Here is a 41,765-nt window from a genome sequence, read left to right as displayed (position 1 = left end):
AGTGGGCGGGGGTATTGCCAGCGCCCTGCTCTCGCTGGCGCTGCTGCACCGTGGCTGGCAGGTGACGCTCTACTGCGCTGACGAGGCACCGGCGACGGGCGCATCAGGCAACCGTCAGGGCGCGCTTTATCCCTTATTAAGTGCACACGATCCGGCACTGTTCCAGTTCTTCCCGGCGGCGTTTACGTTTGCTCGCCGCCTTTACGATAGCCTGCCGGTTGCGTTCGACCACGACTGGTGCGGCGTGACGCAGCTCGGCTGGGACGAGAAGAGCCAGCAGAAAATCACACAAATGCTGTCGCTGGGGCTGCCGGAGGACATCGCCCATGCAGTGACGGCACAGCAGGTTGCTGAGACCGCTGGTGTCGACACCGGCTGCGGCGGAATTCAGTATCCACTCGGCGGCTGGCTATGTCCGGCTGAACTGACTTCTGCGGCGATAGCCCTCGGGCAGTCGCGTGGGTTGACAGTGCATTATGCCCATAAGGTTCAATCGCTAAGCCGCACTGCGCACTGGGAACTGCGTTTCGCTGACGGTAAAGAGGCGCAGCATGCCAGCGTTGTACTGGCCAACGGACATCACATCACTCAGTTTACCCAGACAGCGTCATTGCCGGTTTATCCAGTCGGCGGCCAGGTGAGCCATATCCCGACCGCGCCCGAACTGAGCAAACTGCGTCAGGTGCTGTGTTACGACGGCTACCTGACGCCGCAAAATCCCTCCAACGGCCATCACTGCATCGGCGCCAGCTACCATCGCGGTGAAACAGATATGCAGTACAGCGAAGCGGATCAGCAGCAAAACCGACAGCGCCTGGTCGACTGTTTTCCGGATGCGTCGTGGGCGAAAGAGGTTGATGTCAGTGAGGGTCAGGCGCGCTGCGGCGTACGCTGCGCGACCCGCGATCACCTGCCGATGGCGGGAAACGTGCCGGACTATGACGCCACGCTTGAAGTCTATCAGGATCTTGCAGACAGCAAAGAAACGGCGGTAAGTGCGCCCGTTCACCCCGAGCTGTTTATGCTGGGTGGCTTAGGCTCGCGGGGATTGTGCTCCGCGCCGCTGCTGGCTGAAGCGTTAGCCGCGCAAATGAGCGACGAGCCGGTTCCGCTGGACAGGGTTACGCTCGCGGGGCTGAATCCAAACCGACTGTGGGTGCGGAAATTGCTGAAGGGGAAAATGGTCAAGTAGGGTGCGGTCTGGTGCCCTCACCCCGGCCCTCTCCCTGTGGGAGAGGGCGGTGATACACTTACTTCGCTTTCGCCTGCTGGAACAAATTATCCCACATGCCCAGCACTAAAGACTGGTCGCGCGGAGAGAGTTCCCCGGCCTGAATAGCGTTTTCCAGGCTGCGAGTGACTTCCGCGTGAACGGCGTCGGCAGAGTGATCGTCCCCGGCTTCCAGCGCGGCTACCGCCAGCGTCAGGTGACCACGCAGATAACCGCTGGCGAACAGCTCATCATCACTGGCGTGTTCCACCATGTCATCAATTAACGCCAGAATGCGTGATTCAAATTCTGCGATCATCTTCTTTCCTCTGTTAAAGATCTTCCGGCCACGGGAAGCATTCCGCCGTGATCTCCGGCGTGTGGTAATAATTCTGTAAAGCCTCGATCAGGCGTGCCGGACGTGCCGGGATGCCTTTCTCAAGATATTCCATCACCTGCGCATGAACGCGGCGCTGGAAGACGATACGGTCTGGCTCGAAGTCGCCTTCGAGGTTGTCACAGCTCACGTTGAACGGGAAACCCGCCGCCACGCAGAACAGCCATTCCAGCGCCTGGGGTTTCACCTCCACATCTTCAAACTGCCCCTGGGTGGCGGCGTCGCGCCCGTCCGGGCAGTACCAGTAACCAAAGTCCACCAGCTCGCGACGCGCTTTCCCGGCGATACACCAGTGCGAAATTTCGTGCAAACCGCTGGCGTAAAAGCCGTGGGCAAAGATGATGCGGTTATACGGAACCTCGTCATCAGCTGGAAGATAGATCGGTTCGTCGTCGCCTTTAATCAGACGGGTATTAAAATCATCAGCAAAACAGCTATCGAAGATCTCAATCAGCTGTTCGTAGTTATGCGTACTGTTCATTAGTTCATCCCCAACCAGGTGAGGATCTCCTGTCCATGGCTGTCATAAAGAAGTTTGGCGCTCATCACCGCCGAGACGACAACAATCATCGGGCGGATCAGCTTTTGCCCTTTGCTTAATACCAGACGCGAGCCTGCGCGCGCGCCCAAAAACTGCCCTGCCATCATCACAAACCCGGTTGCCCAGATAACCTTGCCGCCAATGATAAACAGCAGCAGACCGCCAACATTGGAGGTCGCGTTGAGGACTTTGGCGTGGGCGGTGGATTTGGCGAGGTTGAACCCGGCCAGCGTCACGAATGCCAGCGCGTAAAACGAGCCTGCCCCCGGGCCAAAGAAGCCATCGTAAAAACCGACGCAGCCACCGGCGATCAGCGCAAACGGCAGGCCGTGAAGGCGACGCTGTCGATCTTCTTCCCCGAGCTTTGGCATGAGTAAGAAATAGAGGCCGATACAGATAACCAGCAGCGGCAGGATCTGGCGCAGAATGTCGGACTGTACGTGCTGGACCAGCAGCGCGCCCGCCGTTGAGCCAATAAACGTCATCAGGATATTGAGCTTCTGATCGGCGAGATTCACCACTTTACGCCGAATGAAATAGAGCGACGAGGAGAGCGAACCGCCGCATGCCTGGAGTTTGTTGGTGGCAAGCGCCTGGGCAGGGCTCATGCCTGCCGCCAGCAACGCCGGAACGGTGAGCAACCCGCCGCCGCCCGCCAGGGCATCGATAAATCCGGCTAACATTGCAACAAAAAAGAGCACCGCCAGCAGCAGCGGTGACACCATGAACAGGTCGACGAAATTATCCATTAAAGTACATGCTCATCCAGTAACGCCTGGCAGGAAGGCGGCAACGGAGGCGGTGTCTTCTTCTCAGGCTTAGAGGTTCCAGGCTTGGCTGGTTCAAACCAGCTTTGCAGTTCGTAACCACAACCATCGCCAGGCGGTGGCAGCGGCTGATCTTCACATTCCAGGCTGTTCGCCGGGCAGCGCAGGCGAACATGCATATGGGCACGATGCTGGAACCACGGGCGCACTTTACGCAACCAGTCGCGATCCGTTCCCGCATCCAGGCAAAGCTGCTGCTTGATGGCCGGATTAACAAAGATCCGCGTGACGTCGTTATCCTCTGCCGCCAGCTTAATCATGCTGGAAATTTCCGGCGACCATCGCGAGGCGACGACCCGTTTACCGTCGGCCGAGACCAGATCCAGCGCCTGCGGTTTCAGCAGTTGCGCTGAGCTCCAGCGCGTTTTCGGCAATTGCAGGAAGATATCCACATCCAGTCCGGTCTGGTGGCTGGCGTGACCGCCGTTAAAGCGGCCACCGGCAGGCATCCCCATATCGCCAATCAGCATCGTGCCCAGCCCCAGATTATGCACCTGGTTGCCAAGACGCTGAATAAAAAGCACCAGGTCAGGATGGCCGAAATAACGGCGCTGGTCGGTGCGCATCACCTGATAGGTATCCGATTGCAGCGGAAGTTCCTGCGCGCCGACGATACACCCGTTGGAGAAAGCGCCAATGGACTGCGCGCTCCCCGCTACCGGATGGGTGATTTTCTGCCACGGCGTAGCGGCCAGGCTTGCTCCACTGACCAGCAGCGCCAGCAGAGCGATTGCGGTTTTTTTCATAGTTACCAGCGTGGAATGGTGGTCGTCACATCCGCATTCTGCGCGCGCTGGCGCAGGAAGTGATCCATCAGCACGATCGCCAGCATCGCTTCTGCGATCGGTACCGCGCGGATCCCCACGCACGGATCGTGACGCCCTTTGGTGATCATCTCAACTTCATCGCCAGCGCGGTTAATCGTGTGGCCCGGCACGGTAATGCTGGACGTGGGCTTCAGCGCGATATTGGCAATAATTTGCTGCCCGCTGCTGATGCCGCCCAGAATGCCGCCCGCATGGTTGCTCTGGAAACCCGCCTTCGTGATTTCGTCGCGGTTCTGGCTGCCGCGAAGCTTAACCACGTCAAAACCGTCGCCGATTTCAACGCCTTTCACCGCGTTGATGCTCATCAGCGCGTGGGCGATGTCGGCGTCAAGGCGGTCAAATACCGGCTCGCCCCAGCCAGCCGGCACGCCGTCGGCTACCACGGTGACTTTCGCACCAATGGAATCGCCCTCTTTTTTCAGGCCACGCATCAGCTCATCCAGCGCGTCCAGCTTGTCGGCATCGGCGCAGAAGAACGGGTTAAGTTCTACCTGCTCCCAGTCTTTGATAGCCAGCGGAATGTCGCCCATCTGGGTCAGACAACCGCGGATAACGATGCCGAATTTCTGCTGGAGATATTTTTTGGCAATCGCCCCTGCCGCCACGCGCATCGCGGTTTCACGTGCGGAAGAACGTCCGCCGCCGCGATAGTCGCGAAAGCCATATTTTTGTTCGTAGGTGTAATCAGCGTGGCCCGGACGGAAGACGTCTTTAATCGCGCCGTAGTCCTGAGAACGCTGATCGGTGTTTTCAATCAGCAGACCAATGCTGGTCCCGGTGGTACGGCCTTCAAATACGCCGGAGAGAATTTTGACCTGGTCCGGCTCGCGACGCTGCGTGGTGTAGCGAGAGGTACCCGGACGCCGACGGTCAAGGTCATGCTGTAAATCGGCTTCGGTCAGTTCGATGCCTGGCGGGACGCCATCAACGATACAACCCAGTGCCAGACCGTGCGACTCGCCAAAGGTGGTCACACGGAATACCTGTCCAATACTATTTCCTGCCATCACGGCTCCGATGTTGTTGTTTGTGTTTGAGCGTTGTGAAACGGGCCGAAGCCCGCTGGATTAATCTTTGTAAATGCTGAAGTATTCGCGTGCATCAAGCAGCTGCGCCTTGGTCAGCATGAAGACGCCGTCACCGCCGTTGTCGAACTCAAGCCAGGTGAACGGCACATCCGGGTACTGCTCTATCAGATGTACCATGCTGTTGCCCACTTCACAAATCAGAATGCCGTCGTCGGTCAGATAATCCGGCGCGCACGCCAGGATGCGGCGGGTCAGCTTCAGCCCGTCAGAGCCGGACGCCAGACCCAGCTCCGGCTCGTGACGGTACTCGTTCGGCAGGTCGGACATGTCTTCTGCATCCACGTACGGCGGATTGGTGACGATCAGGTCGTATTGCAGCGTCGGCAGGTCGCGGAACAGGTCAGAGCGGATAGGCGTGACGTGATGAATCAGCCCGTGCTCTTCAATGTTGTGTTCGGTGACGGCCAGCGCGTCGGTGGAGATATCGACGGCGTCCACTTCCGCTTCCGGGAAGGCGTACGCGCAGGCAATGGCGATGCAGCCGCTGCCGGTGCACATATCAAGAATGTGCTGCGGCTGATGGTTAATCAGGCCGTCAAAGTGGTTGTTGATCAGCTCGCCAATCGGCGAGCGCGGCACCAGCACGCGTTCATCAACATAGAACTCATGGCCGCAGAACCAGGCTTTGTTGGTCAGGTAAGCCACCGGAATGCGCTCGTTCACGCGACGGATCACGCGCTCAACGATGCGGTGTTTTTCGCTGGAGGTCAGGCGCGCGGTGCGCATGTCTTCCGGAATATCCAGCGGCAGATAGAGAGACGGCAGCACCAGCTGAACGGCCTCATCCCACGGGTTATCCGTACCGTGGCCGTACCAGATATTGGCGGCGCTGAAGCGGCTAACCGACCAGCGCAACATGTCCTGTATGGTATGCAGCTCGTTTACTGCTTCATCGACAAAAATTTTATCCACTCTTTCCTCCAGGGCATGCTCGCATAATTTTCGGCGGCTAGTTTGCCATGAAGACGGCGATAAATCAGCAATGACGCGTGTCGCTTGAGGTTAAAAAATGCGTTTAGTCGGGTACACTATCGGAAATACGAGATGAGAATGACGAATGAAAAAGAAAACATCGCTCAGCGAGGAGGATCAGGCTCTCTTCCGCCAGCTGATGACCGGGACGCGTCAAATCACGCACGACACCATTGTCCATCGCCCGCAGCGTAAAAAAGTCAGCGAGGTTCCGGTCAAACGTCTGCTCCAGGAGCAGGCCGATAACAGCCACTATTTTTCAGATGAGTTTCAGCCGCTGCTCAATACTCAGGGTGCGGTGAAATACGTGCGCGAAGACGTCAGCCATTTTGAACTGAAAAAATTACGCCGGGGAGATTACTCGCCGGAGCTGTTCCTCGATCTGCATGGGTTGACCCAGATGCAGGCGAAACAGGAGCTGGGGGCGTTGATCGCGGCATGTCGTCGCGAGCATGTTTTTTGCGCCTGCGTGATGCACGGTCACGGCAAACATATTCTTAAGCAACAGACACCGCTGTGGCTGGCTCAGCACCCGCACGTGATGGCGTTTCATCAGGCACCCAAAGAGTACGGAGGAGATGCCGCATTGCTGGTATTGATTGAAGTGGAGGAGTGGCAGCCGCCAGAGTTGCCCTGACAGGATGGCGGGAGGCACGCTGCACCCCGCCATATCGCACGTCACGTCAGATGGCTTTTGCCATCTTCAGGTTGCACGGACTCATTTGCCAGTTAAAGACCCCTTTGCCGGTTTCGTCGAGGGTGACGTTGGCAATGGCGGACGTAGTGAACATCGGTGGCGTTTCGCCCGGGCACAGCTCAGATACCAGATAGCCGACCAGCGGCAGGTGGGAAATGACCAGTGCGGAAGCGACACCTTCATTGCACAGCGCCTGAAGGTAAGCACTGACAAGGCCAACATCGCCACACGGCGTGAGTTCAGGGAGCACATCCACACTGGATGGCAGGTTCATACACTCCCCTACCACATCCAGCGTCTGTTCTGCCCGCAGGAACGGACTCACCAGAACGCGTTCAATGTCCACTTTTTGACCTTTAAGCCATGTCGCCATCTGACGGGATTCGTCGCAGCCACAGACGGTTAAAGGACGTACTGAGTCACTGGCGGCATCGAGTGCCGCGTCGCCGTGACGCATGATAAAAACTTGCATATTGCACCGCTTTTGTTAACCAGAATCACCGGCGTTGACTACCCGCGATTAATGCTCTGAGGTAGAAAACCCGATGGCCGGGCATTGTGCCTGATCCATTCGGTGAATGAAACGCTGTTTTTTACCTCAATGGCGTAAGTATAGTCAATCTCTGTTTACAATTTCGCCAGAACAGGTTCCATCACCTCAGGATTTACCCTTCTTTGACTTCAGTTTACGCAATCAGTTTCCCTTACGGGCCAGAATGTCTGACCCCGTTCCGCCATCTGCAATAATTCGTCACAAGGTGTAAACCGTGGACCATATTGCGAGGCCAGACGTTGCAGGATCGCAACCACTTCACCCGCCCCGAGGGTATCCATATACCGGAACGGACCGCCAAGGAATGGCGGAAAACCGATACCAAACACGGCACCGATGTCGCCGTCGCGCGCGCTCTTGATCACCTGCTCACCAAAGCAGCGCGCCGCTTCATTGAGCATCATCATTACGCAGCGCTCAGCACACTGAACCGCCGACAGTTTTCCCTGACCCGTGACAGGAATAAGCGCATAAACCGAAGGGTCGACCTGTTTCTTGCTTTTACGCCCTTTCGCGGCGTAAAGATAGAAACCGCGTTCATTTTTTCTGCCTTTGCGATCGTCCTTCAAAATTGCAGAAACAAAGTTTGCAGGCGGCGCAAAACGATCGCCATAAGCCGCTTCCAGCACAGGGATAATTTTAGTCCCCGTATCAATTCCTACCTCATCCAAAAGTTGGATTGGGCCGACGGGGAAACCAAACTTCACCAGAGCGTCATCGACGTGCTCAATTTTCTCCCCTTCCGTCAGCAACCGCATCGCTTCGTTAATGTACGGCGCCAGAATGCGGTTGACGTAGAAGCCGGCTTTGTCCGCGACCACAATCGGGGTTTTGCCCTGTTTTTTCGCCAGCTTCACCACGGTGGCAATAGTTTGCGGGCTGGTTGTGGCATGTGGGATAACCTCCACCAGCGGCATTTTTTCGACAGGGCTGAAATAGTGCAGCCCTATCACCTGCTCCGGGCGCACGGCTTTCGCCGCGATGTCGCCGATCGGCAAAGACGAGGTATTTGACGCGAAAATGGTGTGCGGCGCGCAGTGCTGTTCAACGTCCGCCACCATCTGCTGCTTAAGGGCCAGATCTTCGAACACGGCTTCAATCACCAGATCGCGGTGTGCAAACCCACTGTAGTCGGTGGCGCCAGTGATCATCGCGAGGGTTTTATCGCGCTCACTGGCCTTGATATGGCGGCGTTTCACTTTGCGATCAAGGTTCTGCCAGCTGTACTGCAACGCGTGGTTGATACCCTTAGGGTTGATATCTTTGATACGTACGGGCAATTTGCCTTTGCTGGCGGTGACAAATGCGATGCCGCCGCCCATCAGCCCACCACCCAGAACGCCAACGGCGCGCAGCAGAGCCGGTTCAGCTTCACTGCCCGGATCTTTTTTAACCTCCGTGCTGGCAAAGAAAATGCCGCGCAGCGCCTGCGACTGCGGCGTCATCGCCAGCTCGCCAAAGGCTTTCGCTTCCGCAGCATAACCGCTGCTGCTGCCCTGCGATAAACCGGTTTCAATCACCTTCAGAATGCGCGTCGCTGCCGGATAATTCCCTTTGGTTTTTTGCTCGGTTTTTTTACCCACCATATTGAACAGCAGCGTGCGCCCCAGCGGCCCGGCGAGGATACGCTCGCGCACCGGCAGAGGGCGTTTCGCCTGACGACCTTTCAGCGCCCGCTCAACGGCGGCCTCAAGCAAGATGGCGTGCGGAACGACCTCATCAACCAGACCCGCCTTTAATGCCTGACGGGCGCGCAGCTGTTTACCGGTTAAAATCATCTCCAGCGCCGTACTGACGCCCACCAGACGCGGCAGGCGCTGCGTGCCACCTGAACCGGGCAGCAATCCAAGCTGTACCTCCGGCAGTCCGAGTACCGTTTTCGCATCGTCGGTACAAATGCGGCTGTGACAGGCCAGCGCCAGCTCAAGCCCACCGCCCAGGCAGGCCCCGTGGATCGCAGCGACAACGGGTATCGACAGCGCATGGATCTCCGCCATTACCTGCTGCCCTTGACGCGCCAGGTCTTCTGCTTCCTGAGCGCTTTTCGCCCGGGCAATCATGTTGATATCGGCCCCGGCAATAAAGTTATCCGGCTTTGCCGAGATAAATACCAGGCCACGTATCGCTTTGTTTTCGCGGATCTGTCTGAGCATCGCACGCACCTGAACGCCGAACTCGGCCTTCAGGGTGTTCATCTTTTCGTCGGGTACATCAATGGTGATAACAGCCACGTTATCAAGGCGAACAGCCAGGTTAAATGCAGATGTCGTTTCCATTATTCAGCCTCCAGAACCATTGCTGCACCCAGGCCGCCCGCCGCACAGGCGGTAACGAGACCAAAACCGCCGCCGCGGCGACGCAGCTCGTGCAAAGTCTGGGTTATCATTCTCGCGCCGGTCGCCGCAAATGGATGGCCGTAGGCGATGGATCCGCCAAGCACGTTAAACTTACTCTGATCCACTTCGCCGGTCGCGTGGGCGCGGCCCAGCACGTCGCGGGCAAAACGTTCGCTCGCCAAAAGCTGCACGTTTGCCAGCGTTTGTGCGGCAAAGGCTTCGTGCATATCAATTAACGTGAGATCGGAGAGCGTTAGCCCCGCGCGCTCCAGCGCCAGCGGCGTGGACCAGGCCGGACCGAGCAGCATGTCCTGCCAGACATCAATGGCGGTAAAGGCGTAGCTACGCAAATAGCCCAGCGGTGTGATGCCAAGCTCTTTCGCCCGGGATTCCGTCATCAGGATCACGGCGGCGGCACCGTCCGTCAGTGGCGTACTGTTGGCCGCCGTAACGGTGCCATGTTTACGATCAAACGCCGGGCGCAGTTTTGCGTAATCCTCCAGCGTCGAGGTGCCACGGATATTGTTATCTTCCACCAGCGGTTCGCGGAAAGGCGGGATATAAGCAGTCATCACCTCGTCGGCAAGTTTGCCTTCCGACCAGGCCTTCGCAGCGAGCTGATGCGAGCGATGCGCCAGTGCATCCTGCTGTTCGCGGGTAATACCGTAGGTTTTTGCCATCTGCTCGGCTGTATCGCCCATGCGCAGGCCGGTGGAGTATTCAGCAACGGCAGGTGGCACGGGCATGAGGTCGCGCAGGCGTAAACGCGAGAAGAGTTTAAGCTTTGCACCGGTAGTGCGAGCTTTGTTAGCATCCACGAGGATGCGGGCCAGCTGTTTGCTGACGCCGATGGGCAGCACGGAGGAGGAATCCGCGCCGCCGGCGATCCCCGCGCGAATGGTCCCCGCCATCAGGCTTTCCGCCACGTTCGCCACCGCCTGGAAACTTGTGGCGCAGGCGCGGCTGACGCTGTAGGCGTCGGTATGAACATTCATGCCGGTACCCAGCACGATTTCACGCGCGATATTGGGTGCTTCCGGCATCTGCACCACCTGGCCGAAAACCAGTTGCTCAATAACCTCTGGCGGGATCTCGCTGCGAGCCAGCATCTCCCCCACCACCATTTTTCCCAGATCGACAGCCGGTATACCGTGAAACGCGGTTGCCTGACGCGCAAACGGCGTACGTAACCCGCTGATAATGGCAATGCGGTCACCGTGTCGGGTGATAAGCGGTAATGCCTGACTCATAACACTCCCCTGTAAAAAAATTTTGCGCGCACATTAAGTGGTCTGACCTGATAATAGTCTTAACTATTTTTTTACATTGAGCCAATCGGGGAAGCGAAAAATTGCGAGCTAAGGCACAGAGAAGAAAAAGAAAATGCCCCTGCATAGCAGAGGCATTTGTGAGATTTGTTGCCGGGTTGCGGCGTTGCCTTACCCGGCCTACACGATCATAGGCCTGTGCAAAAAGTATTAACGCAGGCCTAACTGGAAGATCAGCGTTTCTGCTTCGCAGGCGAACACAAAGTCGATATCCAGCTGCACGCCGCCTTCTACTTCCGTGAAGGTGGATTTGATTTCACACGGATCGGATTCGACTTCACGCGCGCGCTGGCTCAGCGCGGCCAGCGTTTCTTCCGCTTCAGCACGGTTAGGGAATACGCGGCTGTAAGAGGCGGTGCAATCGGTGTTGTCCATAATGGTGCCAACATCCATACAGCAGCAAACCGGGGTTTCATCAGCACTGCATTTACTCATAGCTCAATTTCCTCTGTATTCGCGCAGGGCGCGAGATAAACACGATGCGTCTATTTTACGCCCCCGGACGAGCCCCCTCCAGCCGTTAATGGCGCAAAATCGGATAAGTGAGCAATATCACACTAAAAAATGATCTAAAACAAAATTCCCCTTTTCAGAGGAATCGCACTGGTCACAATTTTGCCAACCAGATCTCGTTTCAAGAAACATATCTGAAAATATTAATAAACAAACTTGCAACATCCCAGCTGGTCAGACCTATACTCTCGCCACTGGTCTGATTTGTAAGTCATACCTCAGACCCTACACTTCGCGCTCCTGTTACGGTATGTAACAATTATTGAATAAAAATAACTCAATGAGGTTATGGTCATGAGCCAGAAAACCCTGTTCAAACAAACTGCTTTAGCAGTTGCAGTGGCAATCGTCTCAACGTCCGCCTGGTCAGCGGGCTTCCAGTTAAACGAATTTTCTTCCTCTGGCCTTGGCCGTGCGTATTCCGGGGAAGGTGCGATTGCCGATGACGCAGGCAACGCGAGCCGTAACCCGGCGCTGATCATGATGTTTGATCGCCCTACCTTCTCTGCCGGTGCGGTTTACATCGATCCTGATGTCAATATTTCTGGCAAATCTCAGTTCACCGGCGCAGATCTGAAGGCGGATAACATTGCGCCGACCGCGTGGGTGCCTAACCTGCACTTTGTTGCGCCAATCAATGAACAGTTTGGTTGGGGTGCCTCTGTCACCTCTAACTATGGCCTGGCAACGGAGTTCAATAACAACTATCCGGCCGGGGAATACGGCGGTAAAACCGACCTGACGACCCTGAACCTTAACCTGAGCGGCGCATATCGTCTGAACGATAACTGGAGCTTTGGTCTGGGCTTTGATGCTGTCTACGCTGATGCAAAAATCGAGCGTTATTCCGGGGAGCAAACTGCTGCGCTGCCGAAAAACAGCAATAAAATTGCCAGCCTGAAAGGCGATGAATGGGGCTACGGCTGGAACGCCGGTATCCTGTATGAACTGGATAAAAACAACCGCTGGGGTCTGACCTACCGCTCAGAAGTGAAGATTGACTTCGATGGCGATTACAAAAGCGGCATCCTGAGCCCAGTCAACGGTATGGTCCCAGGCGCGGGCACCACCATTCCATGGGGTACCTCGAATCAAACCGTACCGGGTTCACTGTCGCTGCATCTGCCAGAAATGTGGGAAGTGTCAGGTTATAACCGCGTTGCGCCGCAGTGGGCCATTCACTACAGTCTCGCGTATACCAGCTGGAGCCAGTTCCAGGAGCTGAAAGCCACCGGCAGCAACGGCCAGACGCTGTTCTATAAAGACGAAAGCTTCCACGATGCTTACCGTATCGCGCTTGGTACGACCTATTATATGGATGACAACTGGACGTTCCGTACCGGCGTGGCATTTGATGACAGCCCGGTACCGGCAGATAAGCGTTCTATCTCCATTCCGGATCAGGACCGTTTCTGGGTGAGTGCGGGGGCAACCTACGCGTTCAACGAGAATGCCTCTATCGACGCGGGCGTGTCGTACATGCATGGACAGAAAGTGACCTTCCAGGAAGGCCCTTACGAGTTTACCTCTGAAGGTAAAGCCTGGCTGTTTGGTACCAACTTCAACTACGCGTTCTAATCCCAACACGATTAAAAAAGGTGAGCATTGCTCACCTTTTTTATTTATTCCGAATCGATATCTTTTAATTCGTTCTCGATGGCTTTCGCGTTCGGATTATCTTCCGGCTTCAGCTTACCGCCGTTGGCAATAAAGTCATGGTTCTGGAAGTAGGCCTCGCGGACCATGATGTACGGATCGGAAGACTGACGCAGCAGACCGTCAGAGTCCAGCAGTTGCGCACGTGTTTCAATTCCTTCCACGGTCCATTTACCAATCGACAGCGGCCAGGTGAGCCATGACAGCACCGGATACAACGTATCCACCATGTCGCCGCCATCATCACGCACGGTAAAGCTGCCGTAGAATGGCAGGTGCACATACGGCCCATAACCTACGCCATAATGCCCCAGCGTGCTGCCGAAACGGTGCGGCTGTTCACGCTGTAATTTCGGGTTCGCCATGCCCGCGACATCAATTAAGCCGCCCATACCCAGCAGGGAGTTCAGGAAGAAGCGGGTGAAATGCACCATCCCCTGATACGGGTCGCCCTGGAGGAAGTAGTTGACCATAACCGCTGGCTCTTCCAGGTTACTGGTAAAGTTGCTCAGCCCGTTACGCGCCGGCTGCGGAACGTAGTCACGCCATGCCACGGCAACCGGACGAACCAGATACGGATCCAGCACATTATAGTTAAAGCTGTACATTGAACGGTTAAATCCTTCGAGAGGATCGGAGCGTCCCGTTTGCTCGCCAGAGCTGGCGCAGCCCACAAGCATTGTTACGCCCAGCGCAAGCGCCGACAGCCGAAGCTTCATAAATTTCTCCCTGTTCAATATGGCTATCGTTGAATGCCATCTGTGACGGAGCCGGTGATGCTCCGCCTGAAACGTGCAAGTGATTGTAACAGCACGCTTACCGATGTCTACGAGGACAATGACGACCCGCTCGCGTCATCACGCTAATTTCAGCATAGCCTGTCTTTCAGAATTCGTTTCGCTGGCAATTTTATATTGGCTTTGAAAGAGATGTCTCACCTTTATTGCCATTTACAGCAATTTAAGAGCATCCCCACGGGCAAGGCGCTAAAAGCCGCTACGCTTAAATGAGCAATTACCCCGAAGGAGCTGTTATGAAAGACATTAACGAAGAAAAAATTGGCGAGAACAATGAAGAACTTGAGATTGAAAGTGAAGAGAAAGACCGGGGAGAAGAGATAGAAGTCGATGAAGATCGCCTGCCGTCACGCGCCATGGCTATTCATGAGCATATTCGCCAGGACGGGGAAAAAGAGATGGAGCGCGACGCGATGGCCCTGCTGTGGTCAGCCATTGCAGCCGGTCTGTCAATGGGCGCCTCTTTGCTCGCCAAAGGGATATTTCACGTTCAGCTGGAAGGCGTACCGGGCGGGTTTTTGCTGGAAAATTTAGGCTACACGTTCGGCTTTATTATCGTCATTATGGCGCGACAGCAGCTTTTTACGGAGAATACCGTCACTGCCGTACTGCCCGTCATGCAAAATCCGACCCTCGGTAATTTCGGTTTACTGATGCGCCTGTGGAGCGTCGTGCTGCTGGGGAACCTCATCGGTACGGGTATAGCCGCCTGGGCGTTCGAGTATATGCCAATATTTGATGAACCGACCCGCGACGCATTTGTGAAAATTGGCATGGATGTGATGAAAAACACGCCGGTTGAAATGTTCTCTAATGCCATAATTTCCGGCTGGATCATCGCCACTATGGTGTGGATGTTCCCCTCAGCGGGCAGCGCGAAAATCGTGGTGATTATCCTGATGACCTGGCTTATCGCACTCGCCGATACCACGCACATTGTTGTCGGAACCGTTGAAATCCTTTATCTGGTATTTAACGGCACACTCCACTGGAGCGACTTTTTCTGGCCGTTCGCCCTGCCAACCCTCGCAGGCAACATTTGTGGCGGGACCTTTATCTTTGCGCTGTTGAGCCATGCGCAAATCCGTAACGACATGTCCAACAAGCGTAAGGCCGAGCTTAAGGCTCAGGAAAAAAAGGATAAAACTGCCGAAAAATCGGCGTGAACGGTGACTCTTTGACCAGTCAGGCGGCAATGCGCTTAACGAAAAGTGTAAATAACGCTATACTCTTGCCGCTTCGTCCCCTTAGTTAAATGGATATAACGAGCCCCTCCTAAGGGCTAGTTGCAGGTTCGATTCCTGCAGGGGACACTTCTGTATTTCCTTACGCCCCCTTCCAAAGCTCCACGCAGTTTCGGCCACGCCGTTTCGCGCCGTATAAAGCTTCATCCGCCGCCTGAATCAATCGCTCGTAATCGGGATGCCCGTTGAACATCGCCACGCCTATCGAGAGGGAGAGCGGGATAATATCGCCGGTTGGGGAGTTAACCTTGATTTTTTCCACCCGCCTGCGGATACGCTCGGCGATTCGCAGCGCGTCCACCTCTGAGATTTCCGTTAGCACAATCAGAAATTCATCGCCGCCGTAGCGAAAAACGTAATCACAGGTTCGCACGTTGTCGTAGAACGCGCCGGAGACTTTTCGCAGGATCTCGTCCCCGGTATTGTGCCCCCAGGTATCGTTGATTTGTTTAAATTTGTCGACGTCAATCAGCAGCGTCGAGAGCTTTGTTCCCGCCCGGGTGGCGTGCAGGATTTCGCGTTTGAAGATGGTTGGCAGGAAACGGCGATTCAACAGGCGGGTCAGGACATCAACCCCCACCTCGTGTCGCGACACTTCGTCAAACAGTTCGCGCAAAAGCGTGATGATTTGCGAGAGCGTATTACGCATTCGCTGCAAGAATTTATCCCGCTGCGCTTTATCACTCAGACCCTGCCCTGAAAGACGGACCTCGTTAAAAAGGTCATCGAATTCCTGAATCAGACGAGAGATATGACCGGCCTCAGCGATCCCGCTGAAATAGTGCCGACCTTTATGGCTAAACCACAGTCCAAATTCAGACTGCCCCAGCGGCAGACTGTTGCCGATACTGGAATTAAGCGTGATCTTATACAGAAGCACCATTTCCCATGACAGCAGCGCCGCGGTCTGTCTCTCCTTCTCCTCTTCTGCGTTCTCCATTAAGGAAAAGATGCGGTAATTTTCGTCCTCTTTCGCCGCATTGTTCTCGCTAAATACATAGGCCCGCGACATCACTTCCATGGCCAGATCGATACTGTTAATCGCGTAGTGATAAATATGCAGCTTCACCTCAGGCGAATGGGCGCTGGTAGTAATGACAGGTAACAGCAGCTTTTTCAGAACACGGAAGCCCATTTCAACTAAATCAACCGAAATACCAATACGGGCATGAACATCCGCAGCGCGCTGCTGCGCCCGCATCTGCTCTTCAACCTGCTCCACACGGCATGAGAGCACATCAATAAGCCAGCGACGAAGCGCCTCCTGAAGCTGCCTCTCCACCTTTTCGGTGGTCAGGAATTCAGCTGCCGACGGATCTGCCAGCACAACACGATAGAATTCAGCGACCAGGGGCGTTGCGTTGTCCCTGGCAAGCTCAGTCGCAAGCCGATGCACATCGGGATCGGTTTCATTAATTAGCTTCACCCACTCTTCTTTCACCGTTTGCAGGTAGGTTTCCATGGTCTGCACCTTCAGGAGGCATGCGGGAACGCAGATTTAACAATAGCAAAATCAAACCACTCCGCAATTGCCGCTTTTTTAAACAAAAACGAGTGATAGCTCATAATGTATAACGGTGCTACATTATGCCGCCCACCCAAGTCAGCAATGGCCAGGCAACGTCGTAAAGAACGGTAAAGCCTGCAACCATGACCTCGTCCTACGGTCTTAATGGCACGTGGTATCGCGAAGTCTGCGCTACCTTCACAGGCTTTACATAGGTTCCACTATTTTGTCTCAATCCAAATTTCAGCGGGCGTTTCTGCACCCGCGCTACTGGTTTACGTGGTTTGGCCTTGGCGTACTTTGGCTGCTGGTTCAACTTCCTTATCCCGTGATCCGTTTCCTGGGTTCGAAGCTCGGCAGCGCATCGCGTCACTTCCTTAAGCGTCGTGAGTCCATTGCCCGAAAAAATCTCGAACTTTGCTTTCCGCATTACAATGCGCAGCAGCGCGAAACGCTGATTGCGGAAAACTTTAAATCTATCGGTATGGCGCTGCTTGAAACCGGTATGGCCTGGTTCTGGCCAGACGAGCGTGTCCGTAAATGGTTTGACGTGGAAGGTCTGGATAACCTGAAACGTGCCCAGATGCAAAACCGCGGCGTGATGGTTGTGGGTGTGCATTTTATGTCGCTTGAGCTGGGTGGCCGCGTTATGGGCCTTTGTCAGCCGATGATGGCAACCTATCGCCCGCATAACAGCACGCTGATGGAATGGGTACAAACGCGGGGCCGCATGCGTTCAAATAAGGCGATGATCAGCCGTAACAATTTGCGCGGTATGGTTGGCGCCCTGAAAAAAGGTGAAGCAGTCTGGTTTGCCCCGGATCAGGACTACGGTCCTAAAGGCAGCAGCTTTGCCCCTTTCTTTGCGGTTAAAGATGTCGCTACGACGAACGGTACCTTTGTGATTTCACGTCTCTCAGGCGCCGCGATGTTGACGGTGACCATGGTCAGAAAAGCGGATAAGTCAGGCTATCGTCTGCATATCTCCCCAGAGATGGCGAACTATCCTGAAGATGAGAGTGAAGCCGCGACCTTTATCAATAAGGTGATTGAGTTTGAGATTATGCGTGCGCCTGAGCAGTATCTGTGGATGCACCGCCGCTTTAAAACCCGTCCCCTGGGCGAAGCCTCACTCTATATCTGACCCCTTTCGAAGGTTAGTTTCGCTAAGAAACTAACCTTTTCAAACACCTGTAATCACAGTGCGTAACGGCTTTTATCGACCGTCGCTCAACAGGCATTTATTGCGTACCGAAATCAAACTGTCGCCGTTCCACGACACTCGTAAGTGTCGGAAATTATTTAAAAAAATGCCTCTTGTCACTCCTGAAATTTAGGCGTACATTAGCGCCGTCTGGCGACAGGAAAGCACAGAATTCAGAGCTGAAGTTAGCGACGTAACGGGATAATTCCGATTTCCCCTTTCGCATGATTTCAACTCTCTATACTCAGTTGGACTCTGTTTTTTTAATGCGTACCGGAAGATACGCGGAGCGATGAAACGTGAAATATTTCTTTATGGGCATTTCGGTTATTGTTTTAGTTTGGGCCGGAACGTTTGCTCTGATGATCTAGTTAAGAAAATGCAGTCAAAAAAACAGGCGCCGTTGGCGCCTGTTTTTTTTGGTGTCCGTTACGACTCGGGTTGTTCCGCAACGCTCTTCGCTGCAAGCAGGCCATCCGCACGGAACATGCTTTTAATGCCCCGCACTGCCTGACGGATACGGTCGCTGTTTTCAATCAGCGCGAAACGCACATGCGTGTCACCGTAGTCACCAAAGCCAATGCCTGGAGAGACGCAAACCTTCGCATCCTGAAGCAGTTTTTTGGCAAATTCCAGAGAACCCATCGCCGCATACGGCTCGGGGATTTTCGCCCAGACGTACATGGAGGCTTTAGGCATTTCCACCATCCAGCCTGCTTCATGAAGCCCTTTTACCAGCACATCACGACGGCGTTTGTACTGAGCGGCAATATCGAGCACGCACTGCTGATCCCCTTCCAGCGCCGCGATGGCCGCGACCTGTAACGGCGTAAAGGTGCCATAGTCATGGTAGCTTTTAATACGCGCCAGGGCACTCACCAGCGTTTTGTTTCCCACCATAAAACCAATTCGCCAGCCCGCCATGTTGTAGCTTTTCGACAGGGTGAAAAACTCAACCGCCACATCACGGGCACCCGGTACCTGCATAATTGACGGCGCTTTCCAGCCATCATAAACGATATCGGCGTAGGCGAGATCGTGTACCACCAGCACGTCGTAACGCTTAGCCAGCGCGACCACTTTCTCGAAGAATTCGAGTTCAACGCATTGTGCCGTTGGGTTTGACGGGAAACCGAGGATCATCATTTTCGGCTTCGGATAGCTTTCACGAATCGCCCGTTCCAGCTCGTTAAAGAAGTCGACGCCTTCCACCAGCGGGACAGAACGCACCTGCGCCCCGGCAATCACCGCCCCATAGATGTGAATCGGGTAGCTCGGATTCGGCACCAGTACGGTATCGCCGTGATCCAGCGTCGCCAGCATCAGGTGGGCCAGCCCCTCTTTGGAGCCAATGGTCACAATCGCTTCATTTTCAGGATCGATATCGACCTGATAACGATCCTGATACCAGCGGGAGATCGCCCGACGTAAGCGTGGAATGCCGCGTGAGGTGGAATACCCATGGGTATCGGGACGCTGGGCAACCGTGCAGAGTTTCTCAACAATGTGCGGCGGCGTTGGGCCGTCAGGGTTACCCATACTGAAATCGATAATGTCTTCGCCGCGCCGACGCGCAGCCATTTTCAGTTCAGCAGTGATATTGAAAACATAAGGGGGGAGACGATCGATACGCGTAAAACGGCGTTCAGGACTGAATTCAGCCATAGATTCCTCAGAGTCACGTTAGCGCCCGGACCGTCCGAGCGACGCTGCCACCCGTGTGGCATGCTTAGAAAATAACCTGAAGAAAAAGAGGCTGTCGAGAGGATAACGGCAAAACAATATTTTGCTCTAAAACGGGAATGCGATTGCAGTGAAAAGCGGAACTCCTATCGCGAACAGGCAGTTTTAAGCTCTACAATTTAACACAATATTTTCAGTATCGTTACCTGACGTTTCTCCCCAAACGGAAAAGCGCCGGCTTTCAGTCAAAAGCCAGCAATCCCCTTTGAGAATTATGGTTTTTCCCCATTTGATAAATCTGATGGATAGCTGGTCATCAGGCCCTATGTTTTCTATCATAGATTTTTCCCGTTTTCCCAGGCCTGACCGTGCACGAAATCTTCAATATGCTCCTCGCGGTGTTCGACCGCGCGGCATTAATGCTGATCTGTCTCTTTTTCCTTATCCGCATCCGCTTGTTCCGCGAACTGTTGCATAAATCTGCCCATTCGCCAAAAGAGCTGCTGGCCGTCACGTTTATCTTTTCGATGTTTGCCCTGTTCAGCACCTGGTCCGGGGTGCCGGTAGATGGCTCGCTGGTGAACGTGCGCATCATCGCCGTCATGTCGGGCGGGATCCTCTTTGGTCCCTGGGTCGGGATTATCACAGGCATTATCGCTGGCACCCATCGATACCTGATTGATATTGGCGGCGTGACGGCAGTTCCCTGCTTTATCACCAGCATTATTGCCGGGCTGCTCTCGGGCTGGATTAACCGCAAAATCCCGAAAAAGCAGCACTGGCGTGCGGGGATTATCGCGGGGATGGTCTGCGAAACGCTGACCATGATCCTGGTCATCGTCTGGGCGCCAACCGTTGCGCTGGGGCTGGATATCGTCTCGAAGATCGGTATTCCGATGATCCTCGGGAGCGTCTGTATCGGTTTTATCGTGCTGCTGGTGCAAAGCGTGGAAGGCGAAAAAGAGGCCAGCGCCGCGCGTCAGGCCAAGCTGGCGCTGGATATCGCCAACAAGACGCTGCCGCTTTTCCGGCACGTTAACGCCGAATCTTTACGTCAGGTTTGCGATATCATCCGCCGTGATATTCATGCCGATGCGGTCGCTATCACCAATATTGATCACGTGCTGGCTTACGTTGGCGTCGGTGAGCACAATTATCGCGACAGCGACGACACCATCAGCCCAACCACCAGACAGGCGATTAACTACGGAAAAATCATCATTAAAAACAATGACGAAGCCCACCGGACGCCAGAGATCCACTCAATGCTGGTGATCCCGCTGTGGGAAAAAGGCGTGGTCACGGGGACGCTGAAAATTTACTACTGTCATGCGCACCAAATCACCTCCTCGCTCCAGGAGATGGCGATTGGCCTGTCGCAGATCATCTCCACTCAACTAGAGGTTTCGCGTGCAGAGCAGCTGCGCGAGATGGCAAATAAGGCAGAGCTGCGCGCCCTGCAAAGCAAGATCAATCCCCATTTTCTGTTTAACGCGCTGAACGCTATCTCCTCTTCCATCCGTCTGAATCCGGACACCGCGCGGCAGCTGATATTTAATCTGTCGCGCTATCTTCGCTACAACATTGAGCTAAAAGACGACGAGCAGATCGACATCAAAAAAGAGCTGTATCAAATCAAGGATTACATCGCGATCGAGCAGGCTCGCTTTGGCGATAAGCTGACGGTCATTTACGATATTGATGAAGAGGTCAACTGCGTGATCCCAAGCCTGCTGATCCAGCCTCTGGTGGAAAACGCCATTGTTCACGGTATTCAGCCGTGTAAAGGCAAAGGCGTGGTAACAATTAGCGTAACGGAAAGCGGTAACCGCGTGCGTATCGCCGTGCGCGATACCGGGCACGGCATCGATCCGAAAGTTATCGAACGCGTCAAATCAAACGAAATGCCGGGCAACAAGATCGGACTGCTGAATGTGCATCACCGGGTCAAACTGCTGTACGGTGACGGGCTGCATATTCACCGCCTTGAGCCGGGCACCGAAATTGCCTTTTATGTTCCGAATGAGCGAACGCCCGTGAATGCCCCCATATCCTTGTTGCCGTAGGCCGGAGTAACAGATGAAAGTCATCATCGTAGAAGATGAATTTCTGGCTCAACAGGAGTTGAGCTGGCTTATCAAAACCCACAGCCAGATGGAGATTGTTGGCTGTTTTGAGGATGGTCTGGACGTGCTGAAATTTTTACAGCATAACCGGGTCGACGCGATATTCCTCGATATTAATATTCCGTCGCTGGACGGCGTCCTGCTGGCGCAAAATATCAATCAGTTCGCCCACAAGCCGTTTATTGTGTTTGTCACCGCGTGGAAAGAGCATGCCGTGGAGGCCTTCGAGCTTGAGGCGTTTGACTATATTCTAAAGCCGTACCAGGAGTCGCGTATTATCAGCATGCTGCATAAGCTGGAAGCCGCGTGGCAGCAGCAGTCCTTACCCGCCAGTGCCAGCCCGGCAGCGCGGGAAAACGACACGATTAATCTGGTGAAGGACGAACGGATCATCGTCACGCCTGTCGACGATATTTACTATGCCGAAGCGCATGAAAAAATGACATTTGTCTATACGCGGCGTGAATCCTACGTCATGGCGATGAACATCACCGAATTCTGCAATAAACTCCCGGCCGCCCACTTCTTCCGCTGCCACCGCTCGTTCTGCGTCAACCTGAACAAGATCCGCGAAATCGAACCCTGGTTTAACAACACCTATATATTGCGGCTGAAGGATCTGGATTTTCAGGTGCCGGTAAGCCGCAGCAGAGTGAAAGAGTTCCGCCAGCTCATGCACCTGTAGCACGTTCCCTCTCCCGCAGGAGAGGGAAATGAGCGTCAGAGGATCTGACCAAGAACCTGACGCAGATGCGCGCCGGATCCCAGTAAGCCTGGGTTGTCGTGGACAATCAGGTAAACAGGAATGTCCTGGACATAGCTCCTGAAGCGGCCTTTGTCTTCGAAGCCGCCACGGAAGCCGGAGGCGGTAAAGAAATCGAGGAAGCGCGGCACGATCCCGCCCGCAATATAGACCCCGCCAAAGGTGCCAAGGTTCAGCGCCAGGTTGCCGCCAAAACGCCCCATGATGACGCAGAACAGCGACAAAGCACGGCGGCAGTCAATACAGCTGTCGGCCAGCGCGCGTTCGGTCACATCTTTCGGTTGCAGATTTTCCGGCAGACGACCGTCTGATTTGACAATCGCCCGATACAGGTTCACCAGACCCGGACCAGAAAGCACCCGCTCGGCCGACACGTGACCAATCTCGGCGCGTAGCTCCTCAAGAATAATGCCCTCTTCTTCGCTGTTCGGCGCAAAATCCACGTGACCGCCCTCGCCCGGCAGGCTGACCCAGCGTTTGTCGACGTGGACCAGGTGCGCCACCCCCAGACCGGTTCCCGCGCCGTAAACGGCAATCGGTTTGCCTTCAACCGGGGCCGTACCGCCGAACTGAATCAGATGCTCTGGTTTAAGCATTGGGATAGCCATGGAAACCGCAGTGAAGTCGTTGATAATTTCAAGGTGCGAGAAGCCGAGGTTTTTCCGCATTTCGGCAATTGAGAAGGCCCACGTGTGGTTGGTCATCGCCACCCAGTCGCCGGTAATCGGACAGGCGATGGCGATACAACCGTCTTCAACGCTCACTTTATGCTCTTCCAGATAGACGCGAACCACCGCTTCCAGGCTTGGGTAATCCAGCCCTGAATAGGTTTTCGCCTGAGAAATTTCACCGCTGTTCACATCGCACAGGGCAAGGCGCGCGTTGGTGCCGCCTACATCACCTACCAAAGCATACTTTGTCATTCTTCTACTGCTCCGCTAAAGTCAGAATAAATCTTTGGGACACTGTAAATTCAAGGCGTGATAACAACAACGACCAGAAGGTGACTGCCCATGGATTATCGATCTTCGTCACATAATAACTTTACCGTTTCAGCACCTTTTGCACTATTGCCACAATGCTGATTGTGCAAAGTAACGTTAAGCCGTTTTGTACAAGGAAATCATCATGCTCCATCCGCGAGCCAGAACCATGCTGTTATTGGCTGTCCCGGCGCTGATTATTGGCGTGGCGTCGAGCCTGGTGCTCATCGTCGTCATGAAAGTGGCGGCGGTGCTGCAAACGATTTTATGGACCGCGCTTCCGGTAAAACTCGGCATCAGCAGTGACTCGCCGGGCTGGATCATGGTGATGCTGACCCTGACCGGGATTGCCGTAGGGCTGGTGATCCGCTATAGCCCGGGCCATGCCGGGCCGGACCCGGCACTGGAACCCTTGATTGGCGCGCCTGTCTCCCCCTCGGCTCTGCCGGGGCTTATCATCGCGCTGATAATCGGTCTTGCGGGCGGCGTAAGCCTCGGGCCTGAACATCCCATTATGGCGGTGAATATCGCGCTGGCGGTCTTTCTGGGGGCGCGTCTTTTCCCGCGCGTTGGCGCGCTGGACTGGACGATCCTGGCCTCCGCTGGCACCATCGGGGCGCTGTTTGGCACTCCGGTCGCGGCTGCGCTCATTTTTTCGCAAACGCTCAGCAGTGATCATGAGGTGCCGCTTTGGGATAAACTCTTCGCGCCGCTAATGGCCGCCGCTGCGGGAGCCCTCACCACCAGCCTGTTTTTCCATCCCCATTTTTCACTCTCCATTCCCCACTACGGCCAGATGCAACTCACCGATATTTTCAGCGGCGCCGTCGTCGTCGCGATCGCCATTGCGTTGGGGATGGTCGCGGTGTGGTGTCTTCCTCGCCTGCATCGCCTGATGCACAGGCTGAAGCATCCGGTGCTGATTCTGGGCATGGGGGGTTTTATTCTGGGCGTTTTAGGCGCTATCGGCGGGACGGTTACGCTGTTTAAGGGTCTGGACGAGATGCAGCAGCTGGCCTTCAGCCAGGTCTTCAGCGTCTCAGATTATCTGCTGTTCGCGCTGGTGAAACTGGCGGCGCTGGTGGTCGCGGCGGCCTGTGGTTTCCGGGGAGGTCGTATCTTCCCGGCGGTATTTGTTGGCGTCGCGCTGGGGCTGATGCTGCATGAGCACGTTGACGCTGTCCCTGCGGCGATTACCGTCTCCTGCTCCATTCTGGGGCTGGTACTGGTGGTCACGCGCGATGCGTGGCTGAGCCTGTTTATGGCGGCCGTTGTCGTGCCGGATACCACGCTTCTGCCGCTGCTCTGTATCGTGATGTTGCCCGCCTGGCTCCTGCTGGCGGGCAAACCGATGCTGATGGCATGGCGAAACGACAGGTAATCAGGCGTTATTGCGCGCCTCCAGCGCTTTGGTCAGCGCGCTCAGCAGCGGCGGAATATCGGCTTTCGGCAGCATGACCTCGATCAGCGAAAGCCGCTCATGGTGTGCCACTTTATCCAGCACCTCCGCCAGCGCTTCCGCTTCGCTGACGCGCCAGCACTCTGCCTGAGGCGCCAGGCTCAGCGCCTGCGGTATCTGCGTCCAGTTCCAGAGGGCAATATCGTTATAGCGCTGCTCCGGCCCGTGGATGGCCCTTTCCACCGTGTATCCTTCGTTGTTAAGCACCAGAATAATCGGGCGCTGCTTGTCGCGCAGCATGGATCCCAGCTCCTGAATGGTCAACTGCGCGGCGCCGTCGCCCGTCAGGACAATCACGCGTCGGTTCGGACACGCCGTTTGCGCGCCAAACGCCGCCGCCAGCGTGTAGCCAATCGATCCCCACAGCGGCTGGACGATAAAGTTCACGTCCGCCGGTAAACGCAGATCGATAGCGCCGAAAGCAGACGTCCCCTGGTCAGCCAGAATAATGTCTCCGGGGCGAATAAACGTTTGCAGGGTACGCCAGAAGCTCTCCTGAGTCAGCGCCCCTTCAATAGTCGGGAACGAAAAGCTGCTGTGATCCGATGGCGCTCGCGTATCACGAACATAGGTTTTACACAGCGCTGTCAGCGTTTCAATGGCCTCCCTCATCGGGATACCCGTAAACCAGACGTCGCCGACGCGGGACGCGTGAGGCTGAACCTCTATCGTCTGGTCTGGCGTAAGCTGGTGGGTAAATCCGGCAGTGAGCGTATCGGTAAAGCGCGTGCCAATGCACAGCACCGTATCAGCACCCTCGATGGCCTCTTTGACCGGCGCGGCGCTCGCCGATCCGCTGTAGGTGCCGTAAAAACCGCTCTGTCGTTCGTCAAAAATTCCCTTGCCCATCAGCATGGTGGCGTGTGCCATCGGCACCTCTTTCACCCACGTCTGAAGGGCCGCGCGCAGACCGTGGCGGAGTACCAGGAAGTCCGCTAACAGCGCGGTGCGTTTGCTCGTAGACAAGCGCTTTTCGGCAGCCTCACGGAACGCCTGCAAGCAGGCTGAATCGGCCGGTGCGGGGTTAACAGTGAGAGCGCTTACAGGAGGTGTAGCGGCTTTTTTCGCCACATCGGCGGGCAGCATCAGATAGCCCGGACGGCGCTCCCGCAGCATGGTGGTCAGGACTCTGTCAATTTCATAGCAGGCGTTTTGTTCCGTAAGCACCGCCTGCGCAACGGTGATGGGTTCGCTCATATGATAGAAGTGGCGGAACTCGCCGTCGCCCAACGTATGGTGCAGTAACTCTCCTCGCTGCTGCGCCGCCATACCCGGGGCCCCTACAATATGGAGGACGGGAACATGTTCGGCAAAGCTGCCCGCCACACCGTTCATGGCGCTTAACTCCCCAACGCCGAATGTCGTCAGGAGTGCGGCAAAGCCCTTACAGCGGGCATAGCCGTCTGCGGCGTAAGACGCGTTCAGTTCGTTGGCACAGCCCACCCAGCAGATGTCCGGGCTGTCTATCACGTGATCGAGAAATTGCAGGTTATAGTCGCCCGGCACGCCAAACAGATGATCGGCACCACAATCTGTTAGTCGGTCCAGCAGGTAATCGGCGACGCAATAGGGGGTACGCATATTATAAGTGTCCTTCTGACGTTGACCTCACTCTGAGTATTAAATAAGCGTGAAGCGTGTCCAGAATTGACGACAATCAGGGGCTGGAAAGAATGCTTTACGAAAAAAGCTGCGCTATGCTCATTTTCTTCAGATTAGTGTAAACGTATACACGGATGTTTCTTTCCAGCGCCAGAGGTCTCACAAATGGGTTATCAGCCTGACAAAAATCGTTATCAGACAATGCAATATCGCCGCTGTGGGCAAAGCGGTCTTAAGCTTCCCGCCATCTCGCTGGGGTTGTGGCATAATTTTGGCGACGCGACGTTGCTCGAAAACAGCCGTCAACTTTTACAGCGTGCTTTCAATTTGGGTATTACGCATTTTGACCTTGCCAATAATTACGGCCCGCCTCCTGGTTCGGCCGAACGTAATTTTGGGCGCATTTTGCAGGAGGATTTCCTGCCCTGGCGCGATGAGCTGATCATCTCCACTAAAGCGGGCTACACCATGTGGGACGGGCCTTACGGTGACTGGGGCTCGCGTAAATATCTGATCGCAAGCCTGGACCAGAGCCTCAAGCGTATGGGGCTGGAGTATGTCGATATCTTCTATCACCACCGCCCGGATCCACACACGCCGCTACGTGAAACCATGAAAGCGCTTGACCATGTGGTGCGTCAGGGCAAAGCGCTGTACATCGGTCTGTCCAACTACCCGGCAGAAATGGCACGGCAGGCGATTGAAATACTGGAGGATCTGGGCACGCCATGTTTGATCCACCAGCCGAAGTACTCCATGTTTGAACGTGCGCCTGAAGAGGGGTTGCTGGACGTGTTGCAGCAAAAAGGGGTGGGATGTATCCCCTTCTCTCCACTGGCGGGCGGACAGTTGACCGATCGCTATCTGAACGGCATCCCAGCGGATTCTCGCGCAGCAAGCGGCAGTAAGTTCCTTAATCCGGAACAGATCACCGACAAAAAGCTGGAAAAGGTACGTAAGCTGAATGCGCTGGCGGAAAAACGGGGGCAAAAGCTGTCGCAAATGGCACTGGCCTGGATCCTGCGCCACGATGCGGTGACATCCGTGCTCATCGGCGCAAGCAAGACCGGACAAATTGATGATGCAGCAGGCGTGCTTGAAAATTGTCGGTTCACGGCAGAAGAGCTCAAGACGATAGATACGATCCTGTCCAGTTCAGATTAAAAACACTTTTAGCAAAAAGTGCTCTCGTTCATGATTTAGGAGTTGAGGCGATGAAACGAATGTTTACCAACTCGTAAAATTGCGTTAACAGGTCGCACAGCGGCCCCGATCGTGAAGGAGAAGAGTATGTTCAGGTCACTGATTCTTGCAGCGGTATTACTGGCTTCGGCCCCGCTGGTCGCCAATGCGGGCGAAATCACCCTGTTGCCATCGATTAAATTACAAATTGGCGATCGTGATGACTACGGCAGATACTGGGACGGTGGCTACTGGCGCGACCGTGACTACTGGCATCGCCATTATGAATGGCGTCAAAACCGCTGGTGGAAACACGATAACGGCTATCACCGTGGCTGGGATAAGCGTAAGGCTTACGAACGCGGCTACCGCGAAGGCTGGAAAGATCGTGACGACCGCCGTGGCGGCTGGGGTCACGGAAAAGGCAGAGGCCACGGTCACGGCCATCACCATTAACAACAAAAAGGAGCCTTCCGGCTCCTTTTTCTTTTACAGGCCTGCGGCTGTGCCTATCAGCAACCACAAGTTTAACGCCACCACCACGACCACAATGGCCCACCCGGCGCGTTTCACCCACGTCGAATTCACCAGATCGCCCATCAGTGATTTGTTGCTGGTGAAGATCAGCAGCGGCACCAGCGCCAGCGCAATCCCGAAACTCAGCAGCACCTGACTCATCACCAGAATGCGGGTCGGATCCAGCCCCATCAGGATCACAACAAAGGAAGGCAGCATCGTGACCGAGCGGCGAACCCACAGCGGAATATGGAAACGTACGAACCCCTGCATCACCACCTGCCCGGCCAGTGTCCCCACAACCGTAGATGAAAGGCCCGCAGCAACCAGGCTTAAACCAAAAATAGTGGCAGCGGCATGACTCAGCAACGGCTCCAGCGTCAGGTAAGCCTGGTCAAGATCGGCAACCCCGGTATGCCCGTTAAAGTGGAACGCGGCGGCGGCGGTGGCCATCATCGCCAGATTCACAAATCCGGCAATGGTCATCGCGATAGCCACATCCCATTTCGAGGCGGAGTAGCGCTCTTTACTCGTCCCGCCATGCAGATTCTGGGTTAATGAAGAGTGTAGATAAATGACGTGCGGCATAATGGTCGCCCCCAGCACCCCGGCAGCCAGAAAAACGGCTTCAGAAGTGGGTAACGACGGGATCACCATCCCTTTCGTCAGCTGCGCCAGATTCGGCTGGGAGAAAATCAGCTCAACAATATAGGCGGCAGCGACGAACAGCAGCAGGCCGCCGATGACTTTCTCCAGCGGTTTTTGCCCCCGCCGCTGGAGCATCAGAATCAGGAAAGTGGCGATACCGGTCAGCACGGCCCCCTGAAGCAGAGAGACGCCCAGAATAAGCTTAAAGCCGATCGCCGCCCCGATAAACTCGGCGAGATCGGTGGCCATGGCGATAATTTCCGCCTGAACCCAGTAAAACCAAACTGCCGGACGTGGATAATGATCGCGGATTTGCTCCGCCAGGTTTTTTCCGGTAGCAATACCCAGCTTCGCGGAGAGCATCTGAATCAGCATCGCCATCAGATTGGCCCAGACCACAACCCACAGCAGTTTATAGCCGAAGCTGGCCCCGGCCTGAATGTTGGTCGCAAAATTACCCGGATCGATGTAGCCAATCGCGGCAATGAATGCCGGTCCCATTAATGCGAGCCGCAGCTTGCGTGCCGCTCTGCCGCTGCTACTCTCTACGCGACTATTCGTCATTTCTGCCTCTGGAAATATAGCCTTTGCTATGTTTTATGCTATCAAAATGAGAATGATTATCAAGTTCATTTGAAATGGTTAACATGATTTCTCTGATAGCCAGGAACGATAGACAGACAGGTGGAGCAAGGTCACAGAATGTGAAAATGCGCAGACATTTGTGAAGCGTAGCACACAAACTTAACTTTTCACTCATTTACCTAACATAACAAAAATGTATTGTTGATCACTATTTTTGAGACTCGTCACAGGATGTAACTATAGTGTGGGCTTGATCTCGTTTTCTTTGTGCTTGTTACATAGAATGTGCACGGAAATTAAACCTGCCTCATATTTGGAGCAAATATGGACCGCGTCCTTCATTTTGTCCTGGCACTTGTTGTCGTTACTGCACTTGCATTGCTGGTCAGCACAGACCGCAAAAAAATTCGTATTCGCTATGTTGTCCAGCTGCTGGTCATTGAAGTTTTACTTGCGTGGTTCTTCCTGAACTCCAACGTAGGCCTCGGCTTCGTGAAAGGCTTCTCCGAAATGTTCGAAAAACTGCTCGGATTTGCCAACGAAGGGACAAACTTCGTCTTTGGCAGCATGAACGATCAGGGTCTGGCCTTCTTCTTCCTGAAGGTACTCTGCCCTATCGTCTTCATCTCTGCCCTGATCGGTATCCTTCAGCACATCCGCGTTCTTCCGGTGGTTATCCGTGCGATCGGCTTCCTGTTATCGAAAGTTAACGGCATGGGTAAACTGGAATCCTTTAACGCAGTCAGCTCACTGATCCTCGGTCAGTCTGAGAACTTCATTGCGTATAAAGATATCCTCGGCAAGATGTCCCGTAACCGCATGTACACCATGGCGGCAACCGCAATGTCTACCGTTTCCATGTCTATCGTGGGCGCGTATATGACCATGCTGGAACCAAAATACGTGGTTGCGGCCCTGGTTCTGAACATGTTCAGCACCTTTATCGTGCTTTCGCTGATTAACCCGTACCGCGTGGATGCCAGCGAAGAGAACATTCAGATGTCTAACCTGCACGAGGGGCAGAGCTTCTTCGAAATGCTGGGTGAATACATTCTGGCGGGTTTCAAGGTTGCAATTATCGTTGCCGCGATGCTGATTGGCTTTATCGCGCTGATCGCTGCGCTGAACGCCCTGTTTGCGGCCGTACTCGGTATCTCCTTCCAGGGTATTCTGGGCTATATCTTCTACCCGGTTGCCTGGGTGATGGGCGTGCCCGCTCACGAAGCGTTGCAGGTGGGCAGTATCATGGCAACGAAACTGGTATCCAACGAATTCGTGGCGATGATGGATCTCCAGAAGATTGCCAGCACACTCTCCCCACGTGCGGAAGGGATCCTGTCCGTCTTCCTGGTCTCCTTCGCGAACTTCTCTTCCATCGGTATCATCGCTGGCGCGATTAAAGGCCTGAACGAAGAGCAGGGTAACGTGGTTTCTCGCTTTGGCCTGAAGCTGGTTTACGGTTCAACGCTGGTGAGCGTCCTGTCTGCCTCTATTGCAGCACTGGTTCTGTAATTCATACCGCGTAATAAAAACCGGGAGTCCTCGCTCCCGGTTTTTTTATGCTTCCAGCGCCGCCAGAGGCTGGGGTTTACCAATCAAATAGCCCTGCAAATAATCTACGCCAAATCGCAACAACATCTCGCGTTGTTCAGCCGTTTCCACATATTCAGCCACCACACACAGCGATTTCGTTTTTGCCATGTTGCAAATGGACTGCACGATCATCGCATCCATGCTGTCGGTGCAGATATCTTTCACGAAGCAACCATCGATCTTAATGATATCGGCCTCCAGCCGCTTCAGGCGCTCAAAGTTGGCATAGCCGGTACCAAAGTCGTCTATGGCAATGCGGAAGCCGTAATCACGCAGCTGCTGGATATTTTTGATGCTGCTTCCCGAGTCTGAGAAAGCCTGTTCCTCGGTGATCTCAATGATGATATTTTGCGGCGCAATGGCGTAGCGTTCAAAAAGCGCGATGATCTCAGCCGCAATCTCATTTTGCATCAGCGTCAGCGGCATCAGATTAACGGAGAAGCGCGTTCCTGCACGTCCGGACGGATGGCTGCGCATCCACATCAGCAATTTTTCCAACACGTTCAGGTCAAACCGGTGGCTCAGGTTGAACTGAGCAATCAGCGGAATAAAGCGGTCAGGGGTGATGATCTCGCCATCGCTTTCCAGCCTGGAGAGGATTTCAAAGTACCCTTCTCCGCGCGCGTTGTGAATTGGCTGGGCGTAAAGGTGAAGACCGCCGATATCAAGGGCGCGTTTTATGCGGGCCAGCATTAGCACCCTGTCCGTCGTCTGACCAGAGACATCATCCAGACTGTTGGTTAACGCCAGAACGTTATGCCCGCCACAGGATTGCTCGGACAGCCAGCTCAGCTGACCCAGCGTGTGGTGCAGGCTTTCCCCATCCGGCACTTCGCCCCAGGAGGCGCCAAACTCAATGTCGAGCTCAGTCTTGTTCCAGACAATCTTACGGCTGTTCAGATGATCAACCATATATTGCAGACGTTCAGCCGTGCCCGGACCCAACAAGACCACCACCAGCTCACTGCCTGGCAACTGAAAGAGCTTCTCGTCTTTTTGCAATAACGGTTGCAGCGACGCGGTGATCATCTTTTTACAGTGTACACGCATGAGGATGCCGTAATGACGGCTCAGAAATTCCAGATTATCCAGGCGCAGGCAGCAGATTTTGGCTTCGGGATGGTGCTGTAAAAACACTTCCAGCGCACGAATGTTAGGCAGACCGGTGAGCGGATCGGTAAGCGCCCTCTCCTGCCACCCCTGTTTCAGCCATTCACTTTTCTGATAGATCCGCGACATGTAAAGCAGGCAGATGGCGAAAGAGATCAGTACCGACAAGATAAAGGAGAGCGAGTGGCCCGATTCAACGCCATTAAGAAAATTATAATTGTAGGTCAACAGCATGAGCGCCGAGGCCGCCCAGAGTAAAGAGATGAGCGCATAGCTCAGACGACCAATCCCCAGGGTAAAAAGAATAAAAACGATTGGCATCAAATAACCAGCAATAAACTGTGACTCGAAAGGCGCGCACAAAATAGCGATCATCGAGACCAACAGCATCAGCCACACAACGATAAATAACACTTTTTTGTGACAAAAGAGGGGCTTCACGCTTCGCCGCCAGAATGTTCGGGCATACCGGGGATTAATTATCATTCTTAACGGGTAGTAGAACATCATGGTGAAAATCAGGGCGGCACAAATCAGGCTTTGAATATCGATAACGTTATAAATTGCAGAGCCTTCGCCGAAATAGGAGGAGATTGTCACCGGAAAATCAAATAAATATCCCGCCAGATACATCGATAATTTGATGCCTACAGGAACCACAAATCCGAGCCAGAAAATACGTATACCGATGTACTTATTCGGGATGCTGTGTCGCCAGCGTTTGCCCAGCATCAGACGGATGACGCCACAGGCAGCGAAGACGGCAAACGTCTGACAAATTAATAACACGGAAGATTGTAGTAATGCTAAATCAAAGTAATAAATGTTAGTAACACTAAATCCAATCAGTAAAGGAATGATTGCCCGACGTCCAAATAACAATACGATGGCGAGCATGGCGCTTAAGGGCAACCACGCTAAATAAACATCATTTTCGTTGACGATAGCGCGCGGGGAGATATAACGGGAAAAGGGGATCGTAATCAGGCTTAACGCCAGGACAATCATAAATATTTTTACATTATTGTAAATTTTTCTATTCATTAATCCGTGTGATCTATTTAACCATCGTCTTATTGACCGGATGGATAATAGGTTTATTAATTGCACGAATCAAGTTCAGGTCTATTTATAGACTTGTTTATTGATTTGGATTGAGGTGATGTATAGAAAACGACATTGCTGGCAACAAAAAGAGTCTAAACATTTTACAAGATATAAAAAAACCCCCGTCTTGCGACGAGGGTTTAAATTTTGGTGGAGCTAAGCGGGATCGAACCGCTGACCTCTTGCATGCCATGCAAGCGCTCTTCCAGCTGAGCTATAGCCCCACATGTTACTTTACCTACCGCACTCTGTTGGGTTCAGAGTTTGGTGGAGCTAAGCGGGATCGAACCGCTGACCTCCTGCATGCCATGCAGGCGCTCTCCCAGCTGAGCTATAGCCCCGTCGTAAAGCTGTCATGTTGACGGGCGGCATAATATGAATTCCGCCGCAGAGTGTCAACGGCAAATTCCACCTCCGCCTTTCAACCGCCGAAAAATCATGCAAATGAATCACTTTGCGAGCCTGCTCGCAGCCAGGAGTTAAGCTTGTCACGTTTTCACGTAAAACGGTGCTATAAAATGAACCACTAATTAACCCCACAGATATTCAGGAAATTGTATGATCAAGGAACGAATGACGCCAGAAGAGTTAGCCCTGCTGACTGGCTATAGCCGACAGACCATCAATAAATGGGTACGCAAAGAGGGTTGGATTACATCGCCAAAGCCAGGCGTTCAGGGTGGCAAGGCGCGTCTGGTACACGTCAATGAAAAAGTGCGCGACTTTATTCGCAGCGCGCGCAGGGCAACAGAGACGCCGGAACTGCCAGATACGTACCACGAGGGCTCGCTTCATGCCCTGCTCCTGACGCTGGCGAATGAAATGACGCCGGAAGAGCAAAAGCAGATGACATCGCTGTTACTGCGGGAAGGGATTACCGGCTTGTTACAACGTTTAGGGATTCGCGACCAACGCTGATATGAAAAGATTACGCAGCAAAATGACCACGGAAGAGCTGGCGGACAGTCTGGGCGTAGCCCGACAAACCGTTAATCGCTGGATACGACAGAAGGGATGGAAAACGGAAGGTATCAACGGTGTAAAAGGCGGAAGAGCGAGGGTGATATGTATTGATGCGCACGTTAAGGAGCACATCATTAGCCTTCCTGCCATTCGTAACCGTCGGGCTGTTTACCATGTGGCGGAAAGCCCTTCCCATTACGGCGTGGCAACCTCATCCAGCCTGCTTCCACAAATTATCGACTCGCTGGAAAACATGACGACTGTCGAACAGGAACGTTTGCACAAGTTGCTCGCTCGTGAAGGGTTGCAGGGTTTTCTCACGCGTCTTGGTATTGCTGAATAACAGGCATAAAAAAACGGCAGGTTACCCTGCCGTTTTTTGTATTACACGAGCATTACTGCTGGCTTTCGCGCTCAGCAATAAAGTCCAGCGCTTTGTTGATACGCGCAACGCTACGTGATTTGCCGATGGCATGAACGGTCACGTCCAGCGCCGGAGACTGGCCTGCCCCCGTCACCGCAACGCGCAGCGGCATACCGACTTTACCCATGCCAATTTCCAGCTCATCAGCGGTAGCCTGAATCGCGTGGTGAACATTTTCCGCAGTCCATTCGGTAATGGCTTCGAGTTTGTCACGCACCACTTCCAGCGGCTGACGCGCAACCGGACGCAGGTGTTTCTTGGCCGCGTCGGCGTCGAACGCGTCAAACTCTTCATAGAAGTAACGGCAGCTTTCAGCAATTTCTTTCAGCGTTTTGCAACGCTCGCCAAGCAGCTTCACCAGATCCGCCAGTTCAGGGCCCGTACGGGTATCGATGTTTGCCTGTTCAATGTGCCATTGCAGATAAGTCGCTACATATTCTGGCTGCATGGTATTGATGTAGTGATGGTTCAGCCACAGCAGTTTGTCAGTGTTGAACGCGCTGGCTGATTTGCTCACCGAGTTCAGAGAGAACAGCTCGATCATCTCTTCGCGGCTGAAGATCTCCTGGTCACCATGAGCCCAGCCCAGACGCACCAGGTAGTTCAGCAGCGCTTCCGGCAGATAGCCGTCATCACGGTACTGCATCACACTCACCGCGCCATGACGTTTGGACAGCTTTTTACCGTCGTCACCGTTGATCATTGATACGTGCGCATATACCGGTACAGGCGCGTTCAACGCTTTCAGAATGTTGATCTGACGCGGGGTGTTATTGATATGGTCTTCACCACGGATCACGTGAGTGATTTCCATATCCCAGTCGTCCACAACTACGCAGAAGTTATAGGTTGGCGATCCGTCAGTACGACGAATGATGAGGTCATCCAGCTCCTGGTTGCTGAATTCGATCGGGCCACGGATCTGGTCATCAAAGATAACAGAGCCATCCTGCGGGTTAGCAAAACGCACTACGCAAGGCTCATCAGCAGCATGCTCGCTGTGGTCATGGCGGCAGCGACCGTCATAACGCGGTTTTTCGCCTTTTGCCATTTGCTCTTCGCGCAGCGCATCCAGACGCTCCCTGGAGCAGTAACACTTATAGGCCGTGCCTGCCACCAGCATCTCGTCAATTACGGCGTTATAGCGGTCAAAACGTTTGGTCTGGAAGTATGGGCCTTCGTCCCACGCCAGATTCAGCCAGTTCATCCCATCCATAATGGCTTCAATTGCTTCCGGCGTTGAGCGCTCCAGATCGGTGTCTTCAATACGCAGCACAAACTCACCGTTGTTGTGACGTGCGAAAAGCCAGGAGTAGAGAGCGGTACGTGCACCACCGACATGCAGATAGCCTGTCGGGCTCGGCGCGAAGCGAGTTTTGATTTTCATGAAATGGCCTTACGTTATAAAGATGCCGGTAATCGGCAAATTCCGGGAAGAAAACAATGGGCAATATTCTATCACTGTGGGCCGATTCCTCAATGTCGATCACTTTATCCGGTTCGAGATTGCTGTTTTTGTTTATAAATCATGCGCCACAGTCCGTTTTGCGATCGTTTTGACTAATTTTACGACGAACGAATAAAAACTTTAGAAAATGCGTTGACTCATTTTCAACTCTCCCTATAATGCGACTCCACACAGCGGGGGTGATTAGCTCAGTTGGTAGAGCATCTCCTTTACACGGAGGGGGTCGGCGGTTCGAGCCCGTCATCACCCACCATCTACTTCGGTAGACTCGCAGTGTAGATAAGAATTGAGATTGGGCGATTAGCTCAGTTGGTAGAGCATCTCCTTTACACGGAGGGGGTCGGCGGTTCGAGCCCGTCATCGCCCACCATTCTCACCTTATCGCAGCAGTTCCGAAATGGGCGATTAGCTCAGTTGGTAGAGCATCTCCTTTACACGGAGGGGGTCGGCGGTTCGAGCCCGTCATCGCCCACCATTTCGGGTCGTTAGCTCAGTTGGTAGAGCAGTTGACTTTTAATCAATTGGTCGCAGGTTCGAATCCTGCACGACCCACCAATGTAAAAAAGCGCCCTAAAGGCGCTTTTTTGCTATCTGCGACATAGCACATCCCCATTGCAGCCAGACCGCTTGTTTTACTCAAGCTCACGCCTTCTTTGCCGATACCTCTATTTTATGGCGAAAAGGATCTCAATATGACAACTCTTAAGCCCGTTTCTCTGTCGGCGATGGAAATCGGCAGCGTAGATAACAGCTCCGGCGGAAACGACATTGCTTCTCAAATCACCCGTCTGACCAAACAGATAACGAAAGTCACTCAGCAGCTCAAAGAAGTGGCCATGGGTGATGCCACAGCAGAAGAAAAGCAAAAGCAGCAAGAATTACTCGAATCTCAGCTGGCTATGTTGCAGGCACAGCTGGCGCAATTGCAGCGTCAGCAGGCCGAAGAGGCGATGCCAAAGCAGGAAAAAGGTGAGGCAGTCGCGGAAGGCATCAATAAGCCCTCCGCAGAACATCAGATTAATATCTACGTCTGATTATTGGTTTCGTTAAAAAGTGGATCGCGTGTGCGGGCCTCCATCAAACGTTCGGCCTGCATACGCACCACATCCCAGCAGGCATGCGCCGCGCCGGAAAGAGACCTGTTTTTACGGCGTACCAGCATCAGCTGGCGTTCGACACAGGGTACGAAACGCTTCACCGTTAAACGACTCCCCTGCGGCAGTGGCAGCGCCAGCGCCGGCAGAACGCTGATGCCAATCCCCGCTTCGACCATGGGGAACAGCGTGGCAGGATGCCCGATCTCCTGCACAATGGTTGCCTTAACACCCTGCGCGGTCAGTGCGGCATCTATCAGCGGGCGGCTGCCTGATGCATAATCCTGTAACACCAGGTTTGCCCCCTGCAAGGCCTGCCAGGCCACCTGCGGCAGCGATGCCAGAGGATCATCATCGCGGCAGAGCAATAAAAAGGGCTCCGAGAGTACCACTTCACATTCCAGGTCGCTTACCGCTCCGGGATCAATAACGATGCCAAAATCCACATCCCCCTGACGGATACTCTCAAGTACCCACTGCTGCGGCCTGTCATGCAAAACAAAATCAATATCCGGATAGCGGTGATTACTTTCAGCGATGCACTGGGGAATAAGATGCGCCGAAATCGTCTGGCTCGCCGCCACTCTCACGGTGCCGGAAAGCTGTTGGCCGAGCCGGCCGACATCCCTGAGCGTACTGTTCAGTTCATCCAGCAGCCTCTCCAGACGCATTGCCAGCTGCTGTCCCGCTTCGGTGAGCACCACTTCTCGCGTCGTGCGGTCGAGCAGCTTCACGCCCGTTTGCGTTTCAAGCTCCTTAACGCTATGGCTCACCGCCGACTGGCTGAGGCCAATGATCTCCCCTGCCCGGCTAAAGCTGCGGGCCTGCGCGACGGTGACGAAAACGCGAAGCTGACGTAACGAATAATTCATCTGTTTAATTCATGAATGGATGCAATAAATCAATTTTATTTCTCAAAGGGAAGAAAGCACAATAGCGGCATCTGTTTTCAGGAGTGATTATGAAACTTTTTCGTATCCTTGATCCGTTTACGCTGACCCTGATTGGTGTCGTCTTGCTGGCCTCGTTCTTCCCGGCGCGGGGCAGTTTCGTTCCGGTTATTGAAGGACTGACCACGGCAGCCATTGCCCTGCTGTTCTTTATGCATGGCGCCAAACTCTCCCGGGAAGCCATTATTGCAGGCGGTAGCCACTGGCGACTGCATCTGTGGGTAATGTGCAGCACTTTTATCCTCTTCCCGGTTCTGGGCGTGCTGTTCGCCTGGTGGGCGCCGGTGAATGTCGATCCGGCGCTGTATACCGGTTTCCTTTATCTGTGCATTTTGCCGGCCACCGTGCAGTCTGCAATTGCCTTTACCTCGCTGGCGGGCGGTAACGTCGCGGCGGCGGTTTGTTCTGCTTCCGCTTCCAGCCTGCTCGGGATCTTTGTTTCACCGCTGCTGGTCGGTCTGCTAATGAACATGCACGGGGCGGAAGGCAATCTGGAGCAGGTGGGTAAAATTTGTCTGCAACTGCTGCTGCCGTTTGTGCTCGGACACTTATCCCGTCCCTGGATTGGGGAGTTTGTGGCGAAACATAAAAAATGGATCGGGAAAACGGACCAAAGCTCCATTCTGCTGGTGGTTTACACGGCCTTCAGCGAAGCCGTGGTGAACGGCATCTGGCACAGGGTGGGTGCTGGATCGCTGCTGTTTATTGTGGTGGTAAGCATCGTTCTGCTGGCCATTGTCATCGCGGTTAACGTCTTTGTGGCCCGCAAATGCGGCTTCAATAAGGCCGATGAAATCACCATTGTATTTTGCGGATCGAAAAAGAGCCTGGCCAACGGGATCCCAATGGCCAATATTCTTTTCCCGACGTCTGTCATTGGGATGATGGTGTTGCCGCTGATGATTTTCCATCAGATCCAGCTGATGGTGTGTGCGGTACTGGCGCGGCGTTACAAGGCGCAGACGGAAAAGCTGGCGCAGGAAGAGACCCACGCCGCGAAAGTTTAAGGACGTTTCAGGGGCTGAACCAGCTGGGTCAGCCCCTCTGTTTTGATCAGTAACGTGATAGCCATCAGCTCGCCCAGACGCCCGGCGGGGAACTCATCCTTACGGGCAAACCACAGCAGATACTCTTCCGGTAAATTAATCAGCCTGCGACCCTTATATTTACCGAACGGCATCTCCGTATTGGCGATCTCAACGAGCTGCTCTTTTTCCACGTCACTCTCCTAACAGGCGCATCATTTCCGCTTCGTCGATTACCTCGATGCCAAGCTCCTGCGCTTTTGCCAGCTTCGAACCGGCCGCTTCCCCGGCAATCACCAGGTCGGTTTTCTTCGATACGCTGCCCGCCACTTTTGCCCCCAGCGCCACCAGGCGCGCTTTCGCGTCATCGCGTGAAAGCTGACTCAGGCTGCCGGTCAGCACCACCGTTTTACCGGCAAACGGACTGTCGATCTCTTCGGCATTAACCACTACCGGTGCGGGCCAGTGAATGCCCTGTTCCAGTAATTTACCGATCACTTCACGGTTGCTCTCTTCGGCGAAGAAGTTGAAAACGTGGGTGGCGACCACAATGCCGACATCAGGGACTTTCTGTAGCTCGTCGATGGTGGCTTTCTCCAGCGCGTCCAGCGTGCCGAAATACGCCGCCAGCCCTGCCGCCGTCGCCTCTCCGACTTCACGAATGCCGAGCGCGTAAAGGAAACGGGCAAAGGTGGTGTTTTTGGCCGCCTCGAGCGCGTTAACGATGTTCTGGGCAGATTTCGGTCCCATACGATCAAGACCGGTCAGCTTACCTGCCGTCAGGGTAAAGAGGTCCGCAGGCGTATGGACGTACTCTTTCTCAACTAACTGGTCGATAATCTTGTCACCCATTCCGTCCACGTCCATCGCCCGGCGGGAGACGAAGTGCTTCAGGGACTCTTTACGCTGCGCGCCGCAGATTAACCCGCCCGTACAGCGCGTTACCGCTTCACCTTCCACGCGCTCAACGTCAGAACCACATACCGGACAGTGGGCTGGAAACTCGATGGCACGGGTGTCGGCAGGACGTTCAGACTCCACAACGTTAACCACCTGTGGGATCACATCACCCGCGCGGCGAATCACCACTTTGTCACCAATTCGCAGCCCCAGACGCGCAATTTCATCGGCGTTATGCAGCGTGGCGTTACTTACCAGCACGCCAGCCACCTGCACAGGCTCCAGACGCGCCACTGGCGTAATGGCCCCCGTACGTCCGACCTGAAACTCCACGTCGCGAACGAAGGTCATCTGCTCTTGCGCCGGAAACTTAAAGGCCACCGCCCAGCGTGGCGCACGGGCCACAAATCCCAACTGTTCCTGCAACGCCAGCGAATTAACCTTGATCACCACGCCGTCAATATCAAACCCGAGCGTGGGACGATCCTCTTCAACCTTGTGATAGAACGCCAGCACCGCCTCCGGAGAGTCGCAGAGCTGCACGCGGTTGCTTACCGGTAATCCCCACTCTTTGAACTGCATTAAACGCCCCAGGTGGGTATCTGGCAGGTCACCGCCTTCCAGGATCCCGACGCCGTAGCAGAAGAAAGTAAGCGGTCGCTTCGCGGTGATACGCGGATCGAGCTGACGCAGCGAACCTGCCGCCGCGTTACGCGGGTTAGCAAACACTTTCCCGCCGGTACGGCGCGCTTCTTCGTTGATCTTCTCGAAGCCCGCCTGCGGAAGGAACACTTCCCCGCGCACTTCCAGCCGGGCGGGAATGTTATCGCCACGCAGTTTCAGCGGGATCGCACGAATAGTGCGCACATTGGTGGTGATGTCTTCCCCGGTAGTGCCGTCGCCGCGCGTTGCGGCACGCACCATCACGCCGTTCTCATAAAGAATACTGACGGCCAGACCATCCAGCTTTAGCTCGCAGCACCAGCTCAGATTGTCGACGCTCTTCAGGCGATCCTGCACGCGCTTGTTGAAAGCCAGAAAACTCTCTTCATCAAACACGTTATCCAGCGACAGCATCGGCACTTCGTGGCGCACCTGGCTGAAAGCGCCCAGCGGTTCCGCACCGACGCGCTGCGTTGGAGAATCGGGCGTAATCAGTTCGGGGTGCTGCGCTTCCAGCTCGCGCAGTTCACGCATCAGGCGGTCATACTCCGCATCCGGCACTTCCGGTGCGTCCATAACATGATAGAGATATTCATGATGGCGAAGCGTGGTTCGCAGTTCAGTAAGTTGTTGTTCGATTGAGTCCATATCGCACCATCAATGAGAAAAACCCCCGACAGGCGGGGGTTGAGGAGGAGTTAAGTTAACGCGACGATTACGCGTTCGCTTCCTTAACTTCGCGGATGCGGTCCTGATACTCGCGCAGTTTCTGCGGCGTCATCATTCGACGCTGATCGTCGAGCACCACACCGCCCACTTCGTCGGCGATGTGCTGAGCGGACTGTAGCATCAGCTTAAAGTTTTGCAGCTCGTCACCGTAGGACGGCACCTGCATAAAGATCGTAACGCCTGGTGTGACGAAATCACCGGTCATTTCCGGGTCAAACGTGCCTGGATTGACCATATTGGCCAGGCTGAACAGCGCCGGACCGCTGCCGTCAGGACTCAGGTGGCGATGGAAAATATTCATGTCGCCGAACTTGAAGCCTGCCTGTTGGATGCTGTTAAGCAGCACATCACCGTTCAGATGGGTGCCATGATGAGCAGCCACGTTCATAATGATCACCGCTTCTTTACGCTGCGGCTTTTCAACAACCGGTTCTGGCTCTGCAACCGGCTCTGGCTCAGCGCGCGGGGCGGGCTGTGGCGCAGGCGGTTCAGGCT

38 protein-coding genes and 7 tRNA genes are annotated in these 41,765 nt (G+C 54.5%); 21 read left to right on the top strand and 24 right to left on the bottom strand.

Annotation, left to right across the window (positions count from 1 at the left end; genetic code table 11):
• On the top strand, window positions 1-1,192 hold a 1,192-nt coding region (gene mnmC, locus DD606_RS15100; protein ID WP_129258814.1), incomplete at its 5' end, for an FAD-dependent 5-carboxymethylaminomethyl-2-thiouridine(34) oxidoreductase MnmC.
• 58 nt (window positions 1,193-1,250) lie between these two features.
• On the opposite strand, the gene DD606_RS15095 is transcribed toward mnmC, so the two are convergent.
• From DD606_RS15095 to prmB, 6 genes are read right to left on the bottom strand one after another with little or no spacing between them, the layout of a single operon-like run.
• Window positions 1,251-1,529, bottom strand: a complete 279-nt coding sequence (locus DD606_RS15095) for a YfcL family protein (protein WP_003861391.1) — start codon at window positions 1,527-1,529, stop codon at window positions 1,251-1,253.
• Between the two features lie 13 nt (window positions 1,530-1,542).
• Window positions 1,543-2,088: an elongation factor P hydroxylase gene (locus DD606_RS15090; protein ID WP_003861390.1), complete on the bottom strand. Its 546-nt coding sequence runs from the start codon at window positions 2,086-2,088 to the stop codon at window positions 1,543-1,545.
• A complete protein-coding gene (locus DD606_RS15085; RefSeq protein WP_003861386.1) occupies window positions 2,088-2,897 on the bottom strand; it encodes a sulfite exporter TauE/SafE family protein in 810 nt (269 codons plus the stop codon). Before DD606_RS15085 ends, DD606_RS15090 begins: the two co-directional genes overlap by 1 nt.
• The gene (mepA, locus tag DD606_RS15080) at window positions 2,897-3,721 is read right to left on the bottom strand and encodes a penicillin-insensitive murein endopeptidase (protein ID WP_058659512.1); all 825 of its coding nucleotides are present in this window, start codon (window positions 3,719-3,721) and stop codon (window positions 2,897-2,899) included. Before mepA ends, DD606_RS15085 begins: the two co-directional genes overlap by 1 nt.
• Before the next feature lie 2 nt (window positions 3,722-3,723).
• A complete protein-coding gene (aroC, locus tag DD606_RS15075; protein ID WP_023314595.1) occupies window positions 3,724-4,809 on the bottom strand; it encodes a chorismate synthase in 1,086 nt (361 codons plus the stop codon).
• Window positions 4,810-4,869: 60 nt separating this feature from the next.
• Window positions 4,870-5,802: a 50S ribosomal protein L3 N(5)-glutamine methyltransferase gene (gene prmB, locus DD606_RS15070; RefSeq protein ID WP_045331045.1), complete on the bottom strand. Its 933-nt coding sequence runs from the start codon at window positions 5,800-5,802 to the stop codon at window positions 4,870-4,872.
• 145 nt (window positions 5,803-5,947) lie between these two features.
• Between prmB and smrB the strand changes: the two genes are divergently transcribed.
• On the top strand, window positions 5,948-6,499 hold the full coding sequence (gene smrB, locus DD606_RS15065; RefSeq protein ID WP_015572246.1) for an endonuclease SmrB: 552 nt from the start codon (window positions 5,948-5,950) through the stop codon (window positions 6,497-6,499).
• A gap of 46 nt (window positions 6,500-6,545) precedes the next feature.
• Here the strand turns inward: smrB and sixA are convergent, their stop codons facing one another.
• From sixA to DD606_RS15045, 4 genes are all read right to left on the bottom strand, one after another.
• Entirely contained in the window at window positions 6,546-7,031 is a 486-nt protein-coding gene (gene sixA, locus DD606_RS15060; protein WP_003861375.1) for a phosphohistidine phosphatase SixA, read from the bottom strand.
• 209 nt (window positions 7,032-7,240) lie between these two features.
• On the bottom strand, window positions 7,241-9,388 hold the full coding sequence (fadJ, locus tag DD606_RS15055; protein ID WP_048244593.1) for a fatty acid oxidation complex subunit alpha FadJ: 2,148 nt from the start codon (window positions 9,386-9,388) through the stop codon (window positions 7,241-7,243).
• Window positions 9,388-10,698, bottom strand: coding sequence for an acetyl-CoA C-acyltransferase FadI (gene fadI / locus DD606_RS15050; protein ID WP_022651548.1), 1,311 nt, complete (start codon window positions 10,696-10,698; stop codon window positions 9,388-9,390). Before fadI ends, fadJ begins: the two co-directional genes overlap by 1 nt.
• 228 nt (window positions 10,699-10,926) lie before the next feature.
• Window positions 10,927-11,211, bottom strand: a complete 285-nt coding sequence (locus DD606_RS15045; RefSeq protein WP_003861368.1) for a YfcZ/YiiS family protein — start codon at window positions 11,209-11,211, stop codon at window positions 10,927-10,929.
• Between the two features lie 372 nt (window positions 11,212-11,583).
• On the opposite strand from DD606_RS15045, the gene fadL reads away from it, so the two are divergent.
• On the top strand, window positions 11,584-12,867 hold the full coding sequence (fadL, locus tag DD606_RS15040; RefSeq protein ID WP_003861367.1) for a long-chain fatty acid transporter FadL: 1,284 nt from the start codon (window positions 11,584-11,586) through the stop codon (window positions 12,865-12,867).
• Window positions 12,868-12,911: 44 nt separating this feature from the next.
• On the opposite strand, the gene mlaA is transcribed toward fadL, so the two are convergent.
• Window positions 12,912-13,664, bottom strand: coding sequence for a phospholipid-binding lipoprotein MlaA (mlaA, locus tag DD606_RS15035; protein WP_003861365.1), 753 nt, complete (start codon window positions 13,662-13,664; stop codon window positions 12,912-12,914).
• Window positions 13,665-13,978: 314 nt separating this feature from the next.
• On the opposite strand from mlaA, the gene DD606_RS15030 reads away from it, so the two are divergent.
• Window positions 13,979-14,908, top strand: a complete 930-nt coding sequence (locus DD606_RS15030) for a formate/nitrite transporter family protein (protein ID WP_003861364.1) — start codon at window positions 13,979-13,981, stop codon at window positions 14,906-14,908.
• Between the two features lie 75 nt (window positions 14,909-14,983).
• Window positions 14,984-15,055: transfer RNA gene (locus DD606_RS15025), tRNA-Arg, on the top strand.
• Window positions 15,056-15,068: 13 nt separating this feature from the next.
• Here DD606_RS15025 and DD606_RS15020 read toward each other — a convergent pair.
• Window positions 15,069-16,448: a diguanylate cyclase gene (locus DD606_RS15020; protein ID WP_129258812.1), complete on the bottom strand. Its 1,380-nt coding sequence runs from the start codon at window positions 16,446-16,448 to the stop codon at window positions 15,069-15,071.
• 268 nt (window positions 16,449-16,716) lie between these two features.
• Between DD606_RS15020 and lpxP the strand changes: the two genes are divergently transcribed.
• Both lpxP and ypdK read left to right on the top strand, forming a co-directional pair.
• Window positions 16,717-17,637 carry a kdo(2)-lipid IV(A) palmitoleoyltransferase gene (gene lpxP / locus DD606_RS15015; protein ID WP_129256139.1) on the top strand — a complete coding sequence of 307 codons (921 nt, stop codon included), beginning with the start codon at window positions 16,717-16,719 and terminating at the stop codon, window positions 17,635-17,637.
• A gap of 359 nt (window positions 17,638-17,996) precedes the next feature.
• A complete protein-coding gene (ypdK, locus tag DD606_RS15010) occupies window positions 17,997-18,068 on the top strand; it encodes a membrane protein YpdK (protein WP_099458937.1) in 72 nt (23 codons plus the stop codon).
• 58 nt (window positions 18,069-18,126) lie between these two features.
• On the opposite strand, the gene alaC is transcribed toward ypdK, so the two are convergent.
• Window positions 18,127-19,362 (bottom strand): alanine transaminase, encoded by a 1,236-nt coding sequence (alaC, locus tag DD606_RS15005; RefSeq protein WP_023314600.1) that lies wholly within the window; start codon window positions 19,360-19,362, stop codon window positions 18,127-18,129.
• A gap of 386 nt (window positions 19,363-19,748) precedes the next feature.
• Here alaC and DD606_RS15000 point away from each other — a divergent pair, with 386 nt between their 5' ends.
• Complete coding sequence (locus DD606_RS15000; RefSeq protein ID WP_129258810.1) at window positions 19,749-21,446, top strand: sensor histidine kinase; 1,698 nt, start codon at window positions 19,749-19,751, stop codon at window positions 21,444-21,446.
• A gap of 13 nt (window positions 21,447-21,459) precedes the next feature.
• Window positions 21,460-22,191 carry a LytTR family DNA-binding domain-containing protein gene (locus DD606_RS14995; protein ID WP_003861354.1) on the top strand — a complete coding sequence of 244 codons (732 nt, stop codon included), beginning with the start codon at window positions 21,460-21,462 and terminating at the stop codon, window positions 22,189-22,191.
• Window positions 22,192-22,226: 35 nt separating this feature from the next.
• Here the strand turns inward: DD606_RS14995 and glk are convergent, their stop codons facing one another.
• Complete coding sequence (gene glk / locus DD606_RS14990; RefSeq protein WP_003861352.1) at window positions 22,227-23,192, bottom strand: glucokinase; 966 nt, start codon at window positions 23,190-23,192, stop codon at window positions 22,227-22,229.
• A 205-nt stretch (window positions 23,193-23,397) separates the two neighbouring features.
• Between glk and DD606_RS14985 the strand changes: the two genes are divergently transcribed.
• Window positions 23,398-24,633 (top strand): ion channel protein, encoded by a 1,236-nt coding sequence (locus DD606_RS14985; protein WP_045896737.1) that lies wholly within the window; start codon window positions 23,398-23,400, stop codon window positions 24,631-24,633.
• Here the strand turns inward: DD606_RS14985 and ipdC are convergent, their stop codons facing one another.
• Window positions 24,634-26,292, bottom strand: a complete 1,659-nt coding sequence (ipdC, locus tag DD606_RS14980) for an indolepyruvate decarboxylase (RefSeq protein WP_058659055.1) — start codon at window positions 26,290-26,292, stop codon at window positions 24,634-24,636.
• Between the two features lie 186 nt (window positions 26,293-26,478).
• On the opposite strand from ipdC, the gene mgrA reads away from it, so the two are divergent.
• Together mgrA and ypeC are read left to right on the top strand one after the other, a co-directional pair.
• Entirely contained in the window at window positions 26,479-27,477 is a 999-nt protein-coding gene (mgrA, locus tag DD606_RS14975; RefSeq protein WP_045894483.1) for an L-glyceraldehyde 3-phosphate reductase, read from the top strand.
• Window positions 27,478-27,603: 126 nt separating this feature from the next.
• The gene (ypeC, locus tag DD606_RS14970) at window positions 27,604-27,951 is read left to right on the top strand and encodes a DUF2502 domain-containing protein YpeC (RefSeq protein ID WP_003861345.1); all 348 of its coding nucleotides are present in this window, start codon (window positions 27,604-27,606) and stop codon (window positions 27,949-27,951) included.
• Window positions 27,952-27,984: 33 nt separating this feature from the next.
• Here ypeC and DD606_RS14965 read toward each other — a convergent pair whose 3' ends face one another.
• A complete protein-coding gene (locus tag DD606_RS14965; RefSeq protein ID WP_003861343.1) occupies window positions 27,985-29,223 on the bottom strand; it encodes an Nramp family divalent metal transporter in 1,239 nt (412 codons plus the stop codon).
• A gap of 345 nt (window positions 29,224-29,568) precedes the next feature.
• Here DD606_RS14965 and nupC point away from each other — a divergent pair, with 345 nt between their 5' ends.
• Window positions 29,569-30,756, top strand: coding sequence for a nucleoside permease NupC (nupC, locus tag DD606_RS14960; protein ID WP_003861341.1), 1,188 nt, complete (start codon window positions 29,569-29,571; stop codon window positions 30,754-30,756).
• Between the two features lie 45 nt (window positions 30,757-30,801).
• Here the strand turns inward: nupC and DD606_RS14955 are convergent, their stop codons facing one another.
• From DD606_RS14955 to DD606_RS14945, 3 genes are all read right to left on the bottom strand, one after another.
• Window positions 30,802-32,991, bottom strand: coding sequence for an EAL domain-containing protein (locus DD606_RS14955; RefSeq protein WP_032659683.1), 2,190 nt, complete (start codon window positions 32,989-32,991; stop codon window positions 30,802-30,804).
• A 211-nt stretch (window positions 32,992-33,202) separates the two neighbouring features.
• Window positions 33,203-33,278: transfer RNA gene (locus DD606_RS14950), tRNA-Ala, on the bottom strand.
• A 41-nt stretch (window positions 33,279-33,319) separates the two neighbouring features.
• A tRNA-Ala gene (locus DD606_RS14945) sits at window positions 33,320-33,395 on the bottom strand.
• Window positions 33,396-33,612: 217 nt separating this feature from the next.
• Between DD606_RS14945 and DD606_RS14940 the strand changes: the two genes are divergently transcribed.
• Together DD606_RS14940 and DD606_RS14935 are read left to right on the top strand one after the other, a co-directional pair.
• The gene (locus DD606_RS14940; protein ID WP_003861339.1) at window positions 33,613-33,972 is read left to right on the top strand and encodes a YfeC-like transcriptional regulator; all 360 of its coding nucleotides are present in this window, start codon (window positions 33,613-33,615) and stop codon (window positions 33,970-33,972) included.
• A 1-nt stretch (window position 33,973) separates the two neighbouring features.
• On the top strand, window positions 33,974-34,360 hold the full coding sequence (locus tag DD606_RS14935) for a YfeC-like transcriptional regulator (protein ID WP_017383469.1): 387 nt from the start codon (window positions 33,974-33,976) through the stop codon (window positions 34,358-34,360).
• A gap of 52 nt (window positions 34,361-34,412) precedes the next feature.
• Here DD606_RS14935 and gltX read toward each other — a convergent pair whose 3' ends face one another.
• The gene (gene gltX, locus DD606_RS14930; protein ID WP_003861336.1) at window positions 34,413-35,828 is read right to left on the bottom strand and encodes a glutamate--tRNA ligase; all 1,416 of its coding nucleotides are present in this window, start codon (window positions 35,826-35,828) and stop codon (window positions 34,413-34,415) included.
• A gap of 258 nt (window positions 35,829-36,086) precedes the next feature.
• Between gltX and DD606_RS14920 the strand changes: the two genes are divergently transcribed.
• From DD606_RS14920 to DD606_RS14900, 5 genes are all read left to right on the top strand, one after another.
• A tRNA-Val gene (locus tag DD606_RS14920) sits at window positions 36,087-36,162 on the top strand.
• Between the two features lie 41 nt (window positions 36,163-36,203).
• Window positions 36,204-36,279: transfer RNA gene (locus DD606_RS14915), tRNA-Val, on the top strand.
• Between the two features lie 29 nt (window positions 36,280-36,308).
• Window positions 36,309-36,384 (top strand) — tRNA-Val (locus DD606_RS14910).
• A 4-nt stretch (window positions 36,385-36,388) separates the two neighbouring features.
• Window positions 36,389-36,464, top strand: a tRNA-Lys gene (locus DD606_RS14905).
• Between the two features lie 137 nt (window positions 36,465-36,601).
• Entirely contained in the window at window positions 36,602-36,943 is a 342-nt protein-coding gene (locus tag DD606_RS14900; RefSeq protein WP_003861333.1) for a FlxA-like family protein, read from the top strand.
• On the opposite strand, the gene DD606_RS14895 is transcribed toward DD606_RS14900, so the two are convergent.
• Window positions 36,934-37,875 carry a LysR family transcriptional regulator gene (locus DD606_RS14895; protein WP_003861331.1) on the bottom strand — a complete coding sequence of 314 codons (942 nt, stop codon included), beginning with the start codon at window positions 37,873-37,875 and terminating at the stop codon, window positions 36,934-36,936. The two genes, DD606_RS14900 and DD606_RS14895, sit on opposite strands and share 10 nt — an antisense overlap.
• Window positions 37,876-37,964: 89 nt before the next feature.
• Here DD606_RS14895 and DD606_RS14890 point away from each other — a divergent pair, with 89 nt between their 5' ends.
• The gene (locus tag DD606_RS14890) at window positions 37,965-38,960 is read left to right on the top strand and encodes a bile acid:sodium symporter family protein (RefSeq protein WP_003861330.1); all 996 of its coding nucleotides are present in this window, start codon (window positions 37,965-37,967) and stop codon (window positions 38,958-38,960) included.
• On the opposite strand, the gene DD606_RS14885 is transcribed toward DD606_RS14890, so the two are convergent.
• The 3 genes from DD606_RS14885 to zipA all read right to left on the bottom strand — a co-directional run.
• Entirely contained in the window at window positions 38,957-39,172 is a 216-nt protein-coding gene (locus DD606_RS14885; protein ID WP_129258808.1) for a DUF3820 family protein, read from the bottom strand. The two genes, DD606_RS14890 and DD606_RS14885, sit on opposite strands and share 4 nt — an antisense overlap.
• Before the next feature lies 1 nt (window position 39,173).
• A complete protein-coding gene (ligA, locus tag DD606_RS14880; protein WP_032659688.1) occupies window positions 39,174-41,189 on the bottom strand; it encodes an NAD-dependent DNA ligase LigA in 2,016 nt (671 codons plus the stop codon).
• A gap of 67 nt (window positions 41,190-41,256) precedes the next feature.
• On the bottom strand, window positions 41,257-41,765 hold a 509-nt coding region (gene zipA, locus DD606_RS14875), incomplete at its 5' end, for a cell division protein ZipA (RefSeq protein ID WP_129258806.1).

The organism is Enterobacter cloacae complex sp. GF14B, from assembly GCF_004136805.1.
Taxonomy (GTDB): Bacteria; Pseudomonadota; Gammaproteobacteria; order Enterobacterales; family Enterobacteriaceae; genus Enterobacter; species Enterobacter hormaechei_C.
Note: the sequence above shows the minus strand (reverse complement) of the source record. Positions and strands in the feature narration are given on the sequence as shown.

Excerpts from the sequence above, each read along its gene's own strand:
- fadJ (WP_048244593.1), bottom strand. The coding sequence starts at position 9,388 with ATGGAAACGACATCTGCATTTAACCTGGCTGTTCGCCTTGATAACGTG.
- DD606_RS15085 (WP_003861386.1), bottom strand. The coding sequence starts at position 2,897 with ATGGATAATTTCGTCGACCTGTTCATGGTGTCACCGCTGCTGCTGGCG.
- mgrA (WP_045894483.1), top strand. The coding sequence starts at position 26,479 with ATGGGTTATCAGCCTGACAAAAATCGTTATCAGACAATGCAATATCGC.
- aroC (WP_023314595.1), bottom strand. The coding sequence starts at position 4,809 with ATGGCAGGAAATAGTATTGGACAGGTATTCCGTGTGACCACCTTTGGC.
- DD606_RS14965 (WP_003861343.1), bottom strand. The coding sequence starts at position 29,223 with ATGACGAATAGTCGCGTAGAGAGTAGCAGCGGCAGAGCGGCACGCAAG.
- fadI (WP_022651548.1), bottom strand. The coding sequence starts at position 10,698 with ATGAGTCAGGCATTACCGCTTATCACCCGACACGGTGACCGCATTGCC.
- DD606_RS14995 (WP_003861354.1), top strand. The coding sequence starts at position 21,460 with ATGAAAGTCATCATCGTAGAAGATGAATTTCTGGCTCAACAGGAGTTG.
- DD606_RS15090 (WP_003861390.1), bottom strand. The coding sequence starts at position 2,088 with ATGAACAGTACGCATAACTACGAACAGCTGATTGAGATCTTCGATAGC.
- DD606_RS14890 (WP_003861330.1), top strand. The coding sequence starts at position 37,965 with ATGAAACTTTTTCGTATCCTTGATCCGTTTACGCTGACCCTGATTGGT.
- DD606_RS15020 (WP_129258812.1), bottom strand. The coding sequence starts at position 16,448 with ATGGAAACCTACCTGCAAACGGTGAAAGAAGAGTGGGTGAAGCTAATT.
- DD606_RS15030 (WP_003861364.1), top strand. The coding sequence starts at position 13,979 with ATGAAAGACATTAACGAAGAAAAAATTGGCGAGAACAATGAAGAACTT.
- glk (WP_003861352.1), bottom strand. The coding sequence starts at position 23,192 with ATGACAAAGTATGCTTTGGTAGGTGATGTAGGCGGCACCAACGCGCGC.
- DD606_RS14895 (WP_003861331.1), bottom strand. The coding sequence starts at position 37,875 with ATGAATTATTCGTTACGTCAGCTTCGCGTTTTCGTCACCGTCGCGCAG.
- DD606_RS14940 (WP_003861339.1), top strand. The coding sequence starts at position 33,613 with ATGATCAAGGAACGAATGACGCCAGAAGAGTTAGCCCTGCTGACTGGC.
- alaC (WP_023314600.1), bottom strand. The coding sequence starts at position 19,362 with ATGGCTGAATTCAGTCCTGAACGCCGTTTTACGCGTATCGATCGTCTC.
- DD606_RS15095 (WP_003861391.1), bottom strand. The coding sequence starts at position 1,529 with ATGATCGCAGAATTTGAATCACGCATTCTGGCGTTAATTGATGACATG.
- ligA (WP_032659688.1), bottom strand. The coding sequence starts at position 41,189 with ATGGACTCAATCGAACAACAACTTACTGAACTGCGAACCACGCTTCGC.
- gltX (WP_003861336.1), bottom strand. The coding sequence starts at position 35,828 with ATGAAAATCAAAACTCGCTTCGCGCCGAGCCCGACAGGCTATCTGCAT.
- smrB (WP_015572246.1), top strand. The coding sequence starts at position 5,948 with ATGAAAAAGAAAACATCGCTCAGCGAGGAGGATCAGGCTCTCTTCCGC.
- DD606_RS14935 (WP_017383469.1), top strand. The coding sequence starts at position 33,974 with ATGAAAAGATTACGCAGCAAAATGACCACGGAAGAGCTGGCGGACAGT.
- nupC (WP_003861341.1), top strand. The coding sequence starts at position 29,569 with ATGGACCGCGTCCTTCATTTTGTCCTGGCACTTGTTGTCGTTACTGCA.
- DD606_RS14985 (WP_045896737.1), top strand. The coding sequence starts at position 23,398 with ATGCTCCATCCGCGAGCCAGAACCATGCTGTTATTGGCTGTCCCGGCG.
- ypeC (WP_003861345.1), top strand. The coding sequence starts at position 27,604 with ATGTTCAGGTCACTGATTCTTGCAGCGGTATTACTGGCTTCGGCCCCG.
- DD606_RS14900 (WP_003861333.1), top strand. The coding sequence starts at position 36,602 with ATGACAACTCTTAAGCCCGTTTCTCTGTCGGCGATGGAAATCGGCAGC.
- fadL (WP_003861367.1), top strand. The coding sequence starts at position 11,584 with ATGAGCCAGAAAACCCTGTTCAAACAAACTGCTTTAGCAGTTGCAGTG.
- mlaA (WP_003861365.1), bottom strand. The coding sequence starts at position 13,664 with ATGAAGCTTCGGCTGTCGGCGCTTGCGCTGGGCGTAACAATGCTTGTG.
- DD606_RS15045 (WP_003861368.1), bottom strand. The coding sequence starts at position 11,211 with ATGAGTAAATGCAGTGCTGATGAAACCCCGGTTTGCTGCTGTATGGAT.
- mepA (WP_058659512.1), bottom strand. The coding sequence starts at position 3,721 with ATGAAAAAAACCGCAATCGCTCTGCTGGCGCTGCTGGTCAGTGGAGCA.
- sixA (WP_003861375.1), bottom strand. The coding sequence starts at position 7,031 with ATGCAAGTTTTTATCATGCGTCACGGCGACGCGGCACTCGATGCCGCC.
- DD606_RS14955 (WP_032659683.1), bottom strand. The coding sequence starts at position 32,991 with ATGAATAGAAAAATTTACAATAATGTAAAAATATTTATGATTGTCCTG.
- ipdC (WP_058659055.1), bottom strand. The coding sequence starts at position 26,292 with ATGCGTACCCCCTATTGCGTCGCCGATTACCTGCTGGACCGACTAACA.